This is a genomic window from Actinocatenispora sera (genome assembly GCF_018324685.1).
GTDB classification, from domain to species: Bacteria; Actinomycetota; Actinomycetes; order Mycobacteriales; family Micromonosporaceae; genus Actinocatenispora; species Actinocatenispora sera.
Map to the genome: position 1 here is coordinate 4,714,607 of NZ_AP023354.1, position 57,671 is coordinate 4,772,277.

At 73.8% G+C, this 57,671-nt stretch carries 48 protein-coding genes (1 of these 48 cut by a window edge); 23 read left to right on the top strand and 25 right to left on the bottom strand.

Going from position 1 to position 57,671, the window contains the following annotated elements:
• Nucleotides 1-72: 72 nt before the first annotated feature.
• The 3 genes from Asera_RS22450 to Asera_RS22460 all read right to left on the bottom strand — a co-directional run bounded on the left by Asera_RS22450 (nt 73) and on the right by Asera_RS22460 (nt 5,192).
• Entirely contained in the window at nt 73-1,038 is a 966-nt protein-coding gene (locus Asera_RS22450; RefSeq protein WP_212804704.1) for a S1C family serine protease, read from the bottom strand.
• Between the two features lie 479 nt (nt 1,039-1,517).
• Nucleotides 1,518-2,567, bottom strand: a complete 1,050-nt coding sequence (locus Asera_RS22455; protein WP_211255560.1) for a zinc-binding alcohol dehydrogenase family protein — start codon at nt 2,565-2,567, stop codon at nt 1,518-1,520.
• Between the two features lie 108 nt (nt 2,568-2,675).
• Nucleotides 2,676-5,192, bottom strand: a complete 2,517-nt coding sequence (locus Asera_RS22460; RefSeq protein ID WP_157034785.1) for an NHL repeat-containing protein — start codon at nt 5,190-5,192, stop codon at nt 2,676-2,678.
• 239 nt (nt 5,193-5,431) lie between these two features.
• On the opposite strand from Asera_RS22460, the gene nicT reads away from it, so the two are divergent.
• Both nicT and Asera_RS22470 read left to right on the top strand, forming a co-directional pair.
• Nucleotides 5,432-6,547, top strand: coding sequence for a Nickel transporter NicT (gene nicT, locus Asera_RS22465; protein ID WP_030445964.1), 1,116 nt, complete (start codon nt 5,432-5,434; stop codon nt 6,545-6,547).
• A gap of 111 nt (nt 6,548-6,658) precedes the next feature.
• Nucleotides 6,659-7,705, top strand: a complete 1,047-nt coding sequence (locus Asera_RS22470) for a hypothetical protein (protein WP_051802163.1) — start codon at nt 6,659-6,661, stop codon at nt 7,703-7,705.
• Here the strand turns inward: Asera_RS22470 and Asera_RS22475 are convergent.
• The gene (locus Asera_RS22475) at nt 7,678-8,439 is read right to left on the bottom strand and encodes a TetR/AcrR family transcriptional regulator (protein WP_030445966.1); all 762 of its coding nucleotides are present in this window, start codon (nt 8,437-8,439) and stop codon (nt 7,678-7,680) included. The two genes, Asera_RS22470 and Asera_RS22475, sit on opposite strands and share 28 nt — an antisense overlap.
• A 72-nt stretch (nt 8,440-8,511) precedes the next feature.
• On the opposite strand from Asera_RS22475, the gene Asera_RS22480 reads away from it, so the two are divergent.
• A complete protein-coding gene (locus Asera_RS22480; RefSeq protein WP_030445967.1) occupies nt 8,512-8,889 on the top strand; it encodes a VOC family protein in 378 nt (125 codons plus the stop codon).
• A 174-nt stretch (nt 8,890-9,063) separates the two neighbouring features.
• Here the strand turns inward: Asera_RS22480 and Asera_RS22485 are convergent, their stop codons facing one another.
• Complete coding sequence (locus tag Asera_RS22485; RefSeq protein ID WP_212804705.1) at nt 9,064-9,810, bottom strand: hypothetical protein; 747 nt, start codon at nt 9,808-9,810, stop codon at nt 9,064-9,066.
• 326 nt (nt 9,811-10,136) lie between these two features.
• Between Asera_RS22485 and Asera_RS22490 the strand changes: the two genes are divergently transcribed.
• Together Asera_RS22490 and Asera_RS22495 are read left to right on the top strand one after the other, a co-directional pair.
• Nucleotides 10,137-10,997, top strand: a complete 861-nt coding sequence (locus Asera_RS22490) for a SigB/SigF/SigG family RNA polymerase sigma factor (protein WP_212804706.1) — start codon at nt 10,137-10,139, stop codon at nt 10,995-10,997.
• Between the two features lie 87 nt (nt 10,998-11,084).
• Entirely contained in the window at nt 11,085-11,753 is a 669-nt protein-coding gene (locus Asera_RS22495; RefSeq protein ID WP_030445970.1) for an alpha/beta fold hydrolase, read from the top strand.
• Here Asera_RS22495 and Asera_RS22500 read toward each other — a convergent pair.
• A complete protein-coding gene (locus Asera_RS22500) occupies nt 11,725-12,954 on the bottom strand; it encodes an MFS transporter (protein ID WP_051802165.1) in 1,230 nt (409 codons plus the stop codon). The genes Asera_RS22495 and Asera_RS22500 overlap by 29 nt on opposite strands.
• 48 nt (nt 12,955-13,002) lie before the next feature.
• On the opposite strand from Asera_RS22500, the gene Asera_RS22505 reads away from it, so the two are divergent.
• Complete coding sequence (locus Asera_RS22505) at nt 13,003-13,452, top strand: helix-turn-helix domain-containing protein (RefSeq protein ID WP_030445972.1); 450 nt, start codon at nt 13,003-13,005, stop codon at nt 13,450-13,452.
• A 12-nt stretch (nt 13,453-13,464) separates the two neighbouring features.
• Here Asera_RS22505 and Asera_RS22510 read toward each other — a convergent pair whose 3' ends face one another.
• The 4 genes from Asera_RS22510 to Asera_RS22525 all read right to left on the bottom strand — a co-directional run bounded on the left by Asera_RS22510 (nt 13,465) and on the right by Asera_RS22525 (nt 19,660).
• The gene (locus Asera_RS22510) at nt 13,465-14,568 is read right to left on the bottom strand and encodes a carbohydrate kinase family protein (protein WP_244843989.1); all 1,104 of its coding nucleotides are present in this window, start codon (nt 14,566-14,568) and stop codon (nt 13,465-13,467) included.
• Between the two features lie 167 nt (nt 14,569-14,735).
• The gene (locus Asera_RS22515; RefSeq protein WP_030445974.1) at nt 14,736-17,090 is read right to left on the bottom strand and encodes a glycoside hydrolase family 65 protein; all 2,355 of its coding nucleotides are present in this window, start codon (nt 17,088-17,090) and stop codon (nt 14,736-14,738) included.
• A gap of 150 nt (nt 17,091-17,240) precedes the next feature.
• Nucleotides 17,241-18,014 carry a beta-phosphoglucomutase family hydrolase gene (locus Asera_RS22520; protein WP_051802166.1) on the bottom strand — a complete coding sequence of 258 codons (774 nt, stop codon included), beginning with the start codon at nt 18,012-18,014 and terminating at the stop codon, nt 17,241-17,243.
• Between the two features lie 461 nt (nt 18,015-18,475).
• Nucleotides 18,476-19,660: an acyl-CoA dehydrogenase family protein gene (locus tag Asera_RS22525; RefSeq protein ID WP_030445976.1), complete on the bottom strand. Its 1,185-nt coding sequence runs from the start codon at nt 19,658-19,660 to the stop codon at nt 18,476-18,478.
• A gap of 202 nt (nt 19,661-19,862) precedes the next feature.
• Between Asera_RS22525 and Asera_RS22530 the strand changes: the two genes are divergently transcribed.
• A complete protein-coding gene (locus Asera_RS22530; protein WP_212804708.1) occupies nt 19,863-20,855 on the top strand; it encodes a hypothetical protein in 993 nt (330 codons plus the stop codon).
• Between the two features lie 3 nt (nt 20,856-20,858).
• Here the strand turns inward: Asera_RS22530 and Asera_RS22535 are convergent, their stop codons facing one another.
• From Asera_RS22535 to Asera_RS22545, 3 genes are all read right to left on the bottom strand, one after another.
• Nucleotides 20,859-21,776: a 5'-3' exonuclease gene (locus Asera_RS22535; protein WP_030445978.1), complete on the bottom strand. Its 918-nt coding sequence runs from the start codon at nt 21,774-21,776 to the stop codon at nt 20,859-20,861.
• Nucleotides 21,777-21,918: 142 nt separating this feature from the next.
• Nucleotides 21,919-22,839, bottom strand: coding sequence for an NADP-dependent oxidoreductase (locus Asera_RS22540; RefSeq protein ID WP_030445979.1), 921 nt, complete (start codon nt 22,837-22,839; stop codon nt 21,919-21,921).
• Nucleotides 22,840-23,009: 170 nt separating this feature from the next.
• Entirely contained in the window at nt 23,010-23,837 is an 828-nt protein-coding gene (locus Asera_RS22545; protein ID WP_030445980.1) for a putative RNA methyltransferase, read from the bottom strand.
• A 166-nt stretch (nt 23,838-24,003) separates the two neighbouring features.
• On the opposite strand from Asera_RS22545, the gene Asera_RS22550 reads away from it, so the two are divergent.
• Together Asera_RS22550 and Asera_RS22555 are read left to right on the top strand one after the other, a co-directional pair.
• Nucleotides 24,004-25,173 (top strand): acyl-CoA dehydrogenase family protein, encoded by a 1,170-nt coding sequence (locus Asera_RS22550; RefSeq protein ID WP_030445981.1) that lies wholly within the window; start codon nt 24,004-24,006, stop codon nt 25,171-25,173.
• 32 nt (nt 25,174-25,205) lie between these two features.
• Complete coding sequence (locus Asera_RS22555; RefSeq protein WP_030445982.1) at nt 25,206-25,670, top strand: Lrp/AsnC family transcriptional regulator; 465 nt, start codon at nt 25,206-25,208, stop codon at nt 25,668-25,670.
• A 36-nt stretch (nt 25,671-25,706) separates the two neighbouring features.
• Here Asera_RS22555 and Asera_RS22560 read toward each other — a convergent pair whose 3' ends face one another.
• Nucleotides 25,707-28,772: an alpha-N-acetylglucosaminidase gene (locus tag Asera_RS22560; protein WP_030445983.1), complete on the bottom strand. Its 3,066-nt coding sequence runs from the start codon at nt 28,770-28,772 to the stop codon at nt 25,707-25,709.
• 203 nt (nt 28,773-28,975) lie between these two features.
• Between Asera_RS22560 and Asera_RS22565 the strand changes: the two genes are divergently transcribed.
• Nucleotides 28,976-29,410 (top strand): DoxX family protein, encoded by a 435-nt coding sequence (locus tag Asera_RS22565; RefSeq protein WP_035296472.1) that lies wholly within the window; start codon nt 28,976-28,978, stop codon nt 29,408-29,410.
• 71 nt (nt 29,411-29,481) lie between these two features.
• Here Asera_RS22565 and Asera_RS22570 read toward each other — a convergent pair whose 3' ends face one another.
• Both Asera_RS22570 and Asera_RS22575 read right to left on the bottom strand, forming a co-directional pair.
• The gene (locus Asera_RS22570; RefSeq protein ID WP_030445985.1) at nt 29,482-30,057 is read right to left on the bottom strand and encodes a histidine phosphatase family protein; all 576 of its coding nucleotides are present in this window, start codon (nt 30,055-30,057) and stop codon (nt 29,482-29,484) included.
• A 132-nt stretch (nt 30,058-30,189) separates the two neighbouring features.
• Nucleotides 30,190-31,620 carry a KamA family radical SAM protein gene (locus Asera_RS22575; protein ID WP_030445986.1) on the bottom strand — a complete coding sequence of 477 codons (1,431 nt, stop codon included), beginning with the start codon at nt 31,618-31,620 and terminating at the stop codon, nt 30,190-30,192.
• Nucleotides 31,621-31,819: 199 nt separating this feature from the next.
• Here Asera_RS22575 and kdd point away from each other — a divergent pair, with 199 nt between their 5' ends.
• The 6 genes from kdd (at nt 31,820) to Asera_RS22605 (ending at nt 38,906) form a co-directional block, all read left to right on the top strand.
• On the top strand, nt 31,820-32,884 hold the full coding sequence (kdd, locus tag Asera_RS22580; RefSeq protein ID WP_051802169.1) for an L-erythro-3,5-diaminohexanoate dehydrogenase: 1,065 nt from the start codon (nt 31,820-31,822) through the stop codon (nt 32,882-32,884).
• A gap of 38 nt (nt 32,885-32,922) precedes the next feature.
• Entirely contained in the window at nt 32,923-34,449 is a 1,527-nt protein-coding gene (locus Asera_RS22585) for an amidohydrolase (RefSeq protein ID WP_035296386.1), read from the top strand.
• Nucleotides 34,450-34,620: 171 nt separating this feature from the next.
• Nucleotides 34,621-36,228 carry a lysine 5,6-aminomutase subunit alpha gene (kamD, locus tag Asera_RS22590; protein ID WP_030445989.1) on the top strand — a complete coding sequence of 536 codons (1,608 nt, stop codon included), beginning with the start codon at nt 34,621-34,623 and terminating at the stop codon, nt 36,226-36,228.
• Nucleotides 36,225-36,992 carry a lysine 5,6-aminomutase subunit beta gene (gene kamE / locus Asera_RS22595; RefSeq protein WP_030445990.1) on the top strand — a complete coding sequence of 256 codons (768 nt, stop codon included), beginning with the start codon at nt 36,225-36,227 and terminating at the stop codon, nt 36,990-36,992. The genes kamD and kamE overlap by 4 nt, the downstream gene beginning before the upstream one ends.
• Nucleotides 36,985-37,377 carry a 3-aminobutyryl-CoA ammonia lyase gene (gene kal / locus Asera_RS22600; protein WP_030445991.1) on the top strand — a complete coding sequence of 131 codons (393 nt, stop codon included), beginning with the start codon at nt 36,985-36,987 and terminating at the stop codon, nt 37,375-37,377. Before kamE ends, kal begins: the two co-directional genes overlap by 8 nt.
• A 170-nt stretch (nt 37,378-37,547) precedes the next feature.
• Nucleotides 37,548-38,906 (top strand): glutamate mutase L, encoded by a 1,359-nt coding sequence (locus Asera_RS22605; protein WP_030445992.1) that lies wholly within the window; start codon nt 37,548-37,550, stop codon nt 38,904-38,906.
• A 325-nt stretch (nt 38,907-39,231) separates the two neighbouring features.
• Here Asera_RS22605 and Asera_RS22610 read toward each other — a convergent pair whose 3' ends face one another.
• Nucleotides 39,232-39,606 (bottom strand): YrdB family protein, encoded by a 375-nt coding sequence (locus Asera_RS22610; protein ID WP_169745831.1) that lies wholly within the window; start codon nt 39,604-39,606, stop codon nt 39,232-39,234.
• A gap of 562 nt (nt 39,607-40,168) precedes the next feature.
• On the opposite strand from Asera_RS22610, the gene lnt reads away from it, so the two are divergent.
• From lnt to Asera_RS22630, 4 genes are all read left to right on the top strand, one after another.
• Nucleotides 40,169-41,782: an apolipoprotein N-acyltransferase gene (lnt, locus tag Asera_RS22615; protein ID WP_425305951.1), complete on the top strand. Its 1,614-nt coding sequence runs from the start codon at nt 40,169-40,171 to the stop codon at nt 41,780-41,782.
• Between the two features lie 3 nt (nt 41,783-41,785).
• A complete protein-coding gene (locus Asera_RS22620) occupies nt 41,786-42,268 on the top strand; it encodes an FxsA family protein (RefSeq protein WP_030445995.1) in 483 nt (160 codons plus the stop codon).
• A 170-nt stretch (nt 42,269-42,438) separates the two neighbouring features.
• Complete coding sequence (locus Asera_RS22625; protein ID WP_051802171.1) at nt 42,439-43,386, top strand: tyrosine-type recombinase/integrase; 948 nt, start codon at nt 42,439-42,441, stop codon at nt 43,384-43,386.
• A 54-nt stretch (nt 43,387-43,440) separates the two neighbouring features.
• Entirely contained in the window at nt 43,441-44,091 is a 651-nt protein-coding gene (locus Asera_RS22630) for a pyridoxine/pyridoxamine 5'-phosphate oxidase (protein ID WP_030445997.1), read from the top strand.
• A gap of 39 nt (nt 44,092-44,130) precedes the next feature.
• Here Asera_RS22630 and Asera_RS22635 read toward each other — a convergent pair whose 3' ends face one another.
• Complete coding sequence (locus tag Asera_RS22635; protein WP_051802172.1) at nt 44,131-45,861, bottom strand: acyl-CoA dehydrogenase family protein; 1,731 nt, start codon at nt 45,859-45,861, stop codon at nt 44,131-44,133.
• A 115-nt stretch (nt 45,862-45,976) separates the two neighbouring features.
• Between Asera_RS22635 and Asera_RS22640 the strand changes: the two genes are divergently transcribed.
• Complete coding sequence (locus tag Asera_RS22640) at nt 45,977-47,035, top strand: patatin-like phospholipase family protein (RefSeq protein ID WP_084131366.1); 1,059 nt, start codon at nt 45,977-45,979, stop codon at nt 47,033-47,035.
• Nucleotides 47,036-47,125: 90 nt separating this feature from the next.
• Nucleotides 47,126-47,713 (top strand): DinB family protein, encoded by a 588-nt coding sequence (locus Asera_RS22645; RefSeq protein WP_211255562.1) that lies wholly within the window; start codon nt 47,126-47,128, stop codon nt 47,711-47,713.
• On the opposite strand, the gene Asera_RS22650 is transcribed toward Asera_RS22645, so the two are convergent.
• The 3 genes from Asera_RS22650 to Asera_RS22660 form a co-directional block, all read right to left on the bottom strand.
• Nucleotides 47,695-48,360, bottom strand: a complete 666-nt coding sequence (locus Asera_RS22650) for a thymidine kinase (RefSeq protein ID WP_030446001.1) — start codon at nt 48,358-48,360, stop codon at nt 47,695-47,697. The genes Asera_RS22645 and Asera_RS22650 overlap by 19 nt on opposite strands.
• A gap of 80 nt (nt 48,361-48,440) precedes the next feature.
• Nucleotides 48,441-49,796, bottom strand: a complete 1,356-nt coding sequence (locus tag Asera_RS22655; protein WP_030446002.1) for an MFS transporter — start codon at nt 49,794-49,796, stop codon at nt 48,441-48,443.
• 189 nt (nt 49,797-49,985) lie between these two features.
• Complete coding sequence (locus tag Asera_RS22660; RefSeq protein WP_030446003.1) at nt 49,986-50,759, bottom strand: glycerophosphodiester phosphodiesterase family protein; 774 nt, start codon at nt 50,757-50,759, stop codon at nt 49,986-49,988.
• Nucleotides 50,760-50,889: 130 nt separating this feature from the next.
• Here Asera_RS22660 and Asera_RS22665 point away from each other — a divergent pair, with 130 nt between their 5' ends.
• The gene (locus Asera_RS22665; protein ID WP_051802173.1) at nt 50,890-52,329 is read left to right on the top strand and encodes an Hsp70 family protein; all 1,440 of its coding nucleotides are present in this window, start codon (nt 50,890-50,892) and stop codon (nt 52,327-52,329) included.
• Between the two features lie 52 nt (nt 52,330-52,381).
• Here Asera_RS22665 and Asera_RS22670 read toward each other — a convergent pair whose 3' ends face one another.
• The 4 genes in view from Asera_RS22670 to Asera_RS22685 are tightly spaced (at most 34 nt apart) and all read right to left on the bottom strand, a layout consistent with a single transcriptional unit that may run on beyond the window.
• The gene (locus Asera_RS22670; protein ID WP_244843991.1) at nt 52,382-53,119 is read right to left on the bottom strand and encodes an SDR family NAD(P)-dependent oxidoreductase; all 738 of its coding nucleotides are present in this window, start codon (nt 53,117-53,119) and stop codon (nt 52,382-52,384) included.
• Nucleotides 53,007-55,961 (bottom strand): dynamin family protein, encoded by a 2,955-nt coding sequence (locus Asera_RS33260; RefSeq protein WP_244843992.1) that lies wholly within the window; start codon nt 55,959-55,961, stop codon nt 53,007-53,009. Before Asera_RS33260 ends, Asera_RS22670 begins: the two co-directional genes overlap by 113 nt.
• Nucleotides 55,958-56,623: a nucleotide exchange factor GrpE gene (locus Asera_RS22680; RefSeq protein WP_084131370.1), complete on the bottom strand. Its 666-nt coding sequence runs from the start codon at nt 56,621-56,623 to the stop codon at nt 55,958-55,960. Before Asera_RS22680 ends, Asera_RS33260 begins: the two co-directional genes overlap by 4 nt.
• 34 nt (nt 56,624-56,657) lie before the next feature.
• Nucleotides 56,658-57,671, bottom strand: the 3' portion of a protein-coding gene (locus Asera_RS22685; RefSeq protein WP_030446009.1) for a dynamin family protein. It continues 492 nt past the right edge of the window; the window shows 1,014 of its 1,506 coding nt (coding positions 493-1,506); its start codon lies beyond the right edge, outside the window — the gene reads right to left on this strand; the stop codon is at nt 56,658-56,660.

Here is a 57,671-nt window from a genome sequence, read left to right on the forward strand (position 1 = left end):
CCTGCGCCGGACCGGCGCCGGATGTGGCGTACGGCACCGGCCCGTGCCGGACCGGTGCCGTCCTGCCCTGGTTCAGCGCCCCGCGATCAGCTGGTCCGCCACCGAATGGGCGGTACCGGACGGGATGGCGAAGCCCAGCCCGATGCTGCCGGAGCTTCCCTCGTTGGCGGTGTTGATCCCGACGACCTGCCCGGCCGTGTTGACCAGCGGCCCGCCCGAGTTGCCGGAGTTGAGCGCCGCGTCGGTCTGGATCATGTTGGTGTACCGCGTGGCCCGGCTGCCGTCGCTCTCACCGGCCGAGATGGTCCGGTGCAGGGCGCTGACGATGCCCTCGGTGACCGTGCCGGTCAGCCCCAGCGGGCTGCCCAGCGCGTACACGGTGTCGCCGACCCGCACCGAGGACGAGCTGGCGAAGGTCGCCACCGGCAGCGGCGAGTCGACCGACACCTGGACGACCGCGAGGTCGTGCGTCGGGTCGGTGCCGATCACCGTGGCGCGGTGTCGGCTGCCGTCGGCGAGCGTGACGGTGACGCTTCCGGGGCGGTCGCCCAGCACGTGCGCGTTGGTGAGGATCATCCCGTCCGAGCGGATCAGCACCCCGGAGCCCTCGCTGCCGCTGCCGTCGGTGCCCGCGACCTGGATGTCCACCACCGTGCGCTGCACGTTCGACACCAGGTCGGCCGCCGAGGTCCGGCTGGACGCGGTGCTCGCCGCGATGCTGCTCGGCGTGGGCTCGGGCCCGGTGAGCGCCCGCACCGCGTACGCGCCGCCGGCGCCGCCGCCGACGACCAGGACCAGCGCCGCGACGCCGGCCGCCGCGCCCCGCCGCCAGCGCCGCGGCGGCCGGGGCGGTGGCCCCGCCGCCCAGCCACCGGGGGCACCGCGCCGGGCGGCACCGCACCGCCCTGTGGCGGCACGCCACCGGGCGGTGGCACCGCGCCCCGTGCCGGTACCACGCCGGGCGGCGGCACCGCTGCGGATGCCGGCACCCCGCCGGGGGGCCAGTGCCCACCGGCCGGGTCGTACCGGGCGGGCCACTGCGGGCCGCCGGTCGTCACCGGCGCCGGCTGCGGTCCGGACGGCGCGGCCGACCCCTGCGGGGTGTCAGCCGCCTGCCGGGCCTTCGCGGGTGCGGCCGGCCCCTGCTGCCAGGCGTCGGCGGGCCGGGTCGGCTCCGGAGGTACGGCGCCGGCCGGCGGGGTCGGCTCCGCAGTCACGGCGGCGGCCGGTGCGGCCGGCTTCGGGTCGGCTGCGGGCGAGGCGGCGGGTTCGGTGCCGGTCGGCCGCGGCTCGTTTTCGAGGTGAATGCGCGGATCGGTACTCATGCATCGAGCGTGCGTCGGTGCACTGCGGCCCGGCTGGCCGGTAACTGGGAGCTTGCGGGGAGTACCGGCCGTTGCTGTGCTGAGCCTGGGTCACCGCCCGCACCGGGTCCGCGCCGAACGCGGTCGGGCGCCCCGCGACGGCCCGCGCGTCGGCCCGGTCGACGGCCCGGTCGACGGCCCCGATGCGGCCGATCACCGGGCTCGTTCCGTCGCCGGTTCGGCCGGTGCGGGGTCGGGTACCAGCACCGCGGCGCCCTCGACCCGGTCGCCGGCCAGGTCGGCGAGGGCTCGGTCGGCCTGCGCCAGCGGGTACGGCGTGGTCGTCACGTGCAGGTGGTGCCGGCCGGCCAGGTCGAGAAAGCGGCGGCCGTCGTCCCGGGTGTTGGCCGTGACGCTGCGCAGGGTGCGTTCGCGAAACAGGTGCCGCTGGTAGTTCAGCGGCGGGATGTCGCTGAGGTGGATGCCGGCCACCGACAGGGTGCCGCCGGCGTCCAGCGCTGCCAGCGCCACCGGTACCAGGGTGCCCACCGGGGCGAACAGGATCGCCGCGTCCAGCGGTTCGGGCGGTGCCGCGTCGGCCGGCCCGGCGGACGCGGCACCGAGCTCCAGCGCCAGCTGCCGGGCCGCGGCGGCCCGGGTCAGTACGTGCACCGTGGCTCCCTGCGCGATGGCGAGCTGGGCGGTGAGGTGGGCGGAGGCGCCGAACCCGTAGATGCCGAGCCGGCCGCCGGCCGGCAACTCGGCGCGCAGCAGTGCCCGATACCCGATGATCCCGGCGCACAGCAGCGGGGCCAGCTCGACGTCGGAGTACCCGGCGGGCAGCCGGTAGGCGTAGCCGGCCGGCACGGTGGCGTACTGCGCGTACCCGCCGTCGGCGTCCCACCCGGTGTACCGCGACGCCAGGCACAGGTTCTCCGCGCCGGCCCGGCAGTACCGGCAGCGTCCGCAGGTGTGCCGCAGCCAGGCGACGCCGGCCCGCTCGCCGACCGCCCAGCCGGTCACCTCGGCGCCGACCGCGACGACGCGCCCGACCACCTCGTGCCCGGGCACCACGGCGGGCCGGTGCACCGGCAGGTCGCCCTCCGCGACGTGCAGGTCGGTCCGGCACACCCCGCACGCCAGCACCCGCACCAGCAACTCGTCCGCCGCCGGGGTCGGCACCGGCAGCGTCGCCGCCCGCAGCGGCCGGCGCGCCATCGGTGCCGGTTCGACCACCTGCCAGGCGCTCATCGTCTCGGGCATCGCGTACCTCCGGCTCGACGGTAGGCGATCGGCGACCGTCCCGGGGCAGCGACGGCCGCGCGCCCGGGTCCGGGGGTGCCCCGCCCCCGGGCGCGCGCGGGACACCCTTTACGGCACCAGGCGGTGCAGCCGGTACCCGTCCTGGACGTAGTACAGGTTGCCGTAGCGGTCGGCGGTCAACCCCTCCACGGTGCCCTCGCGCAGCACCGTGGCGTGCATCGTCCGCGGGTCGAGCCGGAACACGTACCGGCCGTGGATGGTGCCGTAGATGGCGCCGTCCGCGCCGGTGAGCAGGTACGCGTCGTGCGCGTCGATCAGGTCGGCGCCGGGCACGTCCAGTTCCGGGAAGATCCGCTGGTCCGCGACGAACCGCCCGCTGGACGGGTCGTACACCAGCACGTGGTCCTCGGCGATCATCCAGAGCCGGTGGTCGGGGCCGACGGTGAGCCCGAGCACGGTACGCAGCCCGCGGCTGGGCAGCGCGATCTCGTGGTGCGCGCCGGTCTTCGGGTCGTACGCGAGCAGCACCGCCTCCTGCTGCGACGGCTCGACCCCGAGCCCGCCCCAGATCGACGTCCCGCCGTACACCATGCCGTCCAGGTAGGCCAGGCTCGCCACGGTGCGGTCGTGCGCGATGTCCGGATGCGTCACGCAGGAGCCGGTCGCCGGGTCGTAGACGGCGAGCGCGCCGGTGAGCTTGCCGTACCCGGCCTCGGTGCCGATGACGAGCGTGCCGCCGGCGTTCACCATCCCGTACGGGCGATCCTGGTCCTGGTCGGTCAGCGAGCAGACCTTGACCGGGTTGGTGCCGGACTTCCACGGCTGGGACGGCCGGTAGGCGTAGATGTTGGCGCCGGGGTAGCCGCCGAAGTACATCGTGTCGCCGATGACGGCGGCGCCCTCGACCTGCGGTACCCCGGTGTACTGGACGTCGGCGTCGGAGCGCATCGGGGTGTACACGCCGGTACCGCCGCTCAGGAAGCCGGAGGTGTAGATCTTGCCGTCCGGGCCGAGCAGCGGGGTCTGCAGGTTGGTCGGCGCCGCCGGTACGCCGGCCGGGCGCTGCGAGCTCACCTCGCCGCTTGCGGTGTCGACGCGCATCACCACCGGGCCCGTGGAGGTGTTGCCGGCGGCCTCCAGTACCGGTGCCGGGCCGCTGGTGTCCACGCTCCAGGACCGGCCGGCGGCCGGCAGGCCGCTCGCCACCGCGGCCGACGTGCCGGCCGCCAGGTCGTAGCGCATCAGCTTGGAGCCGCTCAGGTAGTACACGCCGCCGTCGACCACCGGGGACGCACCGGGGTAGCGCACCTTGGGGATGTCGGTGACCTTCGTGGCGGTCACGGTGTCGCCGCTGGCGGTCACCTTCATGATCAGCAGGTGCCCGTCGCCGGTGTCCGACAGGTTCGCGAACACGTAGCCGCCGCCGGCCTCCAGCGAGTAGGTGAACTCCTCCGCGGCGTACTCGGCGGGCAGGATGTCGGTGCAATGCGTGCCGCCGCCGGGGCAGGCCATCAGGTGCGCGTGCGAGCCGATCCCGGCGTACATCACGTCGTTGGTCGGGTCGTACGCGACGCTGCGCACGTACTGCTCGGGCGCGATCACCGGCCGGTCGCCGACCTGCCGGAACCCGTCGGCCGGTGAGTAGCGGAAGGCGCCGCCGGACGGGTAGGTGCCGCCGTACACGCTGCCGTCCGGTCCGGCGGTGACGTCCCAGACGAACGTGTCGCCCTCGATCGGCTGCCCCAGGTCCTGCACCGATGCGGCGCCCGGTACGTACCGGTAGAGCCGGCCGTTCTTCGTGGTGTCGTCGAAGTTGTAGCTGCCGACGTAGATCGACCCGTCGGTGGCGGTGGTGGCGTTCCACGCGCCGGTGGCGCCGGTCAACGGCAGGTCGACGCTGACCTCCCCGGTGGCCTCGGTGATTCCGACCAGGTGGGCGTCCCAGTTGCTCGCGCCGGTGACCACCAGGTACGCGGTGCGCACGCCGGCGCCGTCCACCCCGAACGTCGTCGCGTTGATGGACGCCTTGCCCACCTGCGAGCCGAGATCGGTGTCGGTCGCCGTGATCAGCGCGTCGTCGGCCCACACCGTCGCCTTGGCGACGTCGAGGCGCACCGCGACCGTCGCGGTACCGGTGGGCGCGGTCGCGGCGGCAGACACGGTCGACCAGGCGGCGCCCGCGCTGCTGGCCGGGCCGCCGGACACGTCGAGCACGGTGCCGTCCGCGGCGGCGAACACCAACCGCAGCCGGGTACTGGCCTGCGGACCCGAGACCTGCAGGAACGCGTGGTACGTCGTACCGGCGTGCGCGTCGACGGGGTCGGCGACGGCGGCCGGGGCGGGGCAGTCCGCGGCGGGGGAGAGCCGCAGGCTGGCCGCGCCGTCGGTGTGCCGGTCGGTCACGGTGGTGCCGTGGCAGGCGGGATCCGGCCGCGGGATGCCCTTTCCGGCTCGGCCGAAAGTCCACCCGTCGGTACCGGACTCGAAGCTGTGGTTGCCGATGAGCAGGTCGCCGGGGTCGGCCGGCGCGGCCCGGGCGGCGCCCTGCGCGGGGCCGACGAGGGCACAGACCGCCAGTACGGCGGCGGCGAGGAGGGGAGCGGTACGAACACGCCGAGCAGACACGAGGGCCACCCTTTCGGGATGTCGGGGAGCTGCCACCCTGTTTGAGGCCATGACCGTAATGAAGTACGTAGCAAAGGTCAATGGCGGTCGCGCCTGGTGGGATGGCCGCCGGGCCGCCACCGATCGCGGTGCCAGGCGTGGCTAATTGCACATCTCTTGCAGGAACCAAGACTGCGGCTTTAGGGTCTGGACGTGCCGACACTTCATCGCGACGCGCCGGGTCACCGCCGGAGGGCGTCATGACCGGTTCGTCATCTGCAGCGCCGACCCGCACCCGCCGCCGGCTGTCCGCCGGCGAGCGCCGGCGGTTGATCGGCATGGGACTGTTCGTGCTGGCCCTGCACGTCGTCGGCTGGGGACTGCTGGTCACCCTGGTGGCGCCCGCGCAGTACCGGGTCGGCGGCCAGATCTTCGGCATCGGCCTCGGCGTCACCGCGTACACGCTGGGCATGCGGCACGCGTTCGACGCCGACCACATCGCCGCGATCGACAACACCACCCGCAAGCTGATGGGTGACGGGCAGCGACCGGTGTCGGTCGGGTTCTGGTTCTCGCTCGGCCACTCCTCGGTGGTGTTCGGGCTGTGCGCGCTGCTCGGGTTCGGCGTGCGTACCCTCGCCGGCCAGGTGGAGAACGACTCGTCCACCCTGCAGACCGTCACCGGCCTGATCGGCACGCTGGTCTCCGGCGTGTTCCTGGTGATCATCGCGGTGCTCAACCTGGCCGTGCTGACCCGCATCGCGAAGGTGTTCCGCCGGATGCGCTCCGGCCACTTCGACGAGGCGGAGCTGGAGGAGCAGCTCGACAAGCGCGGCTTCGTCAACCGGATCCTCGGCGGCGCCACCCGGGCGGTCCGCAAGCCGTGGCACATGTACCCGATCGGGCTGCTGTTCGGGCTGGGCTTCGACACCGCGACCGAGGTCTCGCTGCTGGTGCTCGCCGGTGGCGCGGCGGCGTTCGCGCTGCCCTGGTACGCGATCCTGACGCTGCCGATCCTGTTCGCCGCGGGCATGTCCCTGCTGGACTCGATCGACGGCTCGTTCATGAACTTCGCGTACGGCTGGGCGTTCGCCAAGCCGGTGCGCAAGGTCTACTACAACCTCACGATCACCGCGCTGTCGGTGGCGGTGGCGCTGATCATCGGCGTCATCGAGCTGCTGTCGGTACTGGCCGAGAAGCTGTCGATATCGACCGGCCCGCTGGCCTGGATCGCCGGGCTGGACCTCAACTACGTCGGGTTCGTGATCGTCGGGCTGTTCGTGGTGATCTGGGGCATCGCTCTGCTGACCTGGCGGTTCGGTCGGATCGAGCAACGCTGGAACGCCCGGCTGCGCACCGAGACCGTCGACGACTGACCGCTGCCGGCGCGACTCCGTTCCCCCCGACCCGCCGGGGCCCGGCCGGTACGGTGTCCGCCGCCCGCTCGCCCCTAGCCTGTAACAGGCGGGTCGGGCGAGGGGGAGCGGATGGCGCAGAGCACGTCACGGGCCGGTTGGTGGCAGGCGGCGCGGCCGGTTCGGGCGCTCGGCCTGGTCCGGGCGCTGGACGGCGGCCGCAACATGCAGCTGATGGTGCTGGCCGGCATCGTCACCGTGCTGGTGACCCGGCTGTACCTGGCCGCCACCGGGTACCCGCAGATCGGCGGCGGCAGCCTGCACATCGCGCACGCGCTGTGGGGCGGGCTGCTGATGCTGATCGGCCTGGTCGTCGCGCTGCTGTTCGCCGACCGGACTGCCCGGCTGGTGACGGCGCTGGCCGGCGGCGTCGGGCTCGGGCTGTTCGTCGACGAGGTCGGCAAGTTCATCACCCGGACCAACAACTACTTCTTCGCCCCGGCCGCCGGCGTGATGTACCTGCTGTTCGCCGCCCTGGTGCTGCTGGTGCTGAAGGTACGCACCCGGCGGCGCGGCGGGCCCGCCGCCGACGCCGCGGCGGCCGCGGTGCTCGCCGCCGGCGGGTTGACCGGCGGGCTGACGGTACGGCAGCGCAGCGAGGCGATGCGACTGGTCGCCGATCGCGAGGACGCCGCGGCGCTCGGGGTCCGGTACCTGATCGCGGCGGCACCGTCGCGATCGGAACTGCGCCCCGCGGCGAGTCGGCTCGACCCGCTGCGCCGCTTCGTCCGGCGCGTGGTGAACTGGCGGTTCCTGCCGCCGGTCCTGATCGGCGTGCTGAGCGTGTCGCGGGTCGTCGTGGCGGTGGTGTTCGTGGTGCAGGCCATCGTGGCGCTGGCCAACGACGACCAGTCGCTGCTCGGCCGGGAGTTCGGGGCGGTGCTCGCGAGCGCGCTGACCCGCACCGCCGAGGCGGTGCTGAGCGTGATCGGCGCGCTGCGCTGGCGCCGGAACCGGGCCTCCGGCTACCGGTGGCTGATCGCCGCGCTGTACGTGAACCTGTTCGTCACCCAGCTGTTCAACTTCACCGACAGCCAGTTCGGCGCGCTCGCCGATCTCCCCAGCGTGCTGGTGATGCTGGGCCTGCTGACCTACTGGCGGCGCCGCGACGCGGCCTGATCGATCAGCACGCCGAGCCCGTCGAGCACCCGGGCCAACCCGAACTCGTACGCCTGCGCCGGGTCGTACGCGCTGCCCCGCTCGGCGCCGGCCGCGGCGCCGATGCGGACCGCGCGCGGGTAGGCGGACTCGTCGAGGATGCGCGACAGCAGCGGCCCGGCCTGCTGCCACCACTGCCGATCGGTACCGCCCGCGGCGGCCCCGGCGCGCTCGTCGCGGGCGTTGGCGTACACGAAGCCGAGCAGGTAGCTCAGCGCGTCGTCGCGGGCCACGTCGGGCAGATCGAGCCCGTCGAAGGCGGCCAGCTCGTGCTCGTACTTGGCCATCAACCCGGGGCCCAGCGGCGGCCGCGCGGTGTAGACGTCGGCCACCCACGGGTGGTCGCGGCACAGCTGCCGGTTCTCCGCGGCGATCGCGGTGAGCCGCTCCCGCCAGTGCCGTCCGGTGCTGTCGGTGCGGTCCATCGCCTGGTACGCGGCGTCCAGCATCAGGTCCAGCAGCTCGGCCTTGCCCGGAACGTAGGTGTAGACGGTCATCGCGGAGACGCCGAGCCGTTCGCCGACCCGCCGGATGGTCAGCCCGGCGAGTCCGTCGGTGTCGGCGAGCGTGGTGGCAGCGGCGACCACGTCGGCGACGGTGAGGCCGGGACGCGGGCCCCGGCGCCGCGGCGCGACCGCACCCCAGAGCAGGCGCAGGGTCTTCGCCGCATCGCCACCGCCGGTTCGTTCCGTCACCGCCCGATCCTCGCAGAGCGCCAGCCGAGGCGTTATGCTGTACAACGTATAGAGTTCTCGGGAGGGGTCTTCATGCAGGTGACCGCGTCGGCGGTGTCATTGACGGTGAACGACGTCGCCGCCTCGAGCGCGTTCTTGTGCCGCCACTTCGGCTTCGCCGAACAGATGGGGGCGGACGGGTTCGCCTCGCTGGCGCGCTCCGATGTCGGGATGAACGTGATCTTCCTGCGCCGCGGGCTGCCGACGCTGCCGGCCGACCAGCGCGACGAGCACGCCGCCGGGCTCATTCTCGCCCTCACCGTGGCCGACCTGGACGCCGAGTTGGCCAGGCTACGAGCCGAGGGCGTGCCGATCACCATGCCGCTGACGGTGGAGGAGTGGGGCGAGCGCGCCTTCCAGGTGCGCGACCCGAACGGCGTCATCGTCCAGCTCGTCGACTGGAACGGCTGACCGCAGCGACCCGCCGGCGCGGGGTCGACGAGATCGCCACCTGGCCGGGCAGCGAGCTACGTCGCCGGAGGCCGGCGGGCGACGAGCTCAGTGCCGAGAACCGGCGGGCCACGACCGCCGCACGGCGTCCCGGCGGGGCGAAGCGAGGTCAGCGCCGGACCCGGGCGAGCGAACTCAGCGCCGGGTCCGGCGAGCGATCAGCGCCGGGTCCCCGCGAGCGGGTTCAGCGTCGGGTCCCGGCGCCCGGCAGGCGCACCGCGCGACGGGCCGGCACCCGGGGCGACGGCTCGGCGCCGGCCCCGCCAGCGCCGCGGTGATCTCGATCGACCCGGCGAGCAGCTCGTACAGCATCGGGTCCGGGTCGGCGATGCAGGCGGTGGCCACGCCGTCGACCGCCCCGGTCACCGTGGCCGGCGCCGCATAGCGGCGGAACGCCTTGGCCGAGGGGGAGAACCCGGGGCTGAACTCGCGGGCCCAGCGCCACGCGTGCGGCACCCCGGACAGCGCCGCCCGGCTCGCCTCGTCGAGGTACTCCTCCGGCCGGTCGTCGAGCGCGTTGGTGAGCCGGTTCGCCGACAGGACGGCGACCGCGAGGCCGCGCTGGCGTTCGGCGGCGACGACCGGCAGCGCGGTGATCGCGCAGTGCAGCGCGATGCCCACCTCGATCCGGATGTCGTCGCCGGTCAACCCGATCACCGACGGGATCAGCGCGGCGAGCCGGGCCCGGCCGGCGTCGCTGATCCGGTCGTTGACCTGGCGGGCGGTCGCGGCCAGCAGCGGATGGGTGCAGGCCGGGTGGTCGCTCCAGCGCTCGCCGGCCAGGTAGGACGCCATCTCCATGAAGCAGGCGCCGCGCCGCGGGTTGCGGTGCCGGCCGCGCGACAGCACGGGGACCAGGTCGGGCGTACGGGTCATGGACATCGTTGCCCCCTCGGGCGGATCAGTACCCGTTCGACCCCAGTCTGCGCCACCCGGTCGGCCACGTCGAGGCGATCTGCCCGGCCGGAACCACGCGGGTGACCCTGCGGTACCCCGACGCGGGGTCGTTTCGGCGCGGCGGCGAGCGGGTACGGACAAAACACCCACCGCACCGGCGGCAGCGGGGCCATCATGGGAGGACGGGCAGCGTCGCGCCAGCCGCAGCGGATGGCCGACGACATCCGGGGGGTGGATGGCTCGTGCCGTACCAGAACGACCCGTCGTTTCGGCAGGCGGACGAACAGCTCACGGTGATGCGGTCGTGTCCGGTGGGCGATCCGCGACGGGCCGCGGCCCGTTCCGCGGCGGTCCTCGGCTACCTGCCGGTCGCCGACCGCATCGCCCGACGGTACGCGCAGCGGGGCGAGCGGCTCGACGATCTGACCCAGGTGGCCCGGCTCGGCCTGATCAAGGCGGTGGACGGCTTCGACCCGGAGCTCGGCCCGTTCCTCGGCTATGCGGTGCCCACCGTCGCGGGCGAGTTGAAGCGGTACTTCCGGGACGCGTGCTGGAACGTGCGGGTGCCGCGCCGGCTGCAGGAGCTGCGGTTGGCGGCGGCCGCGGCCGCCGAACGGATGGCGCAGCGTACCGGCCGGGAACCCGGCACCGTCGAACTCGCCGCCGAGCTGGGTGTCGCCACCCGTGAGCTGACCGCCGCGCTGGCCACGGCCAGCGCGTACACGCCGGTGTCGCTGGACGCGCCGGTGTCGCTGGACGCGCCGGGCGGCGGCGACGGGATCGAGCTCGTCGAGCGGCTCGGTGAACCGGACGAGCGGGTCGAGCAGGTACCCGACCGGGTGTCGTTGCGGCCCGCGCTGCGGCGGCTGCCGGAGCGGGAGCGCCGGGTGCTTGCGATGCGGTTCTTCGAGCAGCGCACGCAGGCCGAGATCGGCGCCGCGGTGGGGCTGTCCCAGATGCACGTGTCCCGGCTGATCGCGCGGACGCTGGTCGGGCTGCGCGACTGGATCGACGGCGACGCCAGCCGGGTCGAGGTGTGCCGGCCCCGCCGCCGTCCGGCCCGGCGCCCGGTGGAGGGGCGCTCGGCCACGACCGGGCGTCCGACCGCCGCGCCGGAGCGGTCGCGGGCGCCGCGGCTCGCGGCGGCGAAGTCGTCGGCGCGAGCGGCATGACCACCCGAACGGACATGGCTCGCCCCGGGCGGGCCCCACCGAGCCCGGCGCGGGGCGATGATGGGGGAACGGCGTAGGGAGGATCCGATGGCGACCTTCGTGCTGATCGCCGGCGCCTGCCACGGCGGCTGGTGGTACGCCCCGCTGGCGCACCGGCTGCGCGAGTACGGCCACCGGGTCTTCACGCCGACGCTGACCGGCCTGGGGGAGCGGGCGCACCTGCTGTCCGGCACCGTCAACCTCGACACCCACATCGAGGACGTGCTGGCGGTGTTCGCGGCCGAGCAGCTGCGCGAGACGATCCTGGTCGGGCACAGCTACGGCGGGATGGTCGTCAGCGGCGTGGCCGACCGGGCACCGGAGTCGGTGGACGCGCTGGTCTACCTGGACGCGTTCGTACCCGACGACGGCGACTCCTGCTGGCGGCTGACCACCGAGGAGCAGCGCAGCTGGTACCTGGATGTCGGGGAGACCGGCTTCGCGGTGCCGCCGCTGCCGTTCTACGACCGCCGGGCCACCCCGCACCCGCTCGCCTCGCTGCTGCAACGCGTCCGGCTGACCCGCGACCTGTCCGCGTTCCGCCGGCGCGACTACGCCTACGCGCTGCGCTGGCCCACGGCGTCGCCGTTCGAGCCGACCTGGCGCCGGCTGCGTACCGACCCGGAGTGGACGGTGCACGAGCTCGACAGCGAGCACGACCTGCTGCGCGACGCACCCGACCAGGTCCTCAAGATCCTCCTCGACGCAGCCGCCTGACCGGTTCGGGCATCAGGATCCGGACCGCGACGGCGGTCGCGACCGTGGCCAGGGCGAACAGGTTGAGGGCGACGGGCAGTCCGGTGAGTGCGACCGCGGCCGGTGCGACGAGCGAACCGGCCACCAGACCGAGCGCGTCGGCGGCGGAGAAGGCGGCGCGGGCCCGGCCGAGTACCGCGTTGGGGGTCTCGACCTGCAGCCGGTGTTGCGTGGCAACCAGCATCGTGGCGCCGGGTGCGCCGGCCAGCGCGGTACCGATCGTCGCCACGAGCAGCGTCGGCGCGTCCACCATCACCAGATACCCCGCCCCGATCGCCAGGTAGCAGACCGCGAGCACGGTACGGGTGGGGTAGCGCGCGACGATGCGCCGGCTGATCGCGGCGCCGGCGAGGTATCCCACCCCGAGCCCGCCGAGCAGGTACCCGACGTCCGAGCCCGGGTTGCCGAGCCGCACCGCGACCAGCGGTACGAGCAGGGCGGTCAGCGCGGCGTTCGCGGTGCCGAAGACCAGTGCGGTGCCGAGCATCCCGCGCAGCAGCCGGCTGCGGGCCACCAGCCGTACCCCTTCGCGCAGGTCACCGGACAGCCGCCGGCCGGATGCCGGCGGCCCGGTCGGTGCGCGCCGCAGGGCCGCCGACAGCGCCGCGGAGACCAGGTAGCTGGCCAGGTCGATCGCGACGACGGCGGTGGGGCCGAACGCGGACAGCAGGACGGTGCCGGCGGGCGGGCCGCCCAGCCGCACGGCCCCGCCGACGAACGCGAGCGCCGCGTTCGCCCGGACCAGACCCGGACCGGTGCCGGCGACGATCGGCAGTACCGCGGTGATCGCCGGGGTGAAGAAGCAGGTCGCGGCGCTCTCCACGAACAGCCCGAGGTAGAGCAGCGGCAGCCGCTGCGGCGTGGTCGCGAAGAGCATCAGCGCCACGCCGGCGGCGGCGCCGAGGTCGGCGGCGACGAGGATCGTCCGCCGGTCGATCCGGTCGGCCACCGCACCGGCGACCGGCCCGACCAGCAGCGGCGGCGCGGCCTGCAGCAGCAGCGTCAGGCTGGTGGCCAGGGTCGACCCGGTGATCCGGAAGACCTGGTAGGGCACCGCCACGACGAGCAGCCAGGAGCCGACGAGCGACACGGTACGGCCGGTCAGCAGCAGCCGCAGGTCGCGCTGGCCACCGCCGGCCCACCGGGCGAGGGGGATCCACATGGCGCGGCAGTCTATTTTCACAGAACATCATATGGCAAGATAACTTCTGTGGAGATAGAAGATCTCGGTCGGCAGCTGCGCGCCCGCCGCCTCGCTCACGACGCCACCCTCGCCGCGGTCGCCGAACGCGCCGGCCTGTCGGTGCCCTACATCGCCAACCTGGAGAACGGGCGCGGCAACCCGACCCTCGCCGCCCTCGACCGGCTCGTCGCGGCGCTCGGCGCCCGGCTGGTCGTCGTCCTCGCCGAGCCCGACGCCGCGCCCGGCGACGACGCCGCCGGCCCGCCGGCGAGCCTCACCCGGTTCGCCCAGTCGACCCGCTTCCGCGCCACCGCCCGCCGCCTCGCCGAGCACACCGGCCGTGCCGAACCGGCGGTACGCGAGCTGCTGATCGAGGCGATGACCAGACTCGGCACGCTCGCCCCGGACGGCGGTGCCACCGACCGCGACTGGCAGCGCGTGCTGGACGCGGCCACCCTCGTCGCCACCGCGGACTGACCGCGACCAGGCTCAATGCAGGTCGGACTGGCGGGCGATGGTCGCGGCGGCGCGGCGCACCGCACCCGGCGGCGCCGAGGGGACCACGCCGTCCAGGAACGCGTACCGCCGGCGCAGCGACGCGTGGTAGGCGTCGGTGCTGCCGCAGTCGCGTACCGCGTGCCACCAGTCGGCGAGGTCGCCCCAGCCCGGTGCGGCGAGCGAACCGCCGAACTGCTGCACCGACAGCGCCGAGCAGGCGCCGGCGAACGCCAGCCGGTCGTCGAGCGGCCAGCCGGCGAGCGTACCGAGGACCATGCCGGCGCCGAACACGTCGCCGGCGCCGGTCGCGTCCAGCGCATCCACCCGGGGTGCCGGTACCCGGGCCTCCTCGCCGGTGGTGGAGTCGATGGCCAGGGCGCCGTTCGCGCCGTCGGTGACCACCGCGAGCGGTACCAGGTCGGCCAGCGCCCACAGCGCGTCCTGGGCGCTGTCGGTACGGGTGTAGGCCATCGCCTCGGTCGCGTTGGGCACGAACGCGTGGCAGCGCGACAGCCGGTCCAGCACCTGCCGGTCCCAGCTGCCGCTCGCGTCCCAGCCCACGTCGGCGAACACCAGCGCGCCGGCGTCGACCATCGGATCGGCCCAGCCGGTCGTGCCGGCCTGGCCGAACCCGTCCTCGTTGGACAGGTCGACGAAGATCGTCGCGGACCTCGGTGGGGTGCCGACGATCCGTGCCGCCGGCACCGGCGCGTCGTGCCCGTGGGTGACCATCGACCGGTCGCCGTGGCAGGCCATCGACACCGTCACCGGCGAATGCCAACCCTCGAACCGGCGCGACCGCGACAGGTCGACGCCCTCCTGCTCGTTCAGCGTGCGCCAGCAGAAGTCGCCGTAGTCGTCGGAGCTGAACGCCGCCGCGAGCGAGGTGCGCAGTCCCAGCCGGGACGCGGCGATCGCGAGGTTCGCGATGCCGCCGGGGCACGAGCCCATGCCCTCGGCCCACACCTCGGTACCCGAGCCCGGCGGCTGGGCGAGCCCGGTGAACACGATGTCCAGGAACACGGTGCCGTAGACGAACAGGTCGAACTGTGGGCCGTCCGCGGTCCGCGTCGCCGCCAGTGGATCGAACGCCACGATCCGCCCTCGCTTCCCGTTCGTGCCGAACGCCCCGCGCCGCACCGGTCGCCCGTCACCCGCGGCCGTACGGCCGGGCCGCGGCGCACGAACGGCCGTGGCGCCAGGCTAATCCGCGGCGCCGTGCCGCCGCCCGGGTTCGGACCGGGACGGCGGCCGCGGGTACCTCAGGGCTCCCGGCGCCGGGGTGCCCGCCCCGGCGGCTGCAGCGGAGCCGGCCAGTTCGGCGCCGGCGGGATCGACCGGGTCACCGGATCGCCGGGAGCGAGCATCATCTGCTCACCGTGGTGGCTGATCGGGATCGCCGGACCGTCGGTGAGCGAGTACGTGGCCGTCTCGCCGGTCACCTCCACCCGCAGGTGATGGCCGCGGATCAGCATCCGGAACGCCACCCGGGACAGCCCCCGCGGCAGCCGCGGTGCGAACGCCAGCCCCTCCTCGGAGTCGCGCAGCCCGCCGAACCCGGCCACCAGCGCCAGGCACGCCCCGCCCAGCGAGGCCATGTGCAGCCCGTCCTTGGTGTTGGCGTGCAGGTCGTCCAGGTCGGTCAGGGCCGCCTCGGCGAGGTAGTCCAGTGCCAGGTCCAGGTGGCCGCACTCGGCGGCGATCACCGCCTGGCTGCACGCCGACAGCGACGAGTCCCGTACCGTGATCGGCTCGTAGTAGGCGAAGTTGCGCGCCTTCTGCTCCGGAGTGAACGCCTCCCCGCAGGTCTGCATCGCAAGCACCAGGTCGGCCTGCTTGACCACCTGCTTGCGGTAGATGTCGAAGTACGGGAAGTTCAGCATCAACGGGTACCGGCTGCCGGTGGCGGCGAAGTCCCAGTGCTCGTGGCTGGTGAATCCCTCCGACTGCGGATGCACGCCGAGCGTCTCGTCGTACGGGATGGTCATCGCCTTCGCCGCGTCCCGCCAGGACGCCATCTCCTCGACGTTGACCGAGAGCTCGTTCGCCTGCGCCGGATAGCGTTCGGCCACGTCGGCCGCCGCGATCAGGTTCCGCCGCGCCATCAGGTTGGTGTAGACGTTGTTGTCGGAGATCGCCGAGTACTCGTCCGGCCCGGTCACCCCGTCGATGCGGAACTGGCCGTGCGTGTCGTGGTGGCCCAGCGAGCGCCACATCCGCGCCGTCTCCACCAGCAGCTCCAGCCCCACCTCGCGCTCGAAGTCGCGGTCGTCGGTGGCCTGCACGTACCGCACCACAGCGTGCGCGATGCCGGCGCCGAGGTGGAACGCGGCGGTTCCGGCCGGCCAGTAGCCGGAACACTCCTCGCCGCGGATGGTGCGCCACGGGAACACCGCGCCCGCCAGCCCCAGTTGCTGGGCCCGGTCCCGCGCCATCGGCAGCGTGTTGTGCCGCCAGCGCAGCGCCTGCTCCACGGCCTGCGGCACGCTGTAGGTCAGTACCGGCAGCACGAAGATCTCGGTGTCCCAGAACGAGTGCCCGTCGTAGCCGGGACCGGTCAACCCCTTGGCCGGGATCGCCCGCTGCTCGGCCCGGGCACTGGCCTGCAGGACGTGGAACAGCGCGAACCGGATCGCCTGCTCGATCTCGGTGTCGCCGTCGACCTCGACCGAGGCACCCTGCCAGAACTCGTCGAGGTACTTGCGCTGCTCGGCGAGCAGCCCGTTCCAGCCGGTGAACCGGGCCGCCGACAGGGCGGCGGCGACCTGGTCGCGCACCGCCGGCACCGACCGGTACGAGGACCAGCCGTAGGCGAGGAACTTGACCAGCCGCAGCTTCTGCCCGGGGCGCAGCACGGTGGCGATGGTGGTCCGGGCCAGGTCGTCGAACGACTCGGTCGCCACGTGCAGGTTGACCTCTTCGGGCACCGTGATCCGGTGGTCCATCCCGGCCGCCACCCGCAGCCCGGAGCGCGCCGTCTGGTGGATCAGGATCGCGCCCCGCTCGCCGGACACGCCGTTGTGCTCGGCCCGCAGCGGCGCCTCCAGTACCGCGGCGGCGCGCGGGTCACCGGACTGCTCGGGCAGCTGCTCGTTGGCCACCAGCTCGGACTGCAGCACCACCCGGGCCGGGCCGTCGACCGGCTCCACCTCGTAGCAGATCGCCGCGATCGCCCGCTGGGTGAACGAGACCAGCCGGGTCGAGGTCACCTGCACGGTACGGCCGGCCGGCGAGGTCCAGGTGACGTCGCGGCGCAGCACGCCGTCGCGGAAGTCCAGGTTGCGCTCGTGCGCGCGCAGCGTGCCGTACCGCAGGTCGAACGGCTCGTCGTCGACCATCAACCGGATCAGCTTGCCGTTGGTGACGTTGATGACCGTCTGCCCGGACTCCGGATAGCCGTACCCGGCCTCGGCGTACGGCAGCGGGCGCAGCTCGAACACGCCGTTGAGGTACGTGCCCGGCAACCCGTGCGGCTCGCCCTCGTCCAGGTTGGCCCGCAGCCCGATGTGCCCGTTGGACAGCGCGAACACCGACTCCGACTGGGCTATCCGGTCCAGGTCGAGGCTCAGTTCGCGCAGGCACCAGGGCTCCACGGTGAACGCCCGGCCAGTAGTCATGGTTCCCCGATCTTCATGGTTCGTGGTGTACGCCGGCGCCGGCGCCATTCGACGCCGTTACGGCAAGCATGGGTGATGGTGTGGTTGTCCGGTGGCCGGTCCGCCCGGTGTCACCGGATCGCCGACGGCGCCCGGGTGCTGCGGTCCGGGTCAGTGCCGCGCGGTATGCGGCTCTGCCTCGGGGATGTCGGCGTCGATGAGCTCGGCGAGGTCGCCGACGACCAGGTCGGCGCCGTGCTCGCGCAGCGCGTCGGCCTGGCCGGACCGGTCGACCCCGATGACCAGGCCGAACCTGCCGGCCCGGCCGGCCGCGACGCCGGACAGCGCGTCCTCGAACACGGCCGCCTCGCCGGGCGCCACGCCCAGGGTGCGGGCCGCGGCGAGGAACGTGTCCGGTGCCGGCTTGCCGGCCAGGCCGTCGCGCGCGGCGACGACCCCGTCCACGATCTCCTCGAACAGGTCCTGGATGCCGGCCGCCGCCAGCACGTCGCGGCAGTTCGCGCTGGAGGACACCACGGCCCGGCGCAGGCCGGCCCGGCGCGCGGCCAGCACGTACCGCACCGAGCCGGGGTAGGCGTCCACGCCCTGGTCGTGGATCAGCCGCAGCACCAGCTCGTTCTTCCGGTTGCCCAGGCCGCGCACGGTCTCGGCGCTCGGCGGGTCGTCGGGCGAGCCCTCCGGCAGGGTGATGCCGCGGGAAGCGAGGAACGAACGGGTCCCGTCCTGCCGCGGCTTCCCGTCGACGTACCGGTCGTAGTCGCTCTGTGTGAAGGGCTGCGCGATGGCATGCTCACGGCGCGCACGCTCTTCGAGGTACGCGTCGAACATCTGCCGCCACGCCTCGGCATGCACCACGGCGGTGCGGGTGAGCACACCGTCAAGATCGAACAGGCAGGCGCGGACGCCGTTCGGAAGCCCCAACACGGCACCGATAGTAACGGCGAACAGGGGGATTGGAACGTCGTGGCGCGGCGCGCCGTGCGCCGTGGCCTCCCCGTGATCTAGCCGTCCGCCGGTTCGGGGAGGTGGCCATCGCCCGATCTCGGCCCCGTCGCGGTCGCCCGACCTGCACCGGGGGCGATCTTGCATGGCGTGACGAGCATGAGTCAGTTACCTAGGAAGCAATGCGGAGCGTGGCGCAGCTCACGCGACCGAGCACGAAGCAGGACCAATCACACATCCGGCACTGCCGTCGACGGCAACCGGCTCGCAACCACCACGAAGGGTGCCGCCGGAGGCGCGGGAGCGTGCGGGACGGTGGGCCGCGGGAGGCGCCCTCACCGGCACGGACCAGCGGGCGTGACGGGGAGGCGCGGTTCAGCGCCGCGGGAGGGGCATGTGCGGCTCAGCGCGCGGGAGGGGGAGGCGCGGTTCAGCGGCGCGGTTCAGCGGAAGGCGGGGACGCCGGTGAGCGCCTGGCCGAGCACCAGGGTGTGCACCTCGCTGGTGCCTTCGTAGGTCAGCACCGATTCGAGGTTGTTGGCGTGCCGCAGCGGGGAGAAGTCCAGCGTGATGCCGGCGGCGGCGAGGATGGTGCGGCACTCGCGGGCGATCGTGAGCGCCTCCCGGACGTTGTTCAGCTTGCCCAGGCTGATCTGCTCGCTGCGCAGCGAGCCGGCGTCCTTGCGCCGGCCCAGGTGCAGCGCGAGCAGCGTCGCCTTGCCCAGCTCCAGCGTCATGTCCACCAGCTTCTGCTGGGTCAGCTGGAAACCGGCGACCGGCCGGTCGAACGCCTGCCGGTCGACCGCCCAGGCGATCGTGGTCTCCAGGCAGTCGCGGGCGGCGCCGGTGGCGCCGAACACGATGCCGAACCGCGCCTCGTCCAGGCAACTGAGCGGGGCGCGCAGGCCGCGCGCGTCCGGCAGCATCGCCTCGGCGGGCAGCCGCACGTCGTCGAAGGCGAGCTCGGCGGTGACCGAGGCGCGCAGCGACAGCTTGCGGGTGATCTCGGTGGCGGTGAATCCGGGCGTACCCGCCGGCACCAGGAAGCCGCGCACCCCGTCGTCGGTGCGGGCCCAGACCACCGCGACGTCGGCGACCGTACCGTTGGTGATCCACATCTTGCTGCCGGACAGCACCCAGTCGTCGCCGTCACGCCGGGCCCGGGTGCGCATCCCGCCCGGGTTTGAGCCGAAGTCCGGCTCGGTCAGGCCGAAGCAGCCGATCGCCCGGCCGGCCGCCAGCTCCGGCAGCCAGCGCTGCTTCTGCGCCTCCGACCCGAACGCGTGGATCGCGTACATGGCCAGCGACCCCTGCACCGAGACCAGGCTGCGCAGCCCCGAGTCGGCCGCCTCCAGCTCGGCGCACGCCAGCCCGTAGCTGACCGCGTTGGTACCGGCGCAGCCGTAGCCGGTCAGGTGCATGCCCAGCACGCCGAGCTTGCCCAGCTCCACGGCGAGTTCGCGGGCCGGCACGTGGCCCGCCTCGTACCACTCTGCGAGCTGCGGCCGGACCCGGTCGGCGACGAACGCGCGCACCGTGTCCCGGATCTCCCGCTCGTCGTCGGTCAGCAGCTCCTCGACCCCGAACAGGGCGAGCGGGTGCTGGGCTGCGGGTGGCGTGCTCGCCATGCGGTGCTCCTCGGGCGGTGGCTGTCGGCCGACCCTCGTACCGTACGGCCGGCGCAGCGTCGGCGCGCCGCCAGCCCGCGATCACGTCCGCCCGCACCCCGAAGCGTACGTGCCTCGACGCATCGCACACATCGGCGGCGATGATGATCTTTGCGACCCCCCTCGCCGGCACACTGGCCGTACCGGCGAGAGGGAGGCGGCGATGGCGAACATGGTGTGGCTGGGTGGCGGCTGCGGGGCGGGCAAGACCACCCTGGCGCGGCGCCTGGCCTACCGGTACGACCTGCGGTTGTGGCCGGTGGACGCCTACAGCTACGCGCACCAGCGGCGGGCGACGATCGAACCCGGCTGGCCGGTCGTACGGGCCGCGGCCGGCCTGGACTTCACCGAGCGCTGGCTGGCGCCGTCGCCACACGACCAGCTGGCGCGCTTCCTCGGGTACGCTGCCGAGCAGTTCGCGATGCTCGCCGACGACCTCGCGGCGCTGCCCGACCGGACGCTGACGATCGTGGAGGGGCCACAGCTGCTCCCGGCGCAGGTCGCCGCGAGCGGCGGCGCCGCGCTCTGGCTGATCCCGACGCCGGCTCGGATCCGCCGCTCACGCCGGCAGCGCGGCGTCGCCGGCCCGGCCGACGAGGCCACCCAGCGCCGGGTGCTGGACACGCTGATCGACCGCGACGTGCTGCTCGCCGAGCATCTGGGCACGCAGGTCCGGGCGATCGGCGGCGATTGCGTCGAGGTCGACGAGGACGCCGACTGGGACCGCCTCACCGACCTGGTCGCCGAACACTTCGGCCTTCCCCCCACACCCACAGCCACCGGCGCCGACGGCATCGCCGGCCGCACCGACGGTGCTGGGAGCGCCGGCGCGGCCGACGGTGCCGGTCCGGTCGGCGCGGCCGACGGTGCCGGTCCGGTCGGCGCGGCCGACGGTGCCGGTCCGGTCGGCGCGGCCGACGGTGCCGGTCCGGTCGGCGCGGCCGACGGGGACACCCGGCAGCGGTTGCGGCAGGCCGAGAACGCGGCGGTGCTGGCGAACCTGACCGCACATCGAGACTGGATCGGGGCGACGAAGCCGCTCGCCGGGCCGTTCGTATGCGAGTGCACCCGGCTCGGTTGTGCGGTCGAGGCCAGGATCGACATCGAGGACTACCGGGCCCGCGCCGACCCGCTGGTGCTCTGCGGGGATGCGTGACCGCTACGCCGATGCGGTCTCCGCCAGCGCGTCGGTGAGCCGGGTCAGCGGGCTCGCCAGGTTCCACCGCTCGGCGAGCGCCAGCAGCTGCCGCTCGTCGGCCGGGACGGCCGGCAGCGCGGTGTCGACCGGCGGGACCTGAGCCTCCGCGCCGGCCGCGACCACCCGGGGCGCCACCGCGAGGTAGTCGCGGGCCGCGGCGAGCTTGCGGGCCTGCGCGGGGCGCACCGCCGGGTCGGCGGCGTCGACGGCGGCGAGCAGCGCGTCGAGCGTCTGGTACCGGGCGATCAGGCCGGCCGCGGTCTTGTCACCGATGCCCGCCACACCGGGCAGCCCGTCGGACGGGTCGCCGCGCAGCACCGCGAAGTCGACGTACTGGGCCGGGTGCACGCCGTAGCGGCCGTGCAGGGCGGCGTCGTCGTAGACCTCCAGCTTGGCCACGCCGCGGCCGCAGTAGAGCACCCGGACCTGCCGGTCGTCGTCGATGACCTGGAACAGGTCACGGTCGCCGGTGGCCACCTCGATCGGGCCCGGCTCGCGGGCGGCGAGCGCACCGATGATGTCGTCGGCCTCGCAGCCGGGTGCGCCGAGGGTGGCGATGCCGACCGCCCGCAGCGCATCCAGGATGATCGGCACCTGCGGGCTCAGCGCGTCGGGCACCTCCTCACCGCCGTCGGCGGCGACCCGGTGCGCCTTGTACGACCCGATCAGCGCGACCCGCCAGGCCGGCCGCCAGTCTGCGTCCAGGCAGCAGACCATCCGGTCCGGCCGGCGGGTGCGGATGAGCTGGGCGAGCATGTCGAGGAAGCCGCGGACCGCGTTGACGGGGCTGCCGTCGGGTGCGGTGATCGAGGCGGGGATGCCGTGGAAGGCGCGGAAGTACAGGCTCGCGGCGTCGACGAGCAGCAGCGGTCGGCTCACCCGTGCCAGCCTGCCATGCCGGTACGACAACCGCTGCGCGTCCGTGCCGGACGACGAGCGCTGCGTGTCCGTTCACCACGACGAGCGCTGCGCGTTCGTGCCCGACAAGCGCTGCGCGTTCGTGCCCGACGAGCGCGGCAGGTCACGGCACGATGACCAGCTTGCCGTGGGTGTGGCCGCCGCGGCTGGCGTCGAACGCCGCGCCGACCTCGGTCAGCGGGTAGCTGGCCTGCACCGGTACCGTCAGCCGGCCCGCGTCGGCGAGCTGTGCGAGTTCGGCGAGCCCGGGGCCGTCCGGCCGGACCCAGACCCAGGCTCCGCCGTGCCCCTCGACGGTAGGGTCCGCGATCGAGACGTGCCGCCCGCCCTCGGCCAGTACCGCGGTGGTGGTGGGCAGCTGCCCGCCGACCAGGTCCAGGACGACGGTCACGCCGTCCGGGGTGAGGTCGCGGACCCGTTCGGCCAGGCCGTCGCCGTACTCGATCGGGGTGGCGCCGAGCGCCCGCACGGCGTCGTGGCTGGCCGCCGACGCGGTGCCGAGGACCCGGGCGCCGCGGGCCGCGGCGAGCTGGACGGCGAGGGTGCCGACCCCGCCGGCCGCGCCGTGGACCAGGACGACGTCGCCGGCGTGCACGTCGGTGCGGTCCAGGCAGCGCTTCGCGGTCAGCCCGGCGAGGGGCAGGCCGCCGGCCTGGGGCCAGTCGAGCGTGGCCGGCCGCGCCGCCACGGCGGGGGCCGAGACCGCGACGTACTGGGCGAACGTGCCGGCGCTGATCGCTTCCTTGCGGGCGTAGGCCATGACCTCGTCGCCGGGCGCGAACTCGGGTGTGTCCGGGCCGCGGTCGACCACCACGCCGGCGACGTCCCAGCCGGGGACGACCGGGAACACGGTGTCGATCATCGGGTCCAGACCGCCGGCCAGGACCTTCCAGTCGACCGGGTTGACGCCGGCGGCCCGCACCTCGATGAGCACCTGACCGGGGCCGACCTTCGGGTCGGGCAGCTCGCCCACCCGTAGCGTCGAGTTGTCGTCGGCGAAGGACTCGTAGTAGACGGCGCGCACCAGTGTCTCCTCGTGATCGTGCGGTCGGGCCAGCTGCGACCGTACGCGTCGGGCGCCGTTCCGCGGCCCCGAATCGGTGCAGTGCGGCCGTGACCCGCCGCGCGGCCCGGGTCGGCGGCGTGCGTGCTCGGATGCCGAACGCCTCCTCGGTTCCACCTACCCGCTCGGGTTCAGCGGCGTGGACGGTAGCCGGCGACGGTGACCGCGGCGGTGGCGGCGGTGGACTCGGGCAGCGTGGCGATGCGCTCGGCGAGCGTGGCGGGCGGCAGGTGATGGGCGCTGGGGCCCATCCCGACGACGGCGGCGACCTCGTCGTGGTCGAGCCGAAGGCCGAAGCGCACCGTCTCGGCGCCCGCCGGTACGAAGTCGGCCAGGGTGGTGGCGAGCCGGTCGGGTTTGGCCGCGTCCACGCCGACCAGGCCGAGCGTCGCGACGAGCTCGCCCAGGTGGTCGGCGGCCGGGGTGACGACCAGCAGCAGCCCGTCGGGGGTCAGCACCCGGGCGATCTCGGCGGCGTTGCGCGGCGCGAACACGTTGAGGACCAGCCCGATGCAGCCGGTGCGTACCGGCAGGGGCTGCCAGGCGTCGGCGCCGATCGCGGCGATGCGCGGATGGGCGCGGGCGGCCCGGCGCAACGCGTAGCCGGACAGGTCGACCGCGAGGCCGACGCGGTCGGGCTGGGCGGTGAGCAGCTGCGCGAGGTAGTGGCCGGTGCCGGCGCCCAGGTCGAGTACCGGCTCGGTGCCCGCCGGCGCCGCGGTCCGGATCGCGTCGCTGATGGGGGAGTAGTGGCCGGCGGCGAGGAACCGTTGCCGGGCGGCGACCATCTCGGCGGTGTCGCCGGTACCAGGGCCGGCGCCGCCGGCGCGCAGGGTCAGGTAGCCGTGCCGGGCGACGTCGAAGCTGTGGCCGTGCGGGCACCGCACCCGCCTGTCGTCCAGAGTGAGGGCGCCGGCGCAGTTCGGGCAGCGCAGGTAGTCGATGGCGTCGCTGAGCACCTCCCGATCATCCCCGATCCCCAATATTCTAGCTTCCTAGGAAGGACTAGGCGGCGTCACCGCCGCCACCCAAACCCAAACCGGAGCTTCGCCAACTCCCCAAGCGACCCGAACGAGCGTTAAGCTGCCGCCAGTTGTGGCAGGACAGGAACCTCGGGAGGGAATCATGGGCGAGTCCGGCGCCGGCCCGGTCAGTGCGGTGCAGCGGCTGCTGCCGACCGACGAGGCCGAGGCGCTGCTGGAGTTGACGGCCGACATCGCGGACCGTGAACTTGCCCCGCGCGCGGCCGGCTTCGAGGCGCGAGGGGAGTTCCCGCGTACGGTGTTCGCCACGCTGGGGCGGGCCGGGCTGCTGAGCCTGCCCTACCCCGAGGAGTACGGCGGGGGAGCCCAGCCGTACGAGGTGTACCTGCAGGTGGTGGAGGAGCTGGCGCGGCGCTGGCTGTCGGTGGCGCTCGGGGTCAGCGTGCACACGCTGGCGTGCTTCCCGGTCGCCGAGTTCGGCAGCGAGCAGCAGCGCAAGCGGTACCTGCCGGACATGCTCGGCGGCGACCAGATCGGCGCGTACTGCCTGTCCGAGCCGGCGGGCGGGTCCGACGCGGCCGCGCTGACCACCCGCGCCCGCCTCGACGGCGAGTCGTACCGGGTGACCGGGACGAAGGCGTGGGTGTCGCACGCCGGCGTGGCCGACTTCTACAACGTGTTCGCGCGCACCGGCGGACCCGGGCCCAACGGCATCTCCTGCCTGCTGGTGGATCCGGCCACCGCGGGAGTGGTGCCGCAGCGGCCGGAGCGCAAGATGGGGCTGTCCGCTGAGGTGACCGCCCAGATCGTGTTCGACGACGCGGTGGTGCCGGCGGAACGGCTGGTCGGCGGCGAGGGTGCCGGTTTTCGGATCGCGATGCAGGCGCTGGACTCCGGCCGGCTGGGGATCGCAGCGTGTGCGATCGGCGTGGCGCAGGCGGCGCTGGACTACGCGTGCGGGTATGCCGCCGAGCGGGAGCAGTTCGGCCGGCCGATCGCGCAGTTCCAGGGGGTCGGATTCATGCTGGCGGATGCGGCGACGCAGGTCGCTGCGGCGCGGGCGTTGCTGCTGACCGCGGCGCGGTTGAGGGATGCGGGCCGGCCGTACACGGTGGAGGCGGCGAAGGCGAAGCTGTTCGCCACCGACACCGCGATGCGGGTGACCACCGACATGGTGCAGGTGCTCGGCGGGTACGGGTACGTGGCCGACCATCCGGTCGAGCGGTACTTCCGGGAGGCGAAGGTGCTGCAGATCGTGGAGGGGACCAACCAGATCCAGCGGCTGGTGATCTCGCGTGCGCTGACGTCGTGAGGCGGTCGCGACCGGCGGTGTAGCGTTTCCGCGTGGAGCAGATCGATCGGGCCATCGTGGCCGCGTTGTCGGCCGACGGCCGGTTGTCGTTCACCGATCTCGCCGAGCGGGTGGGCCTGTCGGTGTCGGCGGTGCACCAGCGGGTGCGGCGGTTGGAGCAGCGCGGCGTGATCCGCGGGTACGCGGCGGTGGTCGACTACGAGGCGCTGGGGTTGCCGTTGACGGCGTTCGTGGCGATCCGGCCGACCGATCCGGCGGCGCCGGACGATGCGCCGGAGCGGTTGGCGCACCTGCCGGAGATCGAGTCGTGCTATTCGGTGGCCGGTGAGGATTTCTACCTGTTGAAGGTGCGGGTGGCCTCGCCGGTGGATCTGGAGGGTCTGCTGCAGCGGATCCGGTCGATGGCCGGGGTCACGCATCGCACCACGATCGTGTTGTCCACGCCGTACGAGGGGCGTCCGGCGCGGCCGCCGGTCCCGCCGGCGGACACCGACTGACCGGTCCGGGGCCCAACAGGGCCCCGGACCGTGGGTTCAGTGGACGCTGACGGTGTCGAAGGTGGCGAGGCCGGTGGCGCCGGAGCCGCCGTTGGCGGCGGTCATGAAGATCCCGACCTCGGGGGTGGCGGCGAGGCCGGTGGGGCGCACGGTGCCGAGGGTGTTCCAGGTGGTGCCGTCGGGGGAGTAGGCGGCGGTGAGGCTGTCGCCGGCGCGGGTGAGGCGCAGGGTGACGGGTGCGACGGGTCCGGCGGCGGAGGTGACCTTGTTGAGCCGGCCGTCGTTGTTGTCGTCGACCGACAGGGCGCAGCCGTGTTGCGGGGTGACGGCGAGGTTGGCGTAGCCGAGCGATCCGTTGGTGGCGAGCGAGTTGCGTACGACCAGGCCGGCGCGGGCCCAGGGGCCGGTGGGGTCCTGGAGCACGACGCGGACGGTGGCGGTGGCGCCGTCGGGGAGCCCGCCGGGTAGCACGATGGCGGCGAACTGGTTGGTGCTTCCCCACATGTCCCGGCCGCCGCCGAAGATGCCGAAGCCGGTTCCGGCGGCGGCGAAGGTGGCGTCGTTGAAGTTGACGGTGGTGTAGGGGGCGGTGATCGGGGCGCCGGCGAGTACCCGGGCGGTTCCGGTGGCGTGGCCGGTGGTGCGGCCGGCACGGTAGTCGGCTCGTACGGTCAGGGTGGCGGTGGGTTGGTCGGTGTGCCAGTCGGTGGGTGCGGTGATGCGCCAGCGGACGGTGGCGCTGGCGCCGCCGCCGAGGGTGGTGCTGCCGGTGGGGTCGAGTGCGGTGGCGGTGGCGCCGTCGGGTACGGCGGGGGTGAGGGTGGCGGCGTGGACGTCGGACAGGCCGCTGGCGTTGGTGATGCGGGCGGTCAGGGTGGTGGCGGCGCCGGCGACGAGGACGGCGGGGTCGGCGGTGACGGCGACCGGTACCTGGTGGGTGTCGGCGGTGAGCACCCGGTGCACGGCGGTGGCGAGGGCGTGTTCGTCGCCGGTGGGGTGGCTGCGGTAGGTGTTGGTGCGGCGGGTCCAGGCGTCGGTGAGGGCGTACCAGTCGATCGGGGTGGGTGCGCGGCCGGTGGCGAGGGCGGTGCGCAGGCTGTCGAAGTAGCGGCGCCAGCGGTCGAGGTAGACGTCGCCGATCAGGCCGTGCCATTCGCGGTTGGCGTAGTCGTGCAGGCCGCCGACCTGGCTGGCGTTGCGGTCGCCCCAGACGGTGAGGATGGTGCGCTGGTCGTACTCGCCGGCGTCGCCGGCGGTGCGGCGGGCGGTGGTGAGGGCGGGGCCGAGCAGGAATTCGCCTCGGCTGGCGACGAGTTGTTCCAGGAGCCGCATCCAGTCCAGCCACAGGGCGGTGAGTTCGTCGAAGGTGGCGGTGTCGCCGGCGTGGTAGGCGGCGGCGATCTGGGGCAGCAGGATGCGGCTGCGGTTGGTGAGGGTCTGGCGGGCGACGTCGACCAGGTCGTAGCGGTAGGCGTCGGTGTGGCGCAGGGTGGGGTGGGCGGCGAGCAGCAGTGGCAGCGCCTGGTCGAAGGTGGCGCCGTCGTACTGCATGGTGTCGGGTGACCAGCCGGCGCCGGAGGTGGCGGACAGGCTGGGTTGGGCGGCGAACAGGCTGTCCTGCGGTTCGCCCTTTACGGTGCCGTCCAGGGCGTACGCGGTGGCGCGCAGGGTCTGCCAGGCGGCGGTGGCGTGCCGGTCGGGTCGGCCGTAGCGGCGGGTGGCGTAGTCGGTGTAGAAGTCGCGGGCGTCGATGGTGTGGTCGGTCCAGGCGAGCGAGGCGAACAGGTCGAGTGCGGCGGCGTTGTTGTCGCCGGCTTCGGGCATCAGGGCGATGCCGGACAGTGCGCCGCCCGGTTTGTCGCGCCACTGCCGGTACTTGCCGAGCCAGGCGGCGCCGGCTGCGCCGAGGGTGGACTTGCCGCCGTAGTTGAAGATCGTGCCGAACGCGTACGGGGTGTGCGACCAGTCGGTGTCGCGGTCGGTCTTGTCGGCGTGTTCGGACAGCCCGTCGACGATGAGCATGCGGCTGGTGTCGACGGCGGCGATGGTGTCCTTCTTGGGGTTGTCCTGCCAGCCGAGGATGACCCAGGTGGCGTCGGGGTGCGCGGTGCGCAGCGCGGTCTCGACGGCCTTCGAGGCGGGGCCGACGGGGACGTCGCCGGCGGTGCCGCCCTCGTGCAGCAGGTCCATCTTGTACATGGTGGTGTTGCCGTAGCGGGTGGCCGAGTGGCGGTAGAAGGCGGCGGCGAGGCGGGTGAAGTGGTCGTCGCGGGGGTCGAGCCAGCCGGGGCGGGTGAAGCCGCACCAGCTGCCCTGGGGTACGACGTGGGCGCCGGTGTTGCGGTCGGCGAAGTCGGGTGGGACGGTGCCGAAGTAGCCGGGCAGGACGGGGGTCATGCCGAGGGCGCGGATGTGGTCGATCAGGGCGGCGGCGGTGTTCGCGCGGTGCTCGATGAGGTCGGCGGCGACGGGGCTGCCGAAGCCGGACATGTTCTGCAGCAGCCACCAGGGTTGGTGGGCGGGTGCCGGGATCCAGGCGCGGACCTCGTCGTCGGGGTAGCCGAACTCGCGCAGGGTGTCGCGGTAGACGGCGTCGGCGCCGAGGTAGACGAGGATCTCGTTGAAGCCGTGCAGTGCGAGGATGTCGACCTCGCGGCGCCAGCGGTCGAGGTCCCAGTAGGGGCCGGTGTAGCCGTCGTTGGTGTCGTTGAGCGCGAACCGGTGAGGTACGTCGGCGCGGCCGGTGATCGGGGCGGCGGGTGCGGGTAGCCGGGCGGGCAGGTGGTCGAGGTTGGTGCCGGCCCACCAGATCCCGGCGTGCAGGGTGTCACCGAGGTAGCGGCGGAAGCCGGTGAGGATGGTCGCCGGGGTGGTGGCCTGGATGTGCAGCCGTCCGCCGGCGCCGGAGACCTGGTAGGTGTCGGTGTCGCCGCGGGGGGTGAGGCTGAGGTCGAGTTGGTCGGCGCGGCGGCCGATGAGGCGGCGGAGCGCGGCGCGGGCGGGTTCGACGGCGTCCTGGGCGGCGGCAGGGCCGGCGAGGCCGGTGGCGGCCAGGCCGGCGCCTGCGGCGCCTGCGGCGAGGACTGTTCTGCGTCGCGTCATGGGGACCTCCGGCCGGGGGCGATCGGGTCGCAGGCAGCCTATGGTGCGTGAAGTTGGTCGACAAGTGCTGTTGGGCGACAAGTTTGCGCATCGCGGTCGAGGGGGTCGGTGTCCGGTCACGTTTGCCGCCGGCGGTCCGTCATGGTGACAGGCCGCCGGCTCGGTGGTCGAGCGTGGTCGAGTGGTGGAGGGACGTGCCGGCGATGGATTCCTGGGGCACGGCGCGGCCGGTGGTGTACTGGCTGGCGACCGGGATCGTGGCGGCCGAGCTGGCGGTCGGCGGGGCGTGGGACCTCGCCCGGTTGTCGTTCGTCGCCGACGTGGTCGCGCACCTGGGCTACCCGGGGTACTTCCTGGTGTTGCTGGGGTGCTGGAAGGTGGCGGGTGCGGCGGCGTTGCTTCTGCCGCGGTGGCCGCTGGTGAAGGAGTGGGCGTACGCGGGGGCGTTCTTCGTCTACACCGGCGCGATCGTCTCGCACCTGAGCTCGGCGTACGGGGCGGGTGAGGTCGTGGTGCTCACCGGCTTGGCGGCGCTGACGGTGCTGTCGTGGGCCCTGCGGCCGGTGTCGCGGCGGCTGCGGGCGCCGCGTCGGGCCGGCGGCGCGGTGATGGCGCCGCGGCCCGGTAGCCGGGTCTGAGCCCGGTGCCGACGTGCCCGTGGCCGACGTGGCGGTCGCTGTGCGGTGTGGCTGTCGCGGGGGTGCAGCGCTCAGCCGGTGACGGTGGCGTTCCAGCTGGTGATGACCGGGCGGCCGTGTTCGAAGCCGAGGGTGGACAGGGTGCCGGTGTCGAGCTTGAGCAGGCCGCCGCATGAGGCGGCCAGGCCGATCCAGCGGGCGCCGGCGACCCGCAGCGCGTGGCCGTGCGCGACCAGCGCGACGTCGCCGTCGCAGAGCTGCTCGCGGGCGCGCTGCAGCACCCGGTCGAGCCGGGCGCCGACCTCGGCGGGTTTCTCGCCGCCGGGGGCGCCGTCGGTCCACAGGTCCCAGTCGGGCACCTCGGTGTGGATGTCGGCGGTGGTGCGGCCCTCGTAGTCGCCGTAGTTCCATTCGGCGAGGTCGTCGTCGAGCGTGGTGACCGCCAGCCCGGCCAGCTGCGCGGTGCGCTGGGCGCGGATGCGCGGCGAGCTGTACACGGCGGTGAACCGGCGCCGGGCGAGGGTGGTGGCCAGGTCGCTCGCCTGCCGTTCACCGCGTTCGGTGAGCGGCAGGTCGGTGACGGAGGTGTGCTGGCCGCTGGCCGACCAGGCGGTTTCGCCGTGCCGGATCAGGACGATCTCTGCCATGGCCACAGTCTTCCCGATCGGCTCCAGCGGTACGCGGGGTTCCCGGTGCGGTGTCGGACGCGCCACCCACCGGGAAGGCACCGCCGCACCCGACGCCGTTGTCGGGTGCGGCGGAGACGCAGCGCCGGGTGGTCAGGCGTGTACGGCGTCGCGTTCGGCCGCCGCGCGGGACGCCGCCGCGGCATCGGCGGCGGCCGCGGTGTCCGGCGGGAAGTTCTCCCGCCACCACTGCTGGCCGGCCTCGGGCAGGGTGTAGATCGGGTCGTAGAACGGGTACCGGCGCTCCAGCGCGTCGGGGTCGTCGAGCTCGATGCCGGTGCGGTAGTTCTTCGTCCAGTAGGAGATGCCGCGCTCGCGGTCGTAGTCGGCGAGCATGTGCACCCAGCGTTTGCCGACGAACGGCACGTCGCACACGATGCGCGGGGTGGCGTAGCCGGGCAGGTAGCCCATGATGGCGTGCTGCAGGTGCTGGGCCTCGGCGACCGAGACCCGCCAGTGTTCGGCGTTGGGGATCATGTCGCACATGTAGAAGTAGTACGGCAGGATGTTGGCCTCGCCCTGCAGCCCGAAGCACAGGTCGAGCAGGTCGGTGTCGGTGGCGTTGACGCCGCGCATCAGCACGCCCTGGTTGCGCACGTCGCGCACGCCGACGTCCAGTGCGGTGCGGGCGGCCTCGGCGACCAGCGGGGTCAGCGAGTTCACGTAGTTGACGTGGGTGTGGATGGCGAGGTTGACGCCGCGCCGGTGCGCGGTGCGGGCGACCCGTTCCAGCCCCTCGACCACGTCGGGGGCCAGCCAGTGCTGCGGCATGCCCATCAGTGCCTTGGTGGCGAGCCGGATGTCGCGGATGGTGTCGATGGCCAGCAGCCGCATCAGGAACGCTTCGAGGTTCTTCCACGGCACGTTGGCCACGTCGCCGCCGGAGACCACCACGTCACGCACCTCGGGGTGCTGCTGCAGGTAGGTGATGATCGCGTCGTACCGGTCGACCGGCTTGCCGGACAGCCGCAGCTTGTCGATGGTGGGGGTGGAGTTGCCGACCAGGTCCATCCGGGTGCAGTGCCCGCAGTACTGCGGGCAGGTCGACAGCAGCTCGGCGAGCACCTTCGTCGGGTACCGGTGGGTCAGGCCCTCTGCCACCCACATGTCGTGCTCGTGCAGCGAGTCGCGGGTGGCGTGCGGGTGGCTGGGCCAGTCGGCGCGCCGGTCGGAGGCGACCGGCAGCATGTACCGGCGGACCGGGTCGGCGTAGAACGTGTCGGTGTCGGGCACCTCGCGAGGCACGATGGTGTTGAGCATCTGCGGCGGGAGCAGCATCGACATGGTCGCGTGCTGTTTCTGGTCGGCGGCGAGGTCGTCGTAGAACTTCTCGTCGAGCAGATCGCCCATCAGCTGCCGCAGCTGTTTGATGTTCTTGACGCAGTGCGCGCGCTGCCACTGCGCGGAGCGCCACTGGGCGGCGGTGACGTCGGCGAAACCGGGCAGCCGGGTCCAGTCGGGTTCGACCAGCTCCACCCGGCGGTACTCGTACGGCTGGCCGCCGGTGTCGTCGCTGTGCGCCACGGTGCTCTCGACCTGCTCCGCCGCTGTGTCGCTGGCGTGCTCCGCCCCTGTACCGCTGCCGTGCTCCGCCACGGTGTCGCCTCCTCGCTTGCCGGTGCCGCGTGCTCCGGTACCTTAGCGCAAGGATAGTGGAATTCTTGCGGGTGAGTAATTATCCTGCCGAAGGATTTCCGGCGGTGGCACGGATGTGGAGGGGCGCATGGGCGGGGTCGCGGAACGCAGCGAGGTGACGGCGACCGAATCGCCGGTCGGCCTGCATCGGGTGCTGAGCCCCGCCGGGGTGCTGCCGCAGGCGGCGGAGCGCCTGGACACCAGCCCCGACATCCGGCCCGGTGAGGTACGCATCATCCTGGAACGGCTCAACCTGGACGCGGCGAGCTACCGGCAGCTGGCCACCAAGCACCACGGCGACGGCGACGCGATCCGCGCCGAGGTCCTGGAGATCATCACCAGCCGCGGCAAGATGCACAATCCGGTCACCGGCTCCGGCGGCATGCTGATCGGCACCGTCGAGGCGGTCGGCGACAAGTCGCCGCTGGGCCTGCGGGTCGGCCAGCGGGTCGCCACGCTGGTGTCGCTGACGCTGACCCCGCTTTCGGTCACCGACGGGCTCGCCGGCTGGGACGGCCGTGGCGAGCAGGTGCCCGCCGCCGGCCACGCCATCCTGTTCGCCCGCTCGATCGCCGCGGTGCTGCCCGACGACGAGGACCCCGAACTGTCGCTTGCGGTACTGGACGTGTGCGGCGCCCCGGCGCTGACCGCCCGGGTGGTCGAGGCCGCCGCCGCCCGGCTCGGCGGCGCGCCGCGGGTCGCGGTACTCGGCGGCGCCGGCAAGTCCGGCAGCCTGTCGCTGGCCGCCGCCCGCCGGGCCGGCGCGAGCACCGTCGGGGTGGTACCCACCCGGGTCGAGGCCGACCGGCTCGCCGCCGCCGGACTCGCCGACACCGTGGTGATCGCCGACGCCACCGACCCGGTCGCCCTGTCGAGTGCGGTGGGCACCGGCGCCGACGTGACCGTCGTGTGTGTCGACGTACCCGGCTGCGAGCACGGCGCGATCCTCGCCACCGCCGAGGGCGGCACGGTGATCTTCTTCTCCATGGCCACCTCGTTCGCCGCCGCCGCGCTGGGCGCCGAGGGCCTCGCCGCCGACGTCACGATGCTGGTGGGCAACGGCTACGTGCCCGGCCACGCCGCGTTCGCGCTGGAGCTGCTGCGCACCGAACCCGGCGTCCGGGAGCTGTTCGGCGCCCGGCTCGCGGGCTGACCGGCGCGCCGGCGGGCACGCGGGGAAGACTGGAGGGCATGGTGCGAACCCTGTATCGCGGCGGCCGGGTGTACAGCCCGGCCGACCCGCACGCCACAGCCCTTGCCGTCGACGGCGACCGGATCAGCTGGGTCGGTACGGACGACGACGCCCCCACCGCCGAGATCACCGTCGAGCTTTCCGGGGCCCTGGTGGCGCCCGCGTTCGTCGACGCGCACGCCCACCTGACCAACACCGGCCTGACCATGACGTTGCTGGACGTCTCGCCGGTGCGGTCGGCCGCCCAGCTGCTCGACGCGCTCGCCGCGCACGCCGCCACGCTGCCGTCCGGCGCGCTGGTGTACGCGCGCGGCTACGACCAGTCGACCTGGCCGGATGCCACGTTGCCGCACCGCACCGAGCTGGAGTCCGCGGTCGGCGGGCGGCCCTGCTACGTCTCGCACGTCAGCGGGCATGCCGCCCTGGCCACCGGCGCGCTGTGCGCCGCGGTGCCGGGGGTGACCGGCATGCCCGGCTACGACGCCGACGGCCGGCACACCCTGGAGGCGGTCGACGCGCTGTACGCCGCCGCGCTCGCCCAGCTGGACGCGGCGACCCGGCACCGGGCGCAGCAGCTGGCGCTGGCCACCGCCGCGTCGGTCGGCATCGGCTGCGTGCACGAGTGCGGCGGGCCCACCACCAGCTCCGAGATCGACTTCACCGAGCTGCTCGCCGCCTCCGCCGAACAACCCGTACCGCAGGTCATCGGGTACTGGGGGGAGCTGGGCGCGGCGAGCAAGGCGCGGGAGCTGGGTGCCGCCGGCGCCGCCGGCGACCTGTACGCCGACGGCGCGCTCGGGTCCACCGACGCGCACCTGAGCGTCCCGTACGCCGACGCCGGGGGCTGCGGGCACGCCCTGCTGAGCGCCGAGCAGGTCGCCGCGCACATCGTCGACTGCACCGGGCACGGCATGCAGGGCGGCATGCACGCCATCGGCGACGCGGCGGTCGAGACGGTACTGGCCGGGTTCGCCGCCGCCGCCGAGGTGGTCGGCATCGAGCGGCTGCGCGCGGCCCGGCACCGGGTCGAGCACGCCGAGATCCTCACCAAGACGCTGATCGCCGGGCTGGTGGAGTTCGGGTTGACCGCGAGCGTACAGCCGGCGTTCGACCGGCTGTGGGGTGGCGCCGGCCAGATGTACGAGACGCGGCTGGGGCTGGACCGTTCGCTTGCCTCCAACCCGTTCGGGTCGCTGTCGGGGGTGGGTGTGCCGCTGGCGTTCGGGTCCGACTCGCCGGTCACCCCGCTCGACCCGTGGGGCGGGGTGCGGGCCGCGGTGCACCACCACAACCCGGCGCAGCGCCTCAGCGTGCGCACCGCGTTCGCGGCGCACACCCGCGGTGGATGGCGGGCCGCCCGCTACGACGAGGCCGGCTACCTCGCCCCGGGGGCGCCGGCGACGCTCGCGGTGTGGGACTGCCCGGCCGGGCTGGACGAGCACGGCCTGCCGCTGCTCGACGACCCGGACGCCACCCCGCGCTGCCTGCGCACCGTGCGCGACGGGGTCACGATCCACACGGCCTGACCGCGACGGCGCGGCCCGGCCCACAACCCGCCCACCGGCGGCACAGAGAGCACCACCGCCCGGCGGGCGCAACGAGAACACCGCCCGCCGGGTGGCACGAGCAGCACCGCCCGCCGGCGGCACGAGCCATGGCCGCCCCGGCGGTACGCACACGAGCAGGAGGTCATCGAGGTGGCAGCAACGGCGCGGCCCCGACGCGGTCGCAAGCTGGACCTGGATCCGGCGCTGGTACGCCGGGCCCGGACGCTGGCCCGCCGGGCCGGCCGGCCGGTGGTGAAGCTGGCCCGCGAGCACACCACCGTGTCGGTGGAGCGCGCCGTGCTGCGGCTGGCCGGCATGCACGGCGCCGACCCGGACGGCATCCCGTGGGTCAACCGGCTGGTCGACGCCGTGGTCGCCGACGTCGGGCTGACCGCCGGCGCCGCCCTGCCGGTGTTCCACGCGCTGACCGAACTGGGCCTGGCCGGCCGCGACGTACCGGTCGGCGACGCGCTGGTGGCGCTGGCGCAGAAGGCCGGCGCCGGCTCGGTGCGCTTCGAGGTACCGGAGGGCAAGCAGGCCACCGCCGCCCGCCGGGCCGCCCGCCGCGCCGCCGCCGCCGGGGTACGGCGGATGGACGCCGCCCGGGTCGCCCGCGAGCGGCTGGTGCGCCGGCTGGGTGACCCGCCGCAGCGGCCCTGGGTGTACCTGATCGTCGCGACCGGCGACATCTACGAGGACATCCCGCAGGCGCAGGCCGCCGCCCGGGAGGGCGCCGACATCATCGCGGTGATCCGCTCCACCGGCCAGTCGCTGCTGGACTACGTGCCCGAGGGCGCCACCCGGGAAGGGTTCGCCGGCACGTACGCCACCCAGGAGAACTTCCGGCTGATGCGCGCCGCGCTGGACGAGACCTCCAAGGAGGTGGGCCGCTACATCCGGCTCACCAACTACGCGTCCGGGCTGTGCATGCCGGAGATCGCGGCGTTGGCCGGGATGGAACGCCTGGACATGATGCTCAACGACTCGATGTACGGGATCCTGTTTCGCGACATCAACCCGATCCGCACGTTCGTCGACCAGCGGTTCTCCCGGCAGGTGCACGCCCGCGCCGGGATCATCATCAACACCGGCGAGGACAACTACCTCACCACCGCCGACGCGGTCGACGAGGCGCACACCGTCACCGTCTCCCAGCTGCTCAACGAGTACTTCGGCAAGGAGGCCGGGCTGGCCGACTGGCAGCTGGGGCTGGGGCACGCGTTCGAGATCAACCCCGATCTGCCCGACTCGTTCCGGCTGGAGCTCTCGCACGCGCTGCTGGCCCGGGAGCTGTTCCCGAACGCGCCGCTGAAGTGGATGCCGCCGACCAAGCACATGACCGGTGACGTGTTCCGCGGCAACCTGCTCGACGGGTTCTTCAACCTCGCCGGCACCATGACCGGCCAGTCGATCCTGCTGGTCGGCATGATGACCGAGGCCGTCGTCACCCCCTGGCTGTCGGACCGCGACATCGCCCTGGCCAACGTGCGGTACGTGCTCGGTGCCGCCGGCAACCTGCACGAGGACTTCGTGCCCGCCCCCGGCGGGTTCATCCAGCAGCGCGCCAACCAGGTCCTGTCCGAGGCGCTGGACCTGCTGGACCGCATCGGCGAGCAGGGGCTGCTGGACGCGATCGGCGCCGGCACCTTCGGCATCATGAAACGCCCGCCGGACGGCGGGAAGGGCCTGTCCGGGGTGGCCCGCAAGGACACCGCCTACTACAACCCGGCCACCGACATCCTGGAGGCGGACGCATGAGCGAGCACCAGATCGTCCGCCCCTACGGCGACACCACCGGCGACGGGATGGTGCAGCTGTCGTTCACCCTGCCGATCCCGCACGACAAGCGCGCCGAGGGCGCCGCGCTGCAGCTCGCCGCCAAGATGGGCATGGACCCGGCGATGCTGGTACACGCCAAGGCGATGGGGCCGGACTTCACGTTCTTCGTCGTGTACGGCACCGTCAACCACCTGGTCGACGTGTCCACGGTGCGGGTCGTCGAGCGCGATTTCCCCGAGCTGAGCGCCGCCGCGGTCAACCAGACCATCCGCAAGAAGCTGCGCCGCAAGCTGGTCGTGATCGGTGCCTGCATCGGCACCGACGCGCACACCGTCGGCATCGACGCCATCCTCAACATCAAGGGCACCGCCGGCCACAAGGGCCTGGAGTACTACCGGGAGATGCGGGTGGTCAACCTCGGTGCCCAGGTCGCCGTGCCCGACCTGGTCGAGGCCGCGCGCGCCGAACGCGCCGACGCGGTGCTGATCTCCCAGGTCGTCACGCAACGCGACGCGCACCTGCACAACACCCGGGAGGCGTCCGCGGCGTTCCGGGAGGCGTTCGGCGCCGACAAGCGGCCGCTGCTGGTCGCCGGCGGCCCCCGGTTCGACGAACTGATGGCCGCCGAACTCGGCGTCGACCGCATCTTCGGCCGCAGTACCACCCCCGGCGAGGTCGCCTCCTACCTCGTCGACGCCCTGATCACCCGCCGCGAGCGCGCGAAGGAGACCGTGCATGCCTGAACCGCTGGCACCGGCCGACCAGGTCACCGTCGTCCACCGCCGGTACGTGCCGGCCAGCCACGCCCACTACGCCGGCAACCTGGTCGACGGGGCGTACTCGCTGGGCCTGTTCGGCGACGCCGCCACCGAGCTGTGCATCCGTACCGACGGCGACGAGGGGCTGTTCGCCTCCTACGACGACGTGCAGTTCCGCGCCCCGGTACGGGCCGGCGACGTGCTGGAGGTCACCGCCACCCTGGTGGCGCGGGGCCGCCGCTCGCGCCGCATCGAGTTCGCCTCGCGGGTGGTGTGCCGGGGCCGGCCGGACCGGGGCGCATCGGCCGCCGAGGCGCTGGCCGAACCGGTCGTCGCGGTCACCGCCACCGGCACCGTCGTCGTTCCGTGACCCCACCCCGCCGCCCCACGCCCGCCGCCGGACGGGGGACCGGTGCCGCCGACGCGACCCCCGGACCCCGGCGGGGCGGCGGCGGCGAAACGATCGGGCCCCGACCGGGCGGCGCGAAGACGACCGGGCACCGGCCGAGTGGCGCCGAGACGGCCGGCCGGGCGGTCGCGGTGTGCGGCGACGTCGGCTCCACCTACACCAAGCTGCTCGCGGTCGACCTGGCCACCGGTACGGTCGCCGGCAGCGCCGAGCACCGCACCACCGTCGAGGTCGACGTGCTGCGCGGCTACGACGCCTGCCTGGCCGCGCTGGCCGAGCAGCTGCCCGGCGTCGACCTGTCGGCGCAGTACGTGTGCTCGTCGGCCGGGGGAGGGCTGCGGCTGGCCGTGGTGGGCTACGAACCGCTGGTGACCGCCGACGCCGGGCACCGGGTCGGGCTGTCGGCCGGCGCCCGGGTCGTGCACGTCGCCGCCGGCCCGCTCGACACCGCCGGCGTGCGCGCGCTGCGCGCCGCGAAGCCCGACGTGGTGCTGCTGGTCGGCGGCACCGACGGCGGCGACGCCGCGGTGCTGACCCACAACGCGGCCAGGCTTGCCGGGACGAGGCTGCGGGTACCGGTGGTGGCCGCCGGCAACGCCGACGCCGCCGCGGCCGTCGCGCAACGCCTCGCCGACGCCGGGGTACCGGTCACCGTCACCGACAACGTGCTGCCCCGCATCGGGCAGCTCAACCCGGCGCCGGCGCGCGCGGCGATCCGGCAGGTGTTCCTGTCGCACGTGATCGGCGGCAAGAAGCTGTCCCGCGGCGCCCGGTTCCCGCGGCTGGTGCGGGCCGCCACCCCCGACGCGGTACTGGCCGGCGTCGAACTGCTCGCCGACGGCGCCGGAGAGATCCCCGGCGCGGGCGAGATCCTCGCCGTCGACGTCGGTGGCGCCACCACCGACGTGTACTCGGTGCTGGTCCCCGACGCCGAGCGCGACGGGCCGCGCCGCGAGGTCGCCGGCACCCTGTGGCGCTCCCGTACCGTCGAGGGGGATCTCGGGATGCGCTGGAACGCCCCCGGCATCCTCGCCGCCGCCCGGGACGAACGGCTGCTGACCGACGACGAGGTCGCGGCCCTGGCCGGCGACGCCGACCGGCGCGCCGCGCAACCCGGCCTGCTGCCGGACAGCGACGCCGACCGCGACGTCGACCGACGGCTCGCCGGCCTCGCCCTGCACGTCGCGCTGCGCCGGCACGCCCGCGGCCAACGCCGCGCCGACGGCAGCCGCGGACCCGGCCGAGACCTGCGCCAGGTGCGGCTGGTCGTCGGCTCCGGCGGTGTGCTGCGGCACGACGAGAACGCCGCGACCGTCCTGTCCGCGGCGCTGACCGACCACGCCGGCGGCTACCCGCTGCCGACCCGCGCGGCGAGCGTCGTCGACCACCGGTACGTACTCGCCGCGGTCGGGCTGCTCGCCACCGACGCGCCGACCACCGCCGCCCGGCTCGCCGCGCACCACCTCACCGACCTCGCCGTCACCCGCTGACCCGCCTTGAACCGGACCCGGCAGGGCGACTGCGGCGAGCCGCACGCGCCGCATCGGCACCCGCTGGATCGCCGCCTGCCGGGCCGGGAGTCGCACCGTACTCGCCGGCGTTGCGGCGAGTCGCGCCCCGCCGGTCCGGCGCGGCCGACCGCACGTGGCCCTAGGGTCTGTTTCGGAGCCCCCGGCCGAGCGAGGCGAGTCCCGTTTGTCTGCTCGCAAGGCGGAGGGCAGTTCGTGTGCCGGGCTTGCACACGAGCTGTCCGACAACGCCGCGAGCGGGCAAACCGGGCCGCCGCAGCCGGCACGCGGAACCCCGAAACAGACCCTAGCCGCGGGCGCGCTGCACGGCCTGCCGGTGCTGGCCCAGCGCGTACGTGACGGTCAGGCTGGCCGCCGCGACCACGGCCAGCACCACCCCCGGCAGCACCCAGCCGGTGGCGACCAACGCCACCGCCGCACCGCCGAACAGTCCGACCTCGCAGACCAGCCGGCCCGCCGCGGTCGTGAACCGCGCCTTGGGCGAGGCGAACAACCCCCAGCACGACGCCGCCGCGAGCGGCAGCAGCACCCCGGCCAGCAATCGCACCGGCCAGGCCGCGTCCAGCCGCAGCCCCCACGCCACCAGCGATGCCAGGCTCGCCAGCTCCAGCAGGAACCGCACGCCGAGATTGACCCCGCCCACCACCCGTCGCGTCGTCACCAGGGCAGTCTCGCAAGGCCGGCCCGGCCGCGCCCATCCGCCGAACAGCCCGACACACCCGGGGGCCGACACGCCGAGGCAAGGTGGACTTCCGGGTCGGCTCCGGGCGGATTCACCGGTACCGGTTGACAGCGTCGGGGGGCGGGTGCGTACCGTGCTTGACGTCCTACCTCGGGGGGCGGCTCGGCTTCACTTCGTCCCCCCACCCACGGGCAAGTTGGCGGCAGGTCGCGCCGCTACGCGGCCAGGTTACGTGGGCGGGGGTCGGCGGGGCGGGCGAACCGGTCGCCGTACCGACACGGGCCAGGGGGAAACAGCCGGCCAGTAGACAACGGCAACGGATGGGCATCCAGTCCACACCGGGTCGGTCCGAAGGTCTGTTGGAACGTCTGAGCACGTGCCGGCCGGGAAGGGCCTGGGAGCGCGGGGCGCGGCAGATGCCGCGCCCCTCTTCCGTCCCCAGGCCCCCATCCTGGCCACAAAACCGCACGAAGCCGGCAGTCGTACCGTCGCGGCGGCCGCGCACCGGGCGCCGGCCGCGCGGTGCGGCACAATCGAGCGCGTGACCGCATCCGAGCAGCTGACCGGCGAGACGACCAGCCCGCCAGACGAGACGCCGGCCGTCGATGCGCCCCGCCGCCTGCCGCTGCCGGCCGCGCTCGCCGCCGCCCTGGTCGCCGGGTTCGCGCTGCTGCTCGCCTTCCCCCCGTACGGGATGTGGTGGGCCGCGCCGATCGGGGTGGCCCTGCTCGCGGTCGCCTGCCACCGCCGCCGCGCCCGCGGCGGCGCGCTCGCCGGGCTGGTCACCGGTGCCGCGCTGTTCATCCCGCTGCTGAGCTGGACCAGCATCGTCATCGGGCACTGGCCGTGGCCGATCGTGCTGGCCCTGGTCGAGGCCTGCTACCTGGCGCTGATGGGCGCCGCCGCGGCCGCCGCCAGCCGGCTGGTCGACCGGTACCGGTGGATGTGGCCGCTGTTGACCGGTGCGCTGTGGGTGGCGCAGGAGGCGCTGCGCGGCCGGGCGCCGTGGGGCGGCTTCCCGTGGGGCAGGGTGGCGTTCAGCCAGCAGGACGGGCCGTTCGCCGGGCTCGCCGCGCTCGGCGGCGCCCCGCTGATCACCTTCGCCGTCGCCGCCTGCGGCGGGCTGCTGGCCACCGCCGCCTGGCGCCGCTGGCGGGCCCGGCGGCCCGGCACCCTGCCCCGGGCCGCCGCCCTGACCGCGGCGGCCGTCCTGGTCGCGCTCGCCGGCCTGGCCGTGCCGGCCACGGCGCCGCATGGCCGGCAGGTACGCATCGCCGTCGTGCAGGGCAACGTGCCGCGGCTGGGCCTGGAGTTCAACGCCCAGCGCCGCGCCGTGCTCGACAACCACGTCGACGCCACCCTGGCGCTGGCCAAGCAGGTCGACGCCGGTACCAGGGCGCGGCCCGACCTGGTGGTGTGGCCGGAGAACTCCTCCGACATCGACCCGTTCCGCAACCCCGACGCCTACCAGCGCATCGACCAGGCCGCCACCGCCATCGGCGCACCGATCCTGGTCGGCGCGGTACTGGAGGGGCCCGGCGACCACGCCCGCAACGCCGGCATCGTCTGGACCCCGAAGAGCGGGCCGCAGCAGCCGATCTACGTCAAGCAGCACCCGGTGCCGTTCGCCGAGTACATCCCGCTGCGCTCGCTGGCCCGCAAGGTCACCAAGAAGGTCGACCTGGTGCGCTCGGACTTCGTCGCAGGCCACCGGACCGGTGCGCTGCGCCTGGGCCCGGCGACGGTCGGCGACGTGATCTGTTTCGAGGTCGCCTACGACGGGCTGGTGCGCGACACGGTCACGCACGGGGCCGACCTGCTCACGGTGCAGACCAACAATGCCGACTTCGACACCGCCGAGTCCCGCCAGCAGCTCGCCATGGTGCAGGAGCGGGCCGTCGAGCACGGCCGGCCGGCGCTGATGGCCTCCACCGTCGGGGTGTCGGCGTTCGTCGACGCGGACGGCAGCGTGCACGACGCCACCCGGTTCAACACCCGCAGCGTCATCGAGACCACCACCCGGCTGGGGGAGGGCACCACGCTTGCCACCCGGCTGGGCGCCATACCCGAAATGGTGCTCGTCGCCGCTGCGCTGGCCGGCCTGGTCGCCGCGGCCGGGCTACGGTGGAGTGGCCGAACCCGAACCCGGAGGTGACCCGTGCGGCTCGTCGCCGTCGCTCTCGTGACGCCGGTGCTGCTGGCTCTCGCCGAGCTCGCCGTGCTGCTGGGCGTCGCTCATTTCCTCGGCCTGGGCTGGGCGCTGCTGATCCTGCTCGCCACCTCGGCGGTCGGTGTCGTGCTCGTCAGCCGGGTCGGGCCGCGTGCCTGGCGCCGGTTCCGCGGCGCGCTGAACGAGGGCCGTCCGCCGGGCGCCGAGGCGACCAACGGGCTGCTGGCGCTGGCCGCCGCCGCGTTGATCGCCTTCCCCGGCTACCTCAGCGACGTGGTGGGCGCGTTGCTGCTGATCCCGCCGGTGCGTAACCTGGCCGCGCGCGGCATGCAGGCCGCGGCCGAGCGACGGTTGTCGCCCGATGTCGCCGGCCAGGTGTTCGGCCCCCGCACGGTGCGGGTCCGCCAGCACCGGCACGAGACCGCCGACACCGAGGCGCCGCTGGAAGGCGACATCGTCGAACCCCGCTGATCAGGCCGCCGCCCGCGATCACCTGCCGGGCGACCACGTCGCGCGCCTCGGGTTCGGACCGCCTCCGCACGACGCCGAAGGCGATGTCGTTCCAACAGGATGCCCGGCCCGGTCCGCGGGCCGGGCCACACGCAGCCTGGCCCGGCCCGGGTCCGGCTAGGCTCGCGGAGGTGAGCGAAGCCTCATCCGCACCCGCCACCGAACTGGTCGTCGTCGACGCGCAGATCACCGCGCCCGCCGCGCAACCGAGCCCGGCGCAACGGCTCGCCGCGGCGTTCCTGCTGTCGCACCACGGCAACACCCGGGCCGCCTACACCCGCGACCTCGCACACTTCTTCGACTGGTGCGATACCGAGGGCATCGACGTACTCGCCGCCCGGCGGGTGCACCTGGACGCCTACCGCGCCCACCTGGACGAGCTCGGCGTCGCACCGGCCACCCTGGTACGCCGGCTCTCCGCGCTGTCCGGCTTCTACGCGTACGGGCAGGACGAGGAGCTGATCGCACGCAACCCGGTGCAGCGCGTGCGGCGGCCGAAGGTCGGTGACAACGTGCAGTCCACCGGGCTGTCCGCGGACGAGGCGAGCCTGCTGCTGCGCGCCGCCCACCGGCACTCGCCTCGCGCCGAGGTCGTCGTCACCCTGCTGCTGCTGTGCGGGCTCCGGGTCTCCGAACTGGTCGGCGCCACGGTCGCCGACCTCGGATACGAGCGGGGGCACCGGGTGCTCACGGTGACCCGCAAGGGTGGCCGCAGTCAGCGGATGGTGGTGCCGCCGCGCGCCGCGGCGATCCTGGACGACTACCTCGCCGGCCGCGACGGCGGGCCGCTGGTGGTCACCGCCACCGGCCGGGCGCTGGACCGGTACGCGATCTGGCGGCTGCTGCGCACCCTGGCCGCCGACGCGCTGCCGCACCTGGCCGACTCGCTGCACCCGCACGACCTGCGGCACGCCTGCGCGACGCTGGCCCTCGAGGCCGGCGCCAGCCTGCACGACGTGCAGGATCTGCTCGGGCACGCCGACCCGCGCACCACCCGCCGCTACGACCGGGCCCGACACAACCTGGACCGCTCGCCCTCCCACCGGTTGGCCATGCTGTTCGCCGACACGGAACGCTGAGCGCGCAGGCTGACTGGGCGCGGCGCCGAGGGCGCAGGCTGGCAGACTGCGGTGGTGAGCCTTCGCCCGCTGTTGCGCGCGCTGCCGGTGTTCGACCGGCCGCTGCCCACCTTCGACCCGTCCACCGCGCCGGCCGAGCCCACTGCGCTGTTCCGGGACTGGCTGACCGCGGCGATCGACGCGGGGGAGCCGGAACCGCACGCGATGAGCATCGCCACCGTCGACGCGTCCGGCCTGCCGGACAGCCGGGTGCTGATTCTCAAGGACCTGACCGCGGACGGGTTCTTCTTCGCCTCCGAGTCCGGCAGCGCCAAGGGCCGGCAGCTGGCCGCGAACCCGCAGGCCGCACTGGGCTTCCACTGGAAGCTGCCCGCCCGCCAGGTCCGGGTGCGCGGCCGCGTGCACCCCGCCGACGCCGCCACCAACCGCGCCGACTTCGTCGCCCGGCCGCTCGGGTCACGGGCGGCGAGCCTGCTCGGCCGGCAAAGCGAGGTTCTCGCCGACCCGGCCGAGCTCGACGAGGCGCTGCGCACCGCCCACCGCGTACTCGACGTCGCGCCCGACACGGTGGCGCCGCAGCACACCGTCTACCTGGTGCGGCCGGTGACGGTGGAGTTCTGGCAGGGCGACGCGGCCCGCCGGCACGTCCGGCTGCGGTACCGGCGCGACGGCGACCGGTGGCGCACCGACCTGCTGTGGCCCTGACCAACGCGCCCGGCCGTCGGGGCTGCCGGCGCGGGCCGGTCAGCTCAGCGGGGCGCCGTCGACCAGGGCGTCGAAGTAGGTGTCGGCGTCGGCGCTGACATCGGCGCCGGACAGCCGGTCGGCGCACCACAGCGCCGCGACCGCGGCGGCGCGCTGATCGCCCCGGTCCGCCTCGTACAGCGCCTGCTCGAGCAGCAGCGCCGCCGCGTAGGCATCCGCCAGCTGCAGGGCAAGGGTACGGGCGCCGACGACGACGCGCCGGGCGGTCGGATCGGTGGCGACCGCGTCGGTGGCGGCGCTCAACCGGGCGTGCGCCTCCGCCAGCGCCGTACCGGCCGGGTCGAGCCACCGCCCGCCCGCCTTGCCGGCGTCGGATGCCGCGGCGGCGATACGGGCCAGCAGCGGCCGGTGCGCGCCGCGGCCGGCGATCGCGCGCGGCAGGTCCAGTGCCAGTACGTTGGTGGCGCCTTCCCAGATCGGCAACACCTGCGCGTCGCGGATCAGCCGCGGGATGCCGGTGTCCTCGACGTAGCCGGCGCCGCCGAAGCACTCGACGTACTCCGAGGCGGAGGAGACGGCGAGCTTGCCGGTGGCAAGCTTCGCCAGCGTGGCGGCGAGCCGCAGCTCGGCGGCGGCATCCGCGTCGCCGTCCACCTCGATGCGGCCCAGCAGCGCGAACCCGTGCGCGGCGAGGGCGTGCGCCGCCTCCGCGTGCACGGCGAGCCGGCCCAGCGTGGCCCGGTGCAGCGGCGCCTCGGCCAGCGGCGCGCCGAACACCCGCCGCTCGCCGGCGTAGGCGCGGGCCAGCCACAGGCCGCGACGCATCCCGGCGGCCGACGCGGCGGCGTTGTGCAGCCGGGCGATGCGCAGCAGCGTCATCATCCGGGCCACCCCGTGCTCGTCCGGTTCCCCGACCGGCAGCGCGTACGCGCCGGTCAGGCCGATCTCCGCGGTCGGCAGCGCCCGGGTACCGAGCTTGTCCTTGAGCCGGTGCACCCGCACCCCGGGCGCTGGCGCGTCGGCGGCGAGCCCGGCGCCCAGTGGCGAGTCCGCGGCGTAGCGCGGTACCAGGAACGGGCTCAGGCCCGTGCCGCCCTCCGGGGTGGCGAGCGCGATCGCCATCGCCGAGTCGGCCGCCGAGCAGAACCACTTCTCGCCGGTCAGCCGCCACCCGTCGCCGTCGCGGCGGGCCACCGTGGTACTGCCGGAGACGTCCGAGCCGCCCTGCGCCTCGGTCATCCACTGCCCGGAGGTGATGGCGACGTCCGGGTCAGTGGCGGTCAGCCGGGGCAGCCAGGACTCCCGCAGCGCCGGGTCGACCTCCGGGCGTGACAGCAGCGCGCTCGCCCCGTCGGCCATCGCCAGCGGGCAGTTGAACGTCGCCGACTCCGGCCCGTACAGGTAGAGCAGCGCGTACTGCACGACCCGGGCTCCGGCGCCCCACACCGACCGGGCCTGCGGCTGGTACGGCAGCGCCACCACGGCGTGCCGCGCCGCTGCGGCGCGCAGCGCCTGCCAGCCGGGCGCGGTCTCGATCCGGTCGATGCGCGCGCCGAACGGCCCGTACCGGTGCAGCACCGGCGGGTGCGTCTCGGCGTCGGTGTGTGCCGCGCGCAGGCTGTCGCCGATCTCGGCGGACAGCGCGGTGAGGCGGCCGCGGGCGGCGGCGTGCCCGTCGGCGCCGAGCAGCCGGTCCAACCAGCTGCGCAGCACCGGGTCGGCGGCGTACACGTCGGGCAGCTCGGGCATGGTCTGCACGTACCGGTTCATGGGTGCAGTGTGCCAGGCCTGGTTACCGACGAGTAGACCGCACGGCGAACTGACCGGTTTGTGCAGCTGGCGACTAGTCTCGACAGGGTAGGACCGAGACGCCGGAAGGGCCACCATGATCGACGACGCGCACTACGCGGACCTGGTACTGGAGGGCGGCGGGGTCAAGGGGATCGGGCTGCTCGGCGCGATCGAGGAACTGGCCGATCAGGGCCTGAGCTTCCCGCGCATCGCCGGCGCCTCCGCCGGCGCAATCGTCGGCGCGCTGTGCGCCGCCTGCCAGCAGTCCGGCCGGCCGGTCTCGGAGCTGGTCGAGGTGATGGAGACGCTGGACTACCGGTCGTTCGCCGACCCGACCGTGCTCGACCGGTTCGGACTGCTCGGCAAGGGCATCGAACTGCTGCTGCACGACGGTGTCTACAAGGGCGACGTGGCGCTGCACTGGATCGAGCAGCAACTCGCGCAGCGCGGCGTGCGCACCTGGGGTGATCTGCGCATCGACGACGACCCCGGCACCTCGCTGCCGCCGGACCGCCGGTACCGGCTGGTGGTCGTCGCCTCGGACCTGTCCCGCGGCCAGCTCGTCCGGCTGCCCTGGGACTACCGGCACTACGGCCTGGACGCCGACGAGCAGCCGGTGGCGCTCGCGGTGCGCGCCTCCATGTCGTACCCGTTCTTCTTCCGCCCGGTGACACTGACCGCCGGGCACGGGCTGGGGGAGTGCACCCTGGTCGACGGCGGCATGCTGTCGAACTTCCCGATCGACGTGTTCGACCGCACCGACGGCAAGCCGACCCGGTGGCCGACCTACGGGGTGAAGCTGTCCGCCCGCCCGGCGGCCCGGCAGGTCAGCCACCGCGTGGACGGCCCGATCGACCTCGCGTTCGCCGCGCTGCACACGCTGCTGGACGCGCACGACGCCTACCACCTCGACGACGAGGACACCACGGCGCGCACCCTGTTCGTCGACACCGACGGGGTGTCCACCCTCGACTTCGACATCGACCGGGAAACCCAGCAGAAGCTGTACACGGCCGGTCACGCCGCGGCGCGCAGGTTCCTGGCCCGGCGCACCGCCACCATCCCCAGGTCGCGCACCACCCCGACCGACGACGACGCCACGACGGACGGCGGGACGCCCGAGCCGGGTGACCGGCAACGGGACGGGGCTTGAGCAACACCGCTCGCCGCTGCCGGCTGCGGCAAGAGGATGCGGGGTCGGTAACCACCGAGCCCTGGAGCTGACGTGGCCGTGCATGACCCCGTGACCCGCGACGTGCTCGCGATCTTCGAAGCCGTGCGATGCCGGCTGTTCGAGCGCCTCGAGGGCCTGACCGACGACGAGTACCTGTGGGAGCCGGTCGGCGACAGCCTCAGCATCCGCCCCGGTGCCGACGGCGTCTTCCGGGTCGCAGAACCGATACCGGAGTCCGCCCCGGGTGTGCCGGACCCCGTCGCGACGATCGCGTGGCGCAGCTGGCACATCGGCAGCCTCTGCCTGCGCGGCTACGTGCTCAACTGCTTCGACGACGTCCCCGAGCTCGGGGACCGCCACGCGTGGCCGGGCACCGCGACAGGGGGCGTCCAGGCGCTCGCCGAGGACTGGGAGCGCTTCGTCTCCCGCATCGCGGCTCTCGGCGACAAGCGCCTGGTGGAACCGATGGGCCGCGGCCCCGGCGGTTGGGCCGACGAGACCTACCTGGCGCTCACGGTGCACGCGCTGGACGAGGTCGCGCATCACGGCGGCGAGATCGGTCTGCTGCGCGACCTGTACCTGCGCGCCGGTTCGCACCGGGTGGGACCGCAGCAGAGCGCCCTGGTGGCGCCGCCGGTTCAGCCCAACGGAAGCTGACCGGCCGCCGGCGCCGACGGACCCAGATCGCCGGAGCGGTAGTGCGCCCGGCACAGCACCTGGTAGTGCACCGGGTCGTCGCGTCCGGTGTCGCCGGTCAGCACCTGCTCACCCTCGCGTACCACCCGGTTGCCGACCACGCGGGCGTTGAGCTGGCCGCGCCGGCCGCACCAGCACAGCACCTCCACCTGCAGCTGGTACACCCCGTCGGCCAGCTCCAGCAGCCGCTTGGTGGCCGGGAACAGCTCGCTGCGGAAGTCGGTCGCCAGCCCGAACGCGTACACGTCGACGTCGGCGTGGTCGACCAGATCGGCCATCTGCTCGACCTGATCCAGCGAGAAGAACTGCACCTCGTCGCAGATCAGATAGTCCACCCGCGCGCCCAGCGCCCACTTGCCGCGCACCAACTCCCGCAGGTCCAGCTCGTCGGTGACCTCGATGGCGCGGCGGTCCAACCCGATCCGGGTCGAGATGCGCGCCGCGCCGGACCGGTCCAGCCGGGTCAGCAGCAACCCGCGGCGGCCCTGCCGGGCATGGTTGTGGTCCATCTGCAGCGCCAGCGTCGACTTGCCGCAGTCCATCGGACCGTGGAAGAACTTCAGCCGGGCCGGCTGGTAGGTGTCGCCCCGCGGTACCGGCCGGGCCAGCGCGCTGAGGTCGTCGAGGTCGGATGTCACGAGCCGCAACCTTATCGGGACTGCTCCAGCGGGCCGATGCGGACTGTCGGTCACAGCAGCCGGGGCGGCGTGTTACCGGCCGCGGTGATGGCGCGGCGCATCGGCACGAACGCCAGCAGGATCAGCCCGGCCACGAAGAAGACCAGCAGCGACACCACGCCCAGCCGGTAGCTACCGGTCAGCTGGAACACCAGCCCGAACAGCAGCGGGCCCAGCCAGCTGGTGCCCTTGTCGCCGATCTCGTACAGCCCGAAGTACTCCGCCTCCCGGCCGGCCGGCACCAGCTGGGAGTACAGCGAGCGAGACAGCGCCTGGCTGCCGCCCATCACCAGTCCGATACCCGAGCCCAGCGCCACGAACAACACCACGTTGTGCGCCGGGACGAAGTACGCGCAGCCGACGACCACCACCCACAGCACGAGCGACAGCAGCACCGACTTCCACGCGCCGATCAGCTTCGCCAGCCAGCCCAGCAGCAGCGCCCCACCGAACGCGAGGAACTGGATGACCAGGATCGTCGCGGTCAGCGTGTCGGTACCGAGCTTGAGCTCCTCGGTGGCGAACACGCTCGCCTGACTGAGCACCGTCTGGATGCCGTCGTTGTAGATCAGGTACGCCACCCAGAAGAACAACGTCAACGGGTACGCCCGGAGCCCGGCCAGCGTGTGCCTCAGCTGCCGGAACCCGTCCAGCAGCCCGCCGGAGCGTCCGGTGTGCGCGGTACCGGGCCGCTCCCGCAGCAGCAGCAGCACCGGCACCGTGGTGAACACCGCCCACCACAGCCCGGCCGACACGATGCACCAGCGCGCCACCGTCAGGTTGGTGCCGAAGGCGAACACCGCGACCAGGTTGCCGGCCAGAAGCAGCCCGCCGCCCAGGTACCCGATCGCCCAGCCGATCGACGAGATCGAGTCGCGCTTGTCGGCGCCGGCCAACTGCGGCAGGAACGAGTTGTACACCACCACGCTCGCGCCCAGGCTGATGTTCGCGACCAGAAACAGCGCCCCGCCGAGCAGGTACCGGCCGCCGCCGACCGTGACCATCCCGATGGTGGCCGCCGCACCGAGGTAGGCGAACACGGCGAGCAGCCGCTTCTTGCGCGCCGACCGGTCGGCGACCGCACCGACGATCGGCAGTACCACCACGGTCAGGATCACCGACAGCGACACCAGGTAGGCGTAGAACGCGCCCGGCGCGACCGGGATGCCCAGCGGGTGCAGCCGCACCCCGGCACAGCTGCCCGAACCGCAGCCGGCCGCCTGCTTGGCGACCGCGGTCAGGAACGGCCCGAGGAACACGGTGATCACCGTGGTGGCGAACGCCGAGTTGGCCCAGTCGTAGAAGTACCAGCCGACGCGTTCGCGGCGGCTGCTGGTCAGCTCGCTCGCCGGTGCGGTGGTGCTCATGCTCGCCGTCTCCTGCCGTCGGCCCACCCGGGGCTGCCACCGCGGACCCGGGAAGCGGCCCGGAAGTGCCGGACCGGGCCCCTCCCGACAGCCGCTGCGTCGATCATGCGGGTGCCGTCAAGCCCAGAGACTGGTGGGGGCCTCATGATCGGCTGCGCCGGGCGCGTTCGAAGGCCCCGCACCAGCTTCTCAGGCGTCCCATTGGCCACGAGCGAGTAACACTTCCCGCAGTACCTCGATGCGGTCGGTCATGATCCCGTCGACGCCGAGGTCCAGCAGCCGGTTCATCTCGTCCGGTTCGTCGATGGTCCACACGTGCACCTGCACCCCGAGCCGGTGCGCGTAGGTGACGAAGCGGCGGTCGACCACCCGCAGCGGCCCCATCCGTACCGGCACCTGCGCGGCCGGCACGCCCGGGGTCAGCCCGAGCATGCTGCGCCCGGCCACCGACACGGCGCGCAGCCGGGCGATCGCGGACGGGCCGAGCGAGGTCGCCAGCCGCGGGCCGAGCTCGCGGCGCACCGCGGCGAGCCGCCGGTCGGAGAACGACGCCACCAGCACCCGCTCCACCGAGCCGGTCGCCCGGATCGCCTCGACCAGCGGCCGCACCGCCGACCACGACTTGACGTCCAGGTTGAACCGCAGCTCCGGCCACGCGTCGAGCACGTCGACCAGCTTCGGGACGGCCTGCTCGCCACCGACCCGGATGGTCTCCAGGTCGGCCAGCCGCAGCGTCTCCAGCGCGACGTTGCGGCCGGCGAGGCGGGTCAGGTCGGCGTCGTGGAAGATCACCGGCACACCGTCGGCGGTCGCCCGCACGTCGGTCTCCAGGTACCGGTAGCCGAGGTCGGCGGAGCGCTGGAACGCCGCGGCGGTGTTCTCGTCACCGTCCGCCGCGCCGCCACGGTGCGCGAACGCCAACGGCGACGGTGCGTCCAGGTACGGGTACCGACCGCTGTGGATTCTGGGCTCCTGCTGGCTGTTCACCCGCCGAGTATCCCTGTCCGACACCCTCGTTTGTCGACCCGCCCCGCCGGCACACCGGGCACGGGCGCACGGGCAGTATCGTGTCCGGCGAGGAGGGAGATCTTGTATGCGCGTGCTCGGAATCGACTTCGGCACGTCGAACACGGTGGCCATGCTCCGAATGCCCGATGGGCGGGTTCGGCCACTGTTGTTCGACGGGTCACCGCTGCTGCCTTCCTCGGTGTACCTGGCCCCCGATGGCCGGATGCTGGTGGGGCGGGACGCGGAGCGTAACGCCCGGGTCGACCCCACCCGGTTCGAGCCGAACCCGAAGCGCCGCATCGACGACGGCACGGTGTTCCTGGGCGACCAGGAGATCCCGGTGCCGCGGGTGATCGCCTACGTGCTGGAGCAGGTGATCACCGAGGCCCGCCGGCAGATCGGCGGGATGCCCGAGCAGCTGCGGATGACCCACCCGGCCCGGTGGGGGGAGCGGCGCCGCAGCCTGCTGGTGGAGGGTGCCCGGCTGGCCGGGCTGCCCCGGCCGCAGCTGATCGCCGAGCCGGTCGGCGCCGCGTCCTACTTCACCGCCGTGCTGGGCACCGCGGTGCCGGTGGGCCGGTCGCTGGCCATCTACGACCTGGGCGGCGGCACGTTCGACGCCACCGTGGTGCGGCGCACCCAGTCCGGCTTCGAGGTGCTGGCCGAGGAGGGGCTGCCCGATGTCGGCGGCCTCGACTTCGACCACGCGATCATCGAGCACCTCGGCAAGACGTACTCGCAGTCGCATCCCGACCTGTGGGCCCGGCTGATCAACCCGCGCGAGTCCGGCGACCGCCGCTACCGCCGGATGCTGTACGAGGACGTGCGCGGCGCCAAGGAGATGCTCTCGCGCACCTCCAGTTCCGACATCCACCTGCCGGCGCTGGAGGTGGATGCGCACATCACCCGCGAGGAGCTGGAGTCGCTGATCCGCCCGCACCTGGAGCGGACGGTCGAGTGCCTGCAGCGCACCATCTCCGAGGCCCGGCTGACGCCCCGGGACCTGGTCGGCATCTTCCTGGTCGGCGGGTCCAGCCGGATCCCGCTGGCCGGCCACCTGGTGCACACCACCCTGGGGGTGGCGCCGACCGCGCTGGAGCAGCCGGAAACGGTCGTGGTGGAGGGCTCGCTCGCCGTGGGCGGCCCGCCCAACCAGCGGCCGGCGATCCCGCCGCGGCCGGTGCAACCGCAGCACCGGCCGCCGGTGCGTCCGGCCCCGGCCGGCAACCGGCCACCGGCCCGGCCGGTGATCCCGAGCCCGCCGCGGCCGGCACCGACACCGGCGCCCCGGCCACCGGTGCAGCAGCCCGGCCCGCGTCCGCCGCAGCCGGCACAGCTGCGACCCGCTGCCGCGCCGATGGCGGCGCCGCAACGGCCGATGCCGGCGGCGCCCGCCCCGGCCGCGGCCGACGACGGCTCCGGCCGCAACTGGTACCAGGAGCCGGCGGTGGTCGGCACCCTGGTGGTGGCGGTCGTGCTGGTGCTGGCGTTCGTGGGCCTGCTGGTCTACGCGGTCGCCCGCTGACCGGACCGGATCACGGTGCCGGCAGCACGCCGGCACCGCGACCCTTCCGGCGCTACCAGGGCAGCGGGCCCTCCGCGCTGAAGAACCCGCCGGTCGGGCCGTCCGCACCGAGGGTGGCCAGCCGCACCACTACCGCGGCGCCCTGTTCCGGGGTGAGCACGCCGCTGTGGCCGTTGATGTCGGTGTCGACGTACCCCGGGGCTGCGGCGTTGACCAGGATGTTCTCCGCACGCAGCTCGTTGGCGTACTGGAGGGTCAGCGCGTTGAGCGCCGTCTTGGACGGCGAGTAGGCCGCCGACAGCAGGCTCGACATCGGCCCGTCGACCTCGGCGGTCAGCGCCAGCGACGCCGAGTGGCTGGAGACGTTGACGATCCGGGCGGCGGGGGATCGGCGCAGCAGCGGCAGTACGGCGTTGGTCACCCTGAGCACCGCGAACACGTTGGTGTCGAACACCTCCCGTACCAGGTCCACGTCGACGGCGCTGGGGACGCGGTCGAGGGCGTCCGGGGGTGCCGCCTGGCCCGACCCGGTGATGCCGGCGTTGTTGACCAGTACGTCCAGCCGGCCGAGATGCTCGTCGATCCAGCTCGCGGCCGCCCGGACGGTGGCCTGGTCCGTGACGTCCAGCTCGACCGCGTGGGCGTCGCCGCCGACGGCGCGGATCGCCGCTGCGGCCTCACCACCGCGCCGCGGGTCGCGGGCGCCGACCACGACGCGGAACCCCGCCGCGGCCAGGCCCGTGGCGGCCGCCCGGCCGATCCCCTTGTTCGCCCCGGTGACCAGTGCCACCCGGCGTTGTTTCGCTTGCTTGTCCATGAACTGGATGCCCTTCCGTGCGGCTGACACGTCGCGGGCCGCGATGCCGGCCCGCGCTCATGCAGATGCCGGTACCGCCGGGCCCGTGACAGCGCAGGCGCGTGGCGCGCGTCACCGAATGGCATCCACCCGGCAGCGGCGTCGCTGACCTGGCTCGCGCCGCAGCGACATGCTGGCTCAGCATTCGGAGTGATCGTGATGCACACTCCAGAGCCGGCTCGACTGCGGATGCCGCGGGTGGGCCGGATGAGCGTCGGCTGGGCGGGTCAGCTGCCGGGGGCCCAGAAGCGGGCCAGCGAGCTCGTCGCCGGATCGTCCGAGCCGGCGAGCGCCTGCCACGGGTCGACGCCCTCGGGCGCCGACTGGCCGTCGTAGTCGAACAGGTCGTCGGGCGAGCCACTCGGCTGCGCAGCCGCCTCGCCGGGGCCCTGGACGGACAGGTCGTGCTGCTCGCCGAGCACGGCGGGATCGCTCCACGGGAAGCCGTCCACCGGCTCCGGCGGTTCACCGATCTCCAGCTGCGGGGGGAACACGTCCTCGGCGGCCCAGTCCGGGTCGTCGCCGACCAGGTCGAGATCCGGGTCGGTGCCGGGCACCGGGTCGGGGTCGAGCGCGGGCGCCTGCTGATCGTCCTCGTCGACGTCGCTGAACGCGTCGGCTTCGTGCCCGTCGGTCGCGTCGCCGTCGGACAGCTCGCCGTACTCCAACCCGAGGTCGTCGCCGTCGTGCGAGCCGGCGTCGGGATCGAGGTCCAGTTCGTGCCCGTCGGTGTCGAGGTGCTCGTCGCCGTACCCGTCGTGGTCGCCGAGCCCGTCGCCGTCCAGCCCACCGGTGAGCCCGTCACCGGCGTCGGTGTGGTCGGCCCCGTACCCGTCGTCGGCGCCGGTGTCGTGGTCGCCGTACTCGTCGATCGGCCCGCCGTGCTCGTCCATGGCCGACTATCCCCCTGCGTGTCCGACGGGGCCGCCGGCGCGATTCCTCGCGCCTTGATCAGCACCTCGTCGAGTTGTTTGATCCGGGCCCGCAGCTGCTCGCGCTCCTTCTGCAGGTCGGCACGCTTCTTCTGCCGGCTGTTCTTGTCCTCGACCATCGTCTTGTCGATCTCGGCGATCTGCCCGTCGAGTTGCTTGAGCCGCCGCTCGATCGCCTCGTCCAACGCCAGTGTCAGGGCGTACTGCAAGTCGGTGAAGCGGGTCGCGATCTCGTCCGACAGCGCCGCCCGGGACTCGCCCAGTACCTCGCGCAGCCACACCTTCGCCTGCGAGCGGTTGGCCTGCACCTTGCGCCGCCACATCATGAACGCGCCGGCCGCCAGGCCGATGCCGACGCCGACGACCGGCACCACGATGCCGCCGGCCAGGGCGGACGCGCCGAGGGTGGCACCGCCGGCGCTGGCCAGCGAGTACAGCCCGCGGCCGGTGCTGAACGCGGACATCACCACGAGCGACTGGTCGCCGGAGCCCTCCTTCTGCGGCTTGGCGGTCATCGCGGTGCGCAGCTTGGCGTTGAGCCGGCGCAGCACGTAGTTGAGCTCCTGCGGGCTGAACACGCTGGCAAGGATGCGCTGGCCGATGACCCGGAACCGGTGCTCCAGGTCGGCCGACAGCCGGATCGACACCGCGTACAGCGCGCGGTCCACCTCGTACGGCAGCTTCTTGATGTCGCCGCCGGAGCCCTTCTCGATGGTCTTGCCGAAGTCGTCCTGCAGCTGGGTGATGTACTTGCGCAGCCGAGACTGGGCGTCCACCCGGGCCCGCTGGGTCTCGGTGTTGAGCGCCAGCGACCACTGTTTGGTCTCCGAGCGCTTGCGCGAGTTGACCTTCTGCCGCTCCTGTTTGAGCCGCTCGAGCAGCGCCGGGTCCGGGTCGGCGGACTTCATCCGGTCGCCCACCCCCAGGTCGAGCCGGACGAACTCGGTACGCACGGCGCGCAGCGTGTTGGCCGTCTTGAGCGCGGTGCCCTTGGCGGCCAGGCCGATCAGCCCGTGCTGCAGTTCGGCGACCCGGGACTCCTTGACGATCTCGGCCGCGGCGTCGGCCGGCATCTGCAGCGCCAGCTCGGCCAGCCTGGACGACACCGGGAAGAACGGCGCCGTGGCGAACCGCGGCGCGTGCGCGCGCAGCAGCGACCGGTCGTCGTCCATGATGGTCCGCCAGCCCGGGTACGCGTCGACCTTGGTCAGCGCGAACAGCACCATGTTGACCCGCTTGCTGGCCTCGATCAGGAAGTTCAGCTCGGGCCGGGAGAACGGCGCGGACGCGTCGACCACGAACAGCAGCGCGGTCGCCCGTTCCACCGCGTCCAGCGCCACCTCGGCGTGCAGCGAGTCCAGGCCGCCGACGCCGGGGGTGTCCAGCAGCGACGCGTACTGCAGCATCGGTGCGGGGTGGAAGATCTCCAGCCGGCGCGGCGGCCGAACCCCCTCGGGCAGCCGGCCGAGCACCGTGCCGTAGTCGCGGATGTCCTCGATGCGCACCGGGATCGGGTCCTCCCGGCCCGGGATGTAGGCCTGCGCGGCGGGCTGCGCGCCGTGCACGAACTCCAGGTACGAGCTGGTGGCGACGGCGGCGTCGACCGGGGACAGGTTCGGCACCCCGATCAGCGCGTTGGTCAGCGAGCTCTTGCCGCGCTTGGTCTCGCCGACCACCACGATGCTGGGCACGGTCTGCTCGCGGCGGCGCAGCACGTCCAGGTCGGACGCGGCGTCGGGGTCGATGCGGCGCAGGTGTGCCAGGCCGGCATCGACGGCACCGCGCAGCATCTTCTCCAGGGCGGCGGTGTTCGCGGCCTGGTTGGTCTTGGCCGGTGCGCTCACTGCCGTCCCTCTTCCTTGTAGACGGTGACCACGGGGGCGCGCAGCACGACGCCGCGGTCGACGTAGCCGGGTACCTCGACCGCGGCGATGGTGCCGGCCAGCGCCGGGTCGGTGGTGGGGGTGGCGCCGCCGGCCTCGTGGTGCGCCGGGTCGAACCGCACCCCGACCGGCGCGACGGTGCTGACGCCGACCTCCTGCAGGGAGCGGCCGAGCACGTCGGCGATCGCCTTGCTGGTGGCACGGTCGCGCACGTACACGCAGGTCTGGATCAGGCTGCCGCGCTCGGTCTCGGCCTGCTCGGCGCGCTGGGCGAGCCCCGGGTCGGCGCCGGCGGCGGGCGGCGCCGAGGTGACCGTGGCGAGCTTCGCGCCGTCGCGGCGCGCGGCGAGCAGCAGCACCACGGCGACGCCGCCGGCCAGCCCGGCGCCGACGAAGCCGACCGCGGCGGTCTGCACCGAGAAGCTGGCGTCGCAGGCGGCGCTGCGGCCGATCACCCCGCGGCCGTCGGCGCTGCCCGGCGCGGAGCCGTCGGCCGGGGTGGTCTGCACCTGCAGGGTGCACGTCCCGGTCTTGGCACCGACCCAGCCGCCGACGAGGCCGGTGAGCACGGCGACTATGGCGGCGACACCGGCGGCGATGACGCGGAGGTTGCTCGAGGACATGGGGGGCTCCTTTATCCAAAGCGCATCGCGCGACTCAGGCGGGCTGACTCTTTCGCACCTGCTGGGAGAGCAGGAAGAAGCCGCGGTGGACGACGTGGGCGATCCGGGCCTGGGCGGGGCTGGCGCCGGCGACGGCGAACGCGCGCCACCGGGTCGCCGCCTCCAGCGCGGCCTTGGCGAGTTGCTCGACGGTGGCGCCGGACATGCCGAGGATCCAGTGCGGGTCGTCGGACAGCGCCAGCCGGGTCAGCTCGTTTTCCATCTCTTCGGGCAGGGCGACCGAGCCGGTGGTGACCTGCTGGGCGACGTCCAGCATCCGCAGCCGGTGGTACTCGGGCTGTTGCAGCACCCGTTCGACCGCGTCGCGCAGCAGTTCCCGGTCGGCGGGGCGCTCGGCGTGGCTGGCGATCTTCTCCAGGCTGGTCAGCGCCCAGCCGGCCTTGATCGCATCGGTGCGCCAACGGAAAGCCCGCTCCAGGGTGGAGCGCGCGCGGGGGAAGCCGGACGCCAGGAACAGCTGCTTGACCAGCTCGCCGGTCGCCAGCTTCGGGTTGGCGACGAACTGGGCGACCGCGAACGACACGCCGTAGATGTCCAGCAGCCGCAGCAACCGTTCCCGCTGCGCCTTGGACACCGCGCAGTCGCGCGCGATGAACAGGTCGACGGAGGCCAGCAGCACCTGCCGTTCGGTGTCGGACATGCTCGCGATGGTGCGCAGCGCCTCGCAGTCGGCGGCGGTCAGCCGGCCGGCCTCGGTGGTCTCGGCGAGCAGCCCGATCACCGGGACCACGTCGGACACCACCCGGCGCAGCACCTCGCCCTGCTTGGTGGCCAGCGGTTCGGCCACCGGCCACGGGTCGCCGGTACCGGCGAGCTTGTCGACCTTGTTGAACAGCCCGAGCGAGTTGATCGGGTTGCTCGACAGCTTCGAGGACATCGACTGGAACGACTTGAGCGCCTGCAGGTCGTCCTCGCGGACCGACTGGGTGAACACGTACACGATCGCCTCGGCGCCGGACAGCGCGCCGGCGGAGTCGTCGTCGATGTC

Excerpts from the sequence above, each read along its gene's own strand:
- Asera_RS22455 (WP_211255560.1), bottom strand. The coding sequence starts at position 2,567 with ATGCCCGAGACGATGAGCGCCTGGCAGGTGGTCGAACCGGCACCGATG.
- nicT (WP_030445964.1), top strand. The coding sequence starts at position 5,432 with ATGACCGGTTCGTCATCTGCAGCGCCGACCCGCACCCGCCGCCGGCTG.
- Asera_RS22470 (WP_051802163.1), top strand. The coding sequence starts at position 6,659 with ATGGCGCAGAGCACGTCACGGGCCGGTTGGTGGCAGGCGGCGCGGCCG.
- Asera_RS22480 (WP_030445967.1), top strand. The coding sequence starts at position 8,512 with ATGCAGGTGACCGCGTCGGCGGTGTCATTGACGGTGAACGACGTCGCC.
- Asera_RS22485 (WP_212804705.1), bottom strand. The coding sequence starts at position 9,810 with ATGTCCATGACCCGTACGCCCGACCTGGTCCCCGTGCTGTCGCGCGGC.
- Asera_RS22495 (WP_030445970.1), top strand. The coding sequence starts at position 11,085 with ATGGCGACCTTCGTGCTGATCGCCGGCGCCTGCCACGGCGGCTGGTGG.
- Asera_RS22500 (WP_051802165.1), bottom strand. The coding sequence starts at position 12,954 with ATGTGGATCCCCCTCGCCCGGTGGGCCGGCGGTGGCCAGCGCGACCTG.
- Asera_RS22515 (WP_030445974.1), bottom strand. The coding sequence starts at position 17,090 with ATGACTACTGGCCGGGCGTTCACCGTGGAGCCCTGGTGCCTGCGCGAA.
- Asera_RS22525 (WP_030445976.1), bottom strand. The coding sequence starts at position 19,660 with ATGGCGAGCACGCCACCCGCAGCCCAGCACCCGCTCGCCCTGTTCGGG.
- Asera_RS22530 (WP_212804708.1), top strand. The coding sequence starts at position 19,863 with ATGGCGAACATGGTGTGGCTGGGTGGCGGCTGCGGGGCGGGCAAGACC.
- Asera_RS22550 (WP_030445981.1), top strand. The coding sequence starts at position 24,004 with ATGGGCGAGTCCGGCGCCGGCCCGGTCAGTGCGGTGCAGCGGCTGCTG.
- Asera_RS22560 (WP_030445983.1), bottom strand. The coding sequence starts at position 28,772 with ATGACGCGACGCAGAACAGTCCTCGCCGCAGGCGCCGCAGGCGCCGGC.
- Asera_RS22565 (WP_035296472.1), top strand. The coding sequence starts at position 28,976 with ATGGATTCCTGGGGCACGGCGCGGCCGGTGGTGTACTGGCTGGCGACC.
- Asera_RS22570 (WP_030445985.1), bottom strand. The coding sequence starts at position 30,057 with ATGGCAGAGATCGTCCTGATCCGGCACGGCGAAACCGCCTGGTCGGCC.
- kdd (WP_051802169.1), top strand. The coding sequence starts at position 31,820 with ATGGGCGGGGTCGCGGAACGCAGCGAGGTGACGGCGACCGAATCGCCG.
- Asera_RS22585 (WP_035296386.1), top strand. The coding sequence starts at position 32,923 with ATGGTGCGAACCCTGTATCGCGGCGGCCGGGTGTACAGCCCGGCCGAC.
- kamE (WP_030445990.1), top strand. The coding sequence starts at position 36,225 with ATGAGCGAGCACCAGATCGTCCGCCCCTACGGCGACACCACCGGCGAC.
- kal (WP_030445991.1), top strand. The coding sequence starts at position 36,985 with ATGCCTGAACCGCTGGCACCGGCCGACCAGGTCACCGTCGTCCACCGC.
- Asera_RS22635 (WP_051802172.1), bottom strand. The coding sequence starts at position 45,861 with ATGAACCGGTACGTGCAGACCATGCCCGAGCTGCCCGACGTGTACGCC.
- Asera_RS22640 (WP_084131366.1), top strand. The coding sequence starts at position 45,977 with ATGATCGACGACGCGCACTACGCGGACCTGGTACTGGAGGGCGGCGGG.
- Asera_RS22655 (WP_030446002.1), bottom strand. The coding sequence starts at position 49,796 with ATGAGCACCACCGCACCGGCGAGCGAGCTGACCAGCAGCCGCCGCGAA.
- Asera_RS22665 (WP_051802173.1), top strand. The coding sequence starts at position 50,890 with ATGCGCGTGCTCGGAATCGACTTCGGCACGTCGAACACGGTGGCCATG.
- Asera_RS22680 (WP_084131370.1), bottom strand. The coding sequence starts at position 56,623 with ATGTCCTCGAGCAACCTCCGCGTCATCGCCGCCGGTGTCGCCGCCATA.